This window comes from Pantoea sp. SGAir0184 (genome assembly GCF_043544755.1).
The window spans coordinates 2,629,310-2,685,148 of record NZ_CP028050.1; the positions used below are offsets into that span (position 1 = coordinate 2,629,310).

Genomic DNA, 55,839 nt, shown 5'->3' on the forward strand with positions numbered 1-55,839 from the left:
GAAAAACGTTTCTGTTAGTCGATAACATGCTGGTGGTAATGGGATTCTTTGTGGTGTTTCCCCTGATCTCCATTCACTTTGTGGAACAGCTTGGCTGGGCCGCGCTGCTGGTGGGCATTGCGCTCGGCCTGCGTCAGCTGGTGCAGCAGGGGCTGGGTATCTTCGGTGGGGCCATTGCAGACCGTTTTGGCGCGCGGCCGCTGATCGTCACCGGCATGCTGATGCGTGCCGCCGGTTTCGCCTGTATGGCGCTGGCGCATCAGCCGTGGCTGCTGTGGCTGGCCTGCCTGCTGTCCGGACTGGGCGGCACGCTGTTCGATCCGCCACGCAGCGCGCTGGTGGTGAAACTGGTGCGGGCACGCGAGCGCGGACGCTTCTTTTCGCTGCTGATGATGCAGGACAGCGCCGGCGCGGTGCTGGGCGCGCTGATTGGCAGCTGGCTGCTGGCGTGGGATTTCCGTCTGGTGTGCTGGGTCGGTGCGGCGGTGTTTGTCGTCGCCGCCATCTTTAACGCCGTGTGGCTGCCAGCATGGCGCATTTCTACGGAGCGTATCGCCATGCGCGAGGGAATGCAGCGCGTGTGGCGCGACCGCCGTTTCCGCCTGTATGTCTTTACCCTGACCGGCTATTACATTCTCGCCGTGCAGGTGATGCTGATGCTGCCGGTCATGGTCAATCAGGTGGCGGGCGCACCGGCGGCGGTGAAGTGGATGTATGCGATTGAAGCGCTGCTGTCACTCAGCCTGCTCTATCCGCTGGCGCGCTGGAGTGAAAAGCGCTTCCGCCTCGAGACGCGCCTGATGGCCGGGCTGTTTCTGATGACCTTCAGCCTGCTGCCGGTTGGCATGACCGATTCGCTGCCGTCGCTGTTTTTGCTGATCGCCGTCTTCTATCTCGGATCGATCATCGCTGAACCGGCGCGTGAAACCCTGAGTGCGTCCCTGGCCAGCGCCCGGGCACGCGGCAGCTACATGGGGTTCAGCCGGCTCGGCCTGGCGATTGGCGGGCTGATTGGCTACTCCGGTGGCGGCTGGATGTTCGATATGGGCCAGCAGCTGGCCCTGCCGGAGCTGCCGTGGATGCTGCTCAGCACCGTCGGTATGATCACGCTGCTGGCGCTGTGGTGGCAGTTCCAGCCGCGCCAGGTGGCACCGGCGATCTTCAGCAGCTAGTTTGCCGGTTCAGGCGTTCTCTTCCATACTTCCCGCACGTCCGGAAAAAGGGTGACCTCCGTCACCCTGAGAATCACAGGAGAAACGGGATGAAACTTTACATCTACGATCACTGCCCTTTCTGCGTCAAAGCACGCATGATTTTTGGCCTGAAAAACCTGCCGGTTGAGCTGATTGTGATGCTCAATGATGATGAAGCAACGCCGAAAAAGCTGATTGGCCAGAAAATGGCGCCGATTCTGCAAAAAGCCGATGGCAGTGCGATGCCGGAGAGCATGGATATTGTGCGCTTTGTCGATAATCAGGATCGCCAGCCGCTGCTGACCGGCAAGCAAAATCCCGCCATCGCCGACTGGCTGCGACGGGTCAATGGCTACATCAACAAGCTGCTGCTGCCGCGCATCGCCGAGGCCGCGTTTGCTGAATTCGCCACCCCCGAAGCACGTGATTACTTCCGCGAAAAGAAACAGGCCAGCCTCGGTGACTTTGCCGAACTGCGTAAGCATGCCCCGGGTTTCATCAAAAATATCAGTGATGATCTGCGCCAGCTGGATAAATTGATCGTCAAACCCAACGCGGTGAACGGCGAGTTGTCTGAGGATGACATTCATCTCTTTCCGCTGCTGCGCTCGCTGACGCTGGTTTCCGGTATCGAATGGCCGAGCCGCGTCGCCGACTACCGCGATAATATGGCGAAACAGACGCAGGTGAATCTGCTGTCGTCGATTGCGGCCTGATGGCGCTGTGATGAGAAGCGCGCGGCTGCGTTTCTCATCTCTCTCCTGGTGACACCTGGCCCTGAATCAGGCAGGCTTAAGGCTGTTTGGCCGTATCAACCAGGAAGAAGAAATGATGAAGAAGGCGTTTCCCGGGCTGTTTGCCCTGTTTTTTGCCGTGCTGCTCAGCGGCTGTAACCAATTGACGCAATACACCATCAGCGAGCAGGAAGTGAATCAGGCGCTGCAAAAGCGCAACAACTACGAGAAAGACATCGGCGTGTCCGGGCTGGTGAATGCCCATATTGTACTGACCGACCTGAGCAGCCAGATTGGTCGTGAAGAACCCGGCAAAGTGACGCTGTCTGGTAAAGCCAACATCAACGTCAGCTCGCTGTTTGGTCCGCAGCAGGCCGAAATGCAGCTGAAGATGAAAGCGCAACCGGTGTATAACGCGCAGCAGGGCGCCATTTATCTGCAGGACCTCGAAATCGTCGACGCACAGGTGCAACCTGAGAAGATGGCGTCGATCATGAAAACCCTTACGCCGTATCTGAACGAATCCCTCAAGCGCTATTTCAATGAAAAACCCGCCTACGTGCTAAGCGCCGACCGCAGCAAAGGCGAGGCGCTGGCGAAGAAACTGGCTAAAGGGCTGGAAGTGAAGCCTGGCCAGCTGGTGATTCCGTTTACCGATTAACGTTGCAAGCGGCCGTTCTCAGTGGCGGCCATGCATAGCGTGGCAGGATGCCGGCATGATTCTGCCCGCGCCTGCCACGCTGCTACGCAATTTGCCGCGCCTGCGGTTATTTCTCTCCCGCACTGCAAAATCCCGTGCAAACGGTTGCCCGCCCCCTTATGATTAGTCCCCGGCCTAAACGAGCCATTTCGTTTTCACCTCAGCCGGAGCCTTTTTGAATGACAGCCCAACCCCAGCAAATCACGATTCGCCGCCCTGACGACTGGCACATCCACCTGCGCGATGGCGCGATGCTCAATGCAGTGCTGCCCTATACCAGCGCGGTGAATGGTCGTGCGATTGTCATGCCAAATCTGGTTCCGCCGGTCACCAGCGTTGCGGCTGCCGAAGCGTATCGCGCACGCATCATGGCGGCGCTGCCTGCTGAGCATCACTTCACGCCGCTGATGACCTGTTACCTCACCGATTCGCTTGATGCGGACGAAATCGAACGCGGCTTCCGCAGCGGTATTTTTACGGCGGCAAAACTCTATCCGGCACACGCCACCACCAACTCCAGCCATGGCGTCACCAACATTGCCTCAATTGCCAGCGTGCTGGAGCGCATGCAGGAAATCGGTATGCCGATGCTGGTGCACGGCGAAGTCACCGATGCGCACATTGATATCTTTGATCGTGAAGCGCGCTTCATCGAAACCGTGCTGCAGCCGCTGCGCCAGCAGTTCCCGGGCCTGAAAGTGGTGATGGAACACATCACCACGAAGGAAGCTGCGGAGTATGTGGCCGCCGGCAATGAACTGCTTGGCGCGACCATTACGCCACAGCATCTGATGTTCAACCGCAACCACATGCTGGTGGGCGGCGTGCGCCCGCATCTCTACTGTCTGCCCATTCTGAAGCGCAACATTCATCAGGAAGCGCTGCGTAACCTGGTGGCAAGCGGCAACCGTCGTGTCTTCCTGGGCACCGACACGGCACCGCACCTGCGCCATCTGAAAGAAGCCAGCTGCGGCTGTGCCGGCGTATTTAATGCGCCGACGTCGCTGCCCGCTTATCTGACCGTGTTTGAAGAGCTTGGCGCACTGGAGCATTTTGAAGCCTTCTGCTCTGAGAACGGCCCCAGGTTCTACGGCCTGCCGCTCAACGACGGTACCCTGACGCTGGTACGTGAGCCGTGGACGGTGCAGGAGAGCATCACGGTCGCTGACGATAAGCTGGTTCCGTTCCTCGCCGGTGAAACCCTTAACTGGCGCATCAAAGAATAATCATCTGCCGCTTGCCTTCGGGAATTTTATACTGTACAAATAACCAGTATATTATCCCGGAGGCGTTTATGCGTGTTGAAATTACCGTAGCAAAGACTCAGCCCCTTCCCGCCGGTGCACTGGATGCACTGAGCGCTGAACTCACTCGCCGTATCTCCCGCGATTTTCCCGACGACAATCATCACGTCAAAGTGCGCTATGCCGGTGGTAACCAGCTCAGCGTGTTTGGCGGCTGTAAAGAATCACGCGACCGCATCAGCGATATTTTGCAGGAAACCTGGGAAAGCGCTGACGACTGGTTTATTACCGATTAACCGCCACTGTGCCGTTTTTGCCGGGCCCGCCGCCCGGCTTTTTTGTTTTTATTTCCCGCTCGCCAGAAAAACCCGCGCCAGCTAGACTCTGATTAAACGATGGCCTATTCTTGCCTCGTCGTGCTTACAGGAGGTGTGTTGCACATGACTACTGAAAAACCAGAAGAGGCGATGACGTTTGGAGAATTACTGGCCTTCATTGCTGAACAGCAACGCCGTTTGACCGTGCTGGAAAATGCCTTTGCCACACTGACCTTCTGTCTGGACGATCGCGCCAGCCAGCTGCTGGCCCACAATCTGACGCTCGAAGCGCAAAACCAAAATCATGACGCTCAGTTACAGCAGCATTTTGCCCGGCTGGCGGACGAGATCCACCGGCGCAAAGGGCAGTTGCCTGCCGAGTCGCAGGGATAATTTCAGATTTTTACCCTGGCGTTCAGCCCGTTAAAGTTTTAATGCTGAGATGCCGATAATCGGTATGACGACACGTTGCGCTGCGACAATAAATACCCAGCTGCGTAAGGCGTTTATTTATTCGTTTAAAACCGGCTTTTGGCTGCTTTTATTTTGCTGTGTTTTTAGTCACCACACTTTTTAACTACTGTACTGTTAATTCCATGTTATAATTATCTCGCTAGTGCAAGATACAGACGCATTGAACCTCGAAAGCACTTCGTTTAACGAGTAATAAGGAGGTTATAATGGACAGAAGTAAAGACGTCATCCAGACCCATCCGCTGGTGGGATGGGATATCAGCACCGTTGACAGCTATGACGCCATGATGATCCGCCTGCACTCGCTATCATCGCAGGACCAGAAAGAAGAAGAAGCTGACGTGGGCCCAACATACTGGCTGACAACTGACGTAGCCAGACAGTTTATCTCTATCCTCGAAGCTGGCATTGCAAAGATCGAGTCCACTGAGCAATACCTACGCGATAATCGCAAGCACTAATCATCACCATCGCGTGAAAAGGCACCCTACAGGGTGCCTTTTTCATGGGCGCACTCTTTTGATATGCTATTGAAAAAAATCGCCGTTTTGCAGGAGTGATGTCGTCATGGTTTATGATCTGATTGTGGTGGGGAGTGGTTCCGTCGGAGCTGCCGCGGGTTTCTACGCAACCCAGGCGGGCCTGTCGGTGCTGATGATCGACAGCGCGCACCCGCCCCACAGCCAGGGGACGCATCACGGCGAAACCCGCCTGATTCGTCATGCTTACGGCGAAGGTGAACGCTACGTGCCGCTGGTGCTGCGCGCCCAGACGTTATGGGATGAGCTGGAGCGCCAGAGCGGCGAACGCATTATGCACCGCAGCGGCATTCTTAATCTGGCGCCGGCCAGCTCGGATTTCATTCACAACGTAATCGACAGTGCTAACCGCTGGCAGTTAGCGGTGCAGGTGTTACAGGCCGATGAGGTGCGTAAACGCTGGCCGCAGCTTAGCGTACCGGACGGCTACGTCGGCGTGTTTGAGCCCAACTCTGGCTTCCTGAAATGCGAACAGGCGGTGCGCAGCTGGGTGCAGCTGGCGGAACAGGCTGGCTGCGCGCAGCTGTTTAACTGCCCGGTCAGCGCGATTGGCCGCGAGGGCGATCTGCAGCAGGTCACCACCAGCGATGGCGTATTCCGCGCGCGCAAGCTACTGATCAGCGCCGGCACCTGGGTCAGTCAGCTGGTGGACAATCTGCCCGTTACGCCGGTGCGCAAGGTGTTTGCCTGGTATCAGGCCGATGGGCGCTACAGCGAAAATAACCAGTTCCCCGGCTTTACGGTAGAGATGCCGGATGGCAGCCATTTCTACGGCTTCCCGGCAGACAATAATGCCCTGAAAGTGGGACGCCACGATGGCGGTCAGCCGATGCAGACGCCAGCGGACCGCAAACCGTTCGGCAGCATCGCCGCTGACGGTAACGAAGCCTTTAGCTTCCTGCGCCAGTTTCTGCCAGGCGTAGGCGTGTGCCTGCATGGTGAAGCCTGCAGCTATGACAACACGCCGGATGAAGATTTTATTATCGATACCCTGCCCGGCGAGCCTGACCGACTGATTATCACCGGCCTGAGCGGCCACGGGTTTAAATTCGCCAGCGTGCTGGGTGAACTGGCCAGCGAATTTGCGCAGAATAAACCGTTCTCCTTTGACCTCACGCCCTTCTCACTTACGCGTTTTGCCTGATTTTGTTGCTGCCGGTGCGGAGCGCACTGGCAGTTATTGACCTTTCCTGACACAGATTTACTTTCCTCCCGCGTTTATGGCGCATTTGGTGAAGCAATACCCATTGCCGCCAGGGCTAAAACTGCTTTTTGCTTATCTATTCAGAATTATTGAATTACACCGCCAGCCTTTCGCCATATATATCGAACCCCTAAATTCAAAGTTATAGAAAAGTAAGGACGATTGATTTTCTATTTCAGGTTGTAGATTCTCATTACCACTTATTTCCTGATAACGGCTTAACTATGTGGCGTAATTCTCCACGGCATTACGGTGCGTTAACCATTGCGTTGCACTGGCTGATGGCGCTGACGATTTACGGTATGTTCGCGCTGGGTTTATGGATGGTCGGACTTGGCTATTACGACGGCTGGTATCACAGCGCCCCTGAGATTCACAAAGGCATCGGCATCTTACTGTTTGGCGCTCTGCTGCTGCGCCTGTGCTGGCGTGTGATATCGCCGCCGCCGGCACCGCTCAACAGTTACTCGCCGCACGTACGCCGTGCCGCCCATACTGCGCACTGGCTGCTGTATGGCCTGCTGCTGGTGTTGCTGATCAGCGGCTATCTAATCTCTACCGCAGACGGCAAGCCGGTCTCAGTGTTTGGCTGGTTTGAGGTACCGGCACTGTTTAGCGGCGCGGGTGAGCAGGCCGATGTCGCCGGTGAGGTCCATTTATGGCTGGCGTGGGCTCTGGTGCTGTTGTCTGCCCTGCACACCCTGGCCGCGCTGAAACACCATTTTGTCGATCGCGACATGACGCTGAAACGGATGCTCGGTTACCGCATCCCCTTAACCTCTGAAAAGGAAAAGTAATATGATCAGGAAAACCCTGCTGGCGCTCAGCGCCGCTGCCCTCTTTTCGACCAGCCTGAGTGCCAGCGCGGCTGAGTATAAGTTTGATAAAGAGGGTCAGCACGCGTTTGTCCAGTTCCGCATTCAGCATCTTGGCTACAGCTGGCTGTACGGCAGCTTTAAAGATTTTGATGGCAGCTTTACCTTTGATGAAGCCAATCCCGCCGCGGACAAGGTCAACGTGACCATCAATACCAACAGCCTCGATACCAATCATGCCGAGCGCGACAAGCATTTGCGCAGCGCGGATTTCCTCAATACCGGCAAATTCCCGCAGGCCAGCTTCAGCTCGACTGAGGTTAAAAAACAGGGCAAGGACTATAAGATCACCGGCAACCTGACGCTCAACGGCGTAACGAAGCCGATCACGCTGGATGCGCAGCTGATTGGGGAAGGCAAGGATCCGTGGGGCGGTTATCGCGCTGGCTTTGCCGCCAGCGGCGAAATTGTGCTGAAAGAGTTCAACATCAGCAAAGATCTCGGTCCGGCCTCGCAAAAAGCCGAGCTGATCATTTCAGTCGAAGGTGTGCGTCAGTAATCAGCAGTACAGCCTGGCGGGCAATGCGCCAGGCTGTTAAGCCATTACTTTTTGTCCGGCGCGGGGATCGCCATGGTCATGTTGAGTAAACCGCGCGATTTATTGAACACTTTGTTGCCATTTTCACGGCCGGCGCGGCGCGCGCGCTGCTCTTCCGGCGCCAGTTTCGACTCTTCCATGCACAGCGGGCTGCAGCAGTTCTGATACTTTTCCGCACAGCTCGGGCACTGAATAAACAGCAGATGGCAGCCGTCATTAACGCAGTTGGTGTGGCTGTCGCACGGCGCACCACACTGGTGGCAGCTGGAGAGAATATCGTCAGAGATACGCTCGCCCATGCGCTCGTCAAACACGAAGTTTTTGCCTTTGAAGCGCACCGGTAAACCCTGCTCGCGCGCGCGACGGGTATATTCGATGATGCCCCCTTCAATGTGGTAAACATCATCAAAACCGTTGTGCTTCATCCACGCACTGGCTTTTTCACAGCGGATGCCGCCGGTACAGTACATGACGATTTTTTTGTCTTTCTGCGCCTGCAGCATATCCACCGCCATCGGCAGCTGATCGCGGAACGTATCGGCTGGGACTTCCAGCGCGTTGTCGAAGTGGCCCACTTCGTATTCGTAGTGGTTACGCATATCCACAAACACCGCATCCGGATCGTCGAGCATGGCGTTGACTTCAGCCGCTTTGAGATAGTTACCGACGTTACTGGCGTCGAAGCTACCGTCTTCAATACCGTCAGCCACGATGCGATCGCGCACTTTCAGGCGCAGCACCCAGAACGATTTGCCGTCGTCATCCAGCGCAATGTTCATGCGCAGATTGTCGAGCGCCGGGTCAAAGGCATAGAGCATCGCCTTCATCGCCTCATAGCGACTGGCCGGCACGCTGATTTGTGCATTAATCCCTTCCTGCGCCACGTAGACGCGGCCGAACACCTTCAGCTGGGTTAAGGCAACATAGAGACGGTCGCGGAATGCCTGTGGATCGGCAATCTGGAAGTATTTGTAAAAAGAGACTGTGGTACGCGGCTCGGTTTCGGCCAGCATACGTTCTTTCAGCTCTTTATTGGAAACGAGGTTGTGTAACACTGGCATGGTGAACACCTGTTAGCAATCAGAGAAATTTAGCGCGCATATGATACCTGAATTGAGCGTGATGCAAAGCCTCTGGTGCAATTCTCCTGCCGTCAGCCACAATCGACGGGGTTCTGCGTCATGCTCGCCAATATCTGCGCAGAAATGCTGTTCGTCGTGCGCTGACGCACGGATGGTTGATTTCAGTCAGAGAGAAAAAATGGCATAATCCCGGCCAATTACAGAAACCGGACTCTCTGGTACACGACGCAGGACATTGATATTTCCATGACGCAACTTCCGCAATTTACCCGCGAACTCCTTCATCCACGCTACTGGCTGACCTGGCTGGGCATCGGTTTCCTCTATGTGCTGGTGCTGTTGCCCTACCCGCTGCTGTACGTGACTGGCTGCGGGCTGGGACGCCTTGCCATGCGTTTTATGAAGCGTCGTGTTCAGGTCGCGCAACGCAATCTGGCGCTGTGCTTCCCGGATATGCCGACCAGCGAACGTGAAGCCATGGTGAAGCACAATTTCGAATCGGTGGGAATGGGGCTGATTGAGACCGGCATGGCGTGGTTCTGGCCGGACTGGCGTATTCGTAAATGGGTCAGCACCAGCGGCCTGGAGCACGTTACCGAGGCGCTGGCCCAAAAGCGCGGCATCCTGCTGATTGGCATGCACTTCCTGACGCTGGAACTGGGTGCGCGCGTGTTTGGCATGTACAACCCGGGCATTGGCGTGTATCGCCCTAACGACAACAAGTTACTGGACTGGCTGCAAACCTGGGGACGCATGCGTTCCAATAAAAGCATGCTGGATCGCAAAGATCTGAAAGGCATGATCCGCGCCATGAAGAACAACGACATCATCTGGTATGCGCCCGATCACGACTACGGCCCGCGCAGCAGTGTATTCGCCCCGTTCTTTGCCGTTCAGGAAGCCGCGACCACCACCGGCACGCATATGCTGATTCGTCTGGCTAATCCGAGCGTGGTGCCGTTCCTGGCACGCCGCCTGCCGCACGGCCGCGGCTACGAACTGAAAATGATGCCGGATATCCGCCACAAATTCTCACTGGAGAGTGAACTGGATACCGCTATCGTAATGAATAAAGTGGTGGAAGAGACGGTGCTGCTGGCGCCTGAGCAGTATATGTGGCTGCATCGCCGCTTTAAAACCCGGCCTGAAGGGCAGCCTTCACGCTATTAATCGGTTGCGGGGTATTATCAATGCCCCGCGTTATTTACCGCACATTTGCCTTAATTCACGTGATTGTCTGCGCAGTGGCACGCAAAAAAAGGCCCAGCCTGAACTGCTATGCCTTCCACACGGCGACACTCAAGTCAACGACACCCTTTACGCTGACTGCTGCTATCTTACGAATTAATCACGGTTTTTCGCTGCTACGCCGACGCGTTCTCCCTCGCCCGCCGCTGCTTTTCATTGCCTGAGTTTGTACGGCAATATGCGTAAATATGACGGGTGCGGATCTGATTTTGATGACTTCCAGGCCTTTTCCTATTTAATTTTACTCAGGCTTGCCGTCTTGTTTACTTATCTAATAAATTTTACTGATTAAACAAGTATTTGTCTGAAAGTTAACTGCCATATTCTTTTTTGATTAAAAATTCATCTTTAATATATCTTTATGGAATTGGTTAGCCCGATCGAATCCAGTTAGTTTCGACCCTGACAGTTAGCTCGTTAACTGCGCGTTTAAAAATATAAAAAGATTACACACAGCAAATATATTCAGGACACATAATATGAATAAAGGTATCTACTACTACGTGACGATCAGTACCGATCAGGAGGGTTACCATCTGCTGCATCGGAAAGAGTGTAAACGTCTGCCGGTTAAGGAGGATATGGTGTTCATCGGTACGCTCTATAATTTAAATCAGGCTTTGGCCACCGCACGAATTAATTTTAAAAAGGTGAAGCCCTGTATTAAATGCTGCATCCGTTATTCTGCACCCGTGTTACGCGAGTCGGTACGACCGGTTCTGCACTTTCCGCAAAAAATGATGTAACCGGCGCGGGTGGATGACTTTTTACGCATCCACCCCGTCATTGTTCTCTCCCGCCCTGACAGCCGCCAATTTTCGTCTATTCTTCTGTGAAATCCCTTTTTGCACTGACAAGGAGTTGCAGATGAGCCTGTATAGTACGTTAGAAGAAGCCATTGAAGCCGCACGCGAAGAGTTCCTCGCCAGCCAGCCTGAGCTGGAGCAGGATGACGCCAGTGTCAGCCAGTTTGCGCTGCAGAAGTACGTGATGCAGGATGGCGACATTATGTGGCAGGCGGAGTTTTTCGCTGACGAAGACGGCCAGGGCGAATGCCTGCCAATCTGCAGCGGTGAAGCGGCGCAGGCGGTGTTCGACGGTAATTTCGATGAAATTGAGCTGCGCCAGGAGTGGCAGTCGGAAAATACCCTGCACGAATGGGATGAAGGCGAATTTCAGCTGGAGCCGCCGCGCGACCTGGAAGAAGGCGAAGCAGCGGCCGAAGAGTGGGAAGACGACGACAGTCCGTCAGACAACTGGGCGTAAGTTACTCGTACGGGCCGTGCTGTGCGTCAACCGGCAGTAGCAGCGTGTCCATCACCAGCGACAGCGGCAGATCGAGAATGGTCAGCACGCGCCACGGCCCGTCACGCACATCCCACTGCACGCCTGGATAGTACTGGTTGCCGTGCCCCTGTCCGGGTACGGTGCGGCTGATAATGCTGCCACAGCCCGTCAGCAGCAAAATGGCGGCGCACAGCGCGATTAACTTCAGGCAATATTTCACTGCATTTACTCACCCTGAACTGACACCCCTGATTCTGATGTGCGTCAGTGACTGTTTAAATGTGCTCAGGAACACTGGCACGTGTCATCGAGCCATTTTAGCTGCGGGTGCAGCTAAACCGCTATGTCTTTATGCGTAAAGATTGTGTGAGGCGCGTTAAGCACTTCGCTGAAGCGCAGGCATAAAAAAAGCGGCATCGCTGCCGCTTTTTCATCACCGTTAGCCTGTCAGGCGCGCTGAGGCAGCGCCTGCGGGTTAAGCGTGAGTTTCTGATAACTCTCTACCCACTGATGATATTTATCCGCACTTTCCCACAAGCGCGTGTGCACGCGCGCCAGCACCACCGGATCGCTGATCAGCTGCAGACGCTGTTCGCGATTCAGTTTTTCCGGCGCATCGCTCAATGCCTGATCGACGCGGCGATCGCGTGCGTGATCCAGCAGTGCGCTCTGCTTATGGCGCGATGTCGCCATCGCCGTCGCCAGCGCGTTGAACGCCGGATTGAACAGCGCATGCATAAAGCCATGCTTCAGCGCACGTTCACGGTTCAGCTGCAGATAGTGATCGGTGTCGACCAGCTCTTTCGGCGGCTCATACTCTTCCGGGATCAGGAACAGCCTGGCGCGCTTACTCTTCAGCCCGACCGTGGCGCGACTCGACATCACCGAGACAAACGGCGACAGAATCAGCGAGAAGACGATTGGCGCCAGCCACCACAGGAAGTTGAGATCGAGCACGCCCATCCCGACGGCCCAGACAATGCCCAGCAGCATCTGTGAACCGTGGCGACGGAACGCTTCGCTCCACGGCGTGGCGTCATCGTCACGCTGCGGCGAGTTCCACACCACTTCCCAGCCGAGGAAGGCGCTGACCACAAACACGGTGTGGAACAGCATGCGCACCGGTGCCAGCAGCACCGAGAACAGCATCTCCAGCAGCAGCGAGAGGAACAGGCGGAATGCGCCACCGTACGGTTTCGCCCCTTTAAACCAGATCAGCACCACGCTGAGCAGTTTTGGCAGGAACAGCAGCACCAGCGTGGTGGAGAACAGCGCAATCGCCAAATCCGGACGCCACTGCGGCCACACCGGGAACAGCTGACGCGGCTGCAGGAAGTAGGTCGGTTCCATCAGCGTATGCACCACCTGCAGGGCGGTCGACAACGCAAGGAACATAAACCACAGCGGCGCCGACAGGTAGGACATCACGCCGGTCAGGAACACCGCGCGGTGCACCGGGTGCATGCCTTTTACCAGGAACAGGCGGAAGTTCATCAGGTTGCCGTGGCACCAGCGACGGTCACGCTTCAGCTCGTCCAGCAGGTTCGGCGGCAGCTCTTCATAAGAACCCGGCAGATCGTAGGCGATCCACACGCCCCAGCCGGCACGACGCATCAGCGCCGCTTCCACGAAGTCATGTGACAGGATCGAACCGGCGAAGGAGCCTTCACCCGGCAGCGGCGCCAGCGCACAGTGTTCAATAAACGGCTGCACGCGAATGATGGCGTTGTGCCCCCAGTAGTGCGATTCGCCCAGCTGCCAGAAGTGCAGACCGGCGGTAAACAGCGGCCCGTAAACGCGGGTGGCGAACTGCTGACAGCGCGCATACAGCGTATCCATGCCTGACGCTTTCGGCGACGACTGGATAATACCGGCGTTCGGGTTCGCTTCCATCATGCGCACCAGACCGGTGAGACACTCACCGCTCATCACGCTGTCAGCGTCCAGCACCACCATGTAGCTGTAGTTGCTGCCCCAGCGACGGCAGAAGTCATCGATGTTGCCGCTTTTACGCTTCACGCGACGGCGACGACGGCGATAGAAGATCTTGCCTGCCCCACCGACATCCCGCACCAGCTCCATCCACGCTTTTTGCTCGGCGATGGCGATGTCGGAATCGTAGCTGTCGCTCAGGATGTAAACGTCGAAATGCTCCGCGTTACCGGTGCGTTTCACCGACTCCCAGGTGGCGCGCAGACCGGCGAACACGCGTTCCACATCTTCGTTACAGATTGGCATGATCAGCGCGGTGCGATGTTCCGGATTGAGCGGCTCATCCCCGGTGGTCGAGTACGAGATGCTGTACTTATCGCGACCGATCAGCAGCTGCAGGAAGCCCATCAGCGCGGTCCAGAAACCAGCCGATACCCAGCAGAACAGGATGGCAAACAGGAACAGGATGCCGGTCTGCAGAATATACGGCAGGATCAGCTCCACCGACTGCAGCCAGTTCTGGTTAAACAGCTCGACCGGATCGAGCAGCGTCCAGCCCTGATACGGCAGAATGGTTTTCATGTACCAGGTGGCGACCACGGTCTGCAGAATGGTCAGAATCAGCAGCACGTAGCGACGCATGGAACCTACGTGGCGCCATTTGTCTTCCGCTTTCTGCTCTTCCACCGTGGCATAGCGTGGGTTGCCTTTCTGCCCGCGCAGGGAATCCCAGGCGCGCGCGATCGGGTTAGTACGCCAGGCTTCCGGGAACATCAGCGAACGCTTCACCGGCGGCATCGCCTTCAGCGTGGTGCGGTCGAGATAATCTTTACTGAGCTGCTGGCCATCGGCGAGCGAATCCGGCCACGCCATGGATACGCGCGACGAGACCGATTTCAGCGGCGCATCGTCCGGCCGTTCGCTGGCGGCGATATCCTGCCCCAGCGCGCTGTGAATGGCATGAAACGCCTGCGCATTCTGCAGCGAGGCGCTGAGCGTGGCGCGTGCTGCCGCATCAAGCGGCAGCGCCTCCACGTAAGATTGAGGTAAATAAGTCGATTTATTCATTGGCAGGTAACTGATAGCTCCAGGTTTCCGTCAATGTCTTGTCGCCGCTCACCAGCGCCGCACGCATTTCGGTCGGCTGCTTGTTGTCTTTCACGCGCAGACGCAGCACCAGACGCCAGCCTTTGGTGACCGGGTTGTAGCGTACGCTCTGCTCGACCACGTCGGCGTTGTTACCGACGCTGACCTGCGGCGCCACCTGGGTGTTTTCCGGCAGCTTGCTCATCGCTTTACCGACAAAGTCCACGGTAAAGGCGATGGAACCATCCGGCTGACGTACCAGGTTAGACTGCTTCACATCGCCCGCAGAACGCAGCGTGTCTTTCACCCAGGCCACATCGTCCTGATGCAGCTGGTTTTCATCGCGCGTAAAGTGCAGACGATATTTGAAGTTCATCTCTTTGCCTGGCTCTGGCAGGCTCTCCGGCGTCCAGAAGGCCACGATGTTATCGTTGGTTTCATCTGCCGTCGGGATCTCCACCAGCTCTACGCGGCCTTTGCCCCAGTCGCCCTGCGGCTCAACCCAGCCGCTTGGACGCAGATCATAGCGGTCGTCCAGGTCCTGGTAATGGCTGAAGTCACGGCCACGCTGCAGCAGACCGAAGCCTTTCGGGTTTTCGATGGTAAAGGTGCTGACCGCCAGGTGTTTCGGGTTATTGAGCGGACGCCAGATCCACTCGCCATTTCCGGCGTGAATCGACAGGCCGTTCGAATCATGCAATTCCTGACGGAAGTTGCTGACCGGCGACGGCTGGTTAGCGCCAAACAGGAACATACTGGTGAGTGGGGCTACGCCGAGTTTGCCGACGTTGTCACGCAGATACACTTTAGACTGCACGTCCACGGTGGACTCTTTGCCCGGCTGGATCACAAAGCGATAGGCACCGGCGGCGCGCGGAGAATCCAGCAGCGCATAAATCACCAGCTGTTTATCCTGCGGCTTCGGCCGCTCGATCCAGAACTCTTTAAAGCGCGGGAACTCCTCACCGGAAGGCAGCGCGGTATCAATCGCCAGACCACGCGCCGACAGGCCATACACCTGGCCTTCGCCAATCACGCGGAAATAGCTGGCACCCAGGAAGCTGGTAATCTCATCGTCTTTACCCTTTTTATTTAAAGGATACAGCACTTTGAAACCGGCAAAACCAAGGTTTTTCACCGCATCGGCATCGTGTTTCACGTTGCCGAAATTGAAGTAGTCAGGGTTATATTTGATTTCACGTACCGAAGACGCGGTGACTTCATTGATTTTCACCGGCGTGTCGAAATACATGCCCTGATGATAGAACTCGAGCTTAAACGGCGTGCGCAGTTTGCCCCAGTATGCTTTGTCGTGGTTAAACTGGATCTGCTGATAGTCAGCAAACTTCATTTCACGAAACTGAGAGGGTAAATTGCTTTTTGGCGCTTCAAAACCTTTCCCTGCCAGCGCCTTAGCTTGCTTTGCCACATCATCAATGTTGAACGCCCAGCTATTGTTGGCGTACAACGCCAGCAGAACTGCTGCGCCTACCCAGCGCATCTTCACCAGCCCGCCATTATTCTTCACTTTAGTCAGCACATCCCCCCCTTTCGTGTGCTTAGATCAAACCCATTTATCTTAAAGGATTATTCGGTTTTCCGACAGCTTATGTAAAAGATTGTTCCCCTGATTCGTAAGCCGAAAGTGTACTTTTCGGATAATTAAACCCGGAAGATTAAGAAACAGATTCACCTGATAGTATACGCTGTTTACAGCCGGTAGAATTTCGTCCGGCATAATCCGGTTTCAGGGTGAAACCGGCAAGTAAACTGACAAACCGGAAGCTTATGAGTTCAGCCAAACCCGAACGTGAATATTTCCTCGACTCGATTCGAGCGTATTTAATGCTGCTGGGCGTGCCTTTCCACGTCTCGCTGATTTACTCGACCCAACGCTGGTCGGTTAACAGCCAGGACGCCTCACTGTGGCTGACGGTGCTGAATGATTTTATTCACGCCTTCCGCATGCAGGTGTTCTTTGTTATTTCAGGTTATTTCTCATATATGCTCTATCTGCGCTATCAGCCCAACCGCTGGCTGAAGGTGCGGCTGGAGCGCGTCGGCATTCCGCTGTTAACTGCGGTGCCGCTCATTACCCTGCCACAGTTTTTTATGCTGAAAAATCTCACCAGCAAAGTCGGCGACTGGGCAAACTTCTCGCTGTATGACAAGTACAACGCGCTGATGTGGGATCTGATTTCGCACCTGTGGTTTTTACTGGTACTGGTGATTCTCACCGCGTTTGGCATGCTGAGCTTCCGCTGGCTGCGCGATCAGCAGCGCCGCATCGATTATCAGCAGGTTGGCTGGGGCAAGCTGACGCTGGCCCTGCTGGCCTATGCGCTGGTGTGGTGCGCCTTCCGCCGGCTGATTTTCCACTTTGCTCCCGCGCTGTTAATGGATGGCCTGTTCAGCATTGCGGTAATGCAGTCGCTGTTCTTCCTGCCGTTCTTTATGCTGGGTGCGCTGAGCTGGAAACATCAGGCGCTGAAAGCGCTGTTTGTGCGTTTTAATCCGGTGATGTGCTTTGGTGCCATTGCGGTGTTTATCGCGTACAGCCTGAATCAGCGCTACAGCAGCGGTGAAGGCTGGCTGTACGAGCTTGATGCCATCATTTCTACGCTGATGGGCTTGTGTATGCTGAACGTCTGCTTTAGCTTCGGCCACAAGCTGCTGAACAGCCACTCGCCGCGCATCATGTATCTGGTGAACGCGTCGCTGTTTATTTATCTGGTGCACCATCCGCTGACCATCCTGTACGGCATCTACGTTACGCCACACATCAGCAGTAATACGCTGGGCTTCTTTGTCGGCCTGCTGATGGTGTTTGGCGTTGCCTTTGCCCTGTACGAGATTCATCTGCGTATCCCGCTGCTGCGCTTTTTGTTCTCCGGCAAGCCGCAGCGCAAACCAGAGACCTCCGCGCAGACGTAACGGCGTGCTTACCCGCCGGGCTGCGCGCGGTGCAGCCCGGCTATAGCAGCCACTCCACCGGCAGACGCCATACCAGCCGCACCAGCAAACGCTGCAACAGCGTGCACTGCGGCTCGTGCTTATGCACCACTTCCCGCGCTTCGCCGCTGTATTCCACCCAGTTAACGCGGCCCCACTTATCCAGCCGCAGTGCCCAGGCGCGGTCGCGCATGCCGCTGCTGAAGCGCTGATGGGTCTGCTGCGCCAGCGCTTCGCTCTCAATCACCAGCCCCATCTCCGTATTCAGCACCGCCGAACGCGGATCGAAATTAAACGAGCCAATAAACACTTTGCGGTTATCGACGGTGAAAGTCTTGGCGTGCAGGCTGGAGCCGGAATTCCCGGTCAGGCCGCGATCGTGCGGGGCATCCGCGGCATTGGCCTGCGGCTTCAGTTCGTAGAGCGCAATGCCGTGACGCAGCAGCTTCTTGCGCCAGCGCGCATAGCCGGCGTGAACCACGGTGACATCATTGGCGGCCAGCGAGTTGGTTAAGATGGCAATCTTAACGCCCCGCCGCTTCAGCGCCAGCAGCTGCGCCACGCCGGCACGGGTCGGGACAAAGTAGGCCGAGATGATATCGAACTGCTGCTGCGGCGTGCCGATCACCTCCAGCATGCGCTGCGGCAGCAAAGAGGAGCGCTTCGCTTTGCCCAGCCCTTTGCGCGGATCGTCACTCAGCAGCCGCGTGTGTGCCCAGGTCATGCTCAGCGAGCCCTGCTCCAGCTGGCTGACAAACGAGGATTTCTCCAGCCGCGCCAGGTAGCGCTGCACCGCCTCGCTCTGCTGCCACTCCGGCGGTAAACGCACCGCTTCATGCGGCGGTGCGCCGGTGTCCACGACGCTGCGCAATGGCGATACCGCTTTGCTGTGCCAGTAGCGGGCGAAATCTTCCGCCACTTCATCTACCGCCGGTCCCAGCGCCAGCACGTCGAGATCGGTAAACAGCGGCTCATTGCCGGTGCCAAAATATTCGTCGCCGATGTTACGGCCGCCCACCAGCGTTACCGCGCCGTCCACGGTCAGGCTTTTGTTGTGCATCCGGCGATTCAGGCGGGCGAAGTCAGTCAGATAGCCCAGCGCGCGCAGGGTTCGAAACGAGAAGGGATTAAACAGCCGCACGGCGATATTCGGATGCCGATCGAGTTCGGCCAGCGTTTCATCCAGCCCGGGCGTATTGTTGTCATCCAGCAGCAGGCGCACCTGTACGCCGCGCTCCGCCGCATCCAGCAGCGCGCTGAACAGCAGGCGTCCGGACATGTCGTTGTGCCAGATGTAATACTGGACGTCGATGGTGTGCTGCGCCATGCCCATCAGCAGATAGCGTGCCGCAAACGCATCCAGCCCATCGTTCAGCGGATGAATGCCGCTCAGTCCCGGATGACGGGCACATTGCTGTTGCGCATGTTCTCTCAGCCCGTCGCCCGGCCGTTCGCGTGAGGAACGCAGTGCCGCTTCGCTCATACTCAATCCCTGCTTACCCTGAAGCTGTTATTGTTGGTATCACCGCACGTAAAGGCAATCAGAGCCGTCTACTTCCGCGTCGGGTGCGGCGTTAATTTAGTCTAGACTTAGCCAGGCGTTCTGCATCCGGCGTTCTTCGTGAGGAGAAGATCATGACTCAGCTATCCCCGCGCCATCAGCCCCGGCTATTTCGCAGCTTTTTTCAGGGCAGCTTCCCCTGCTCTACCGCCTGCCGCAGCGGCGGGCGACGACTGGATATGGTCATCAGCAGCGGCCACGACATGCTGCTGGAGAAAGATTACGCCGCGCTGGCGCAGGAAGGATTGCGCACCGCGCGCGACGGCGCCCGCTGGCACCTGATTGAGGCCACGCCAGGTGAATACGACTGGCGCACCTTTCTGCCGATGATTCACGCGGCGGCGCGCCATGATTTACAAATCATCTGGGAGCTGGCGCACTTTGGCTACCCCGATCATCTCGATATCTGGAAGCCGGCGTTTGTGGAGCACTTTGGCCGCTTCGCGCGCGCCATGGCTCAGCTGATGCGGGATGAGGGCGTGGAGCAGCCGTTCTTTACGCCTATCAATCAGATATCCTTCTGGTCCTGGGCCGGCGCCGATGTCTCGTGGCTCGATCCCTACGCCAGCGCGCGCGGTCGCGAACTGAAACGTCAATTGGTGCGCGCCTCGCTGGCGGCCATGCACGCCATTCGCGACGTCTATCCGGACGCCCGCTTCGTGCTGACCGACCCGCTGGTGCAGATCGCCGCCGATCCGCACAACCCCGACAGTAAACCCTATGCCGACAGCCAGCATCAGGCGCAGTTTGAAGCCTGGGACTGGCTGGCAGGACGCGATGCGCCGGAGCTGGGTGGTCAGCCCGATTTTCTCGACATCCTGGGGCTGAACTATTATCCCGACAACCACTGGTTCTTCTCCGGCGACACCATTCCACCCGATCATCCGCAGCGTCAGCCGCTGCACCGGCTGCTGATGCAGTGCTGGCAGCGTTATCAGCGCCCGCTGCTGCTGGCGGAAACCGGCGCGGAAGGCGACGCGCGCGCGCCCTGGCTGCGGCATGTCAGTGATGAAGCGCGGCTGGCCTTAGCGCAGGGCGTGGCGCTGGAAGGCATTTCGCTCTATCCGGTGGTGGAGTATCCGGCGTGGGCCGACGATCGGCGCTCGCCTGGCGCGCTGTTTGGTCTGGGCGATCCCAATGGCAATCGCACCCTGCATGAAGCGCTGGCGCTGGAGTTACGCAGTCAGCAGATTAAATGGCGCACCCAGGATTAAGAGTGCTGCACCGGGCTGGCGGTTTTGGGCGGGCAGGTTTGTACATCCAGTGACGGATCGGCTGGATGGCGCACGTCCGTCAGCCAGGTCATGGTGAAAAGGAACACTACGCCGATCAGGCAGGCGGAAAGCAGTCCAATGATGGCGATCAGTTTGTCATCCCGGGATTCCATCGACATCTCCTTGCGGGCGTCCGTAGTCGGTTGCTGGCCTCAGCTCATCCATAATGTAAGCATCAGGACGAAGATTATAAGGGTAACCGAGGTCACTGCAAGTACCACAATGGCGAAGTGCGCATCATCCAGCGGTTGCCGTAAAGGTTCGTCGTGATCGTCAGGTGGCGCGGGTGAACTCATGATGACTCAACAGGAAAGAGGCGTTTTTCAGCGGGATTGCCGCACAGAGTGTAATGGAATAGCGGCCAACGTACAGCACTATTTCTGTCGGAAAAGACCACGGAGCGTCACTACGCCCCGTGGTGGCCGCTTAGAAATCGTAGCTCATGCTGATTTTCAGCGTGCGCGGGTCGCCCTGCGCGAGATAGGTGCCGGTGTCATCAACGTTTGACCAGTACTTCTCATTGGTGACGTTTTCGACCGCCACGCGCCACACCAGATCGTTCTGATTCACCTTCATGCGGTAACGCATACCAAGATCCAGCGTGGTATAGCTGTCCAGCTTGAGGGTGTTGGCCGAGTTGGCGTACTGAGCACCGCTGTGGTTGAGCAGCGCCGTGGCCGTCAGACCCTCCACCGGCTTGATGTCATACTCCGCGCCCAGCACGTAGGTGTAGCGCGGCACGCCGATCGCCTGTTTGCCATCGTAAGTGCCGCCGGCGGTTTTCTTCATCACCGGATCGATCCAGGTGGCGCTGGCGTTGAGGCGCAGGCCCAGCACCGGCTCACCAAACACGTTGGCTTCCACGCCGCGATGGCGCTGCTCGCCATCCATGACGTAGACATTGTCACTGTTGATCAGGCCGGACGGTTTCTGGATTTCGAACAGCCCCAGCGAGCCGCCGATGCGGCCGAAATCGGTTTTAACACCGATCTCATTCTGCTTCGAGTGCGCCACGCCGGTCACAGTGCCATAGTTGACGGCGTCTTTAGGGGCCACTTCACCAGGCTGTAGCGCTTCCGTATGGTTCGCGTACAGCGCCACTTCTTTCCACGGCTTGTAGACCACGCCGTACGTTGGCATCCAGCGGTCGTTGGTGAAGCGCGAATCAACGCTTTCCGCGCCGGTGTTGTAGTTATAGCTGCGCACCACCACTTTCTGATGGCGTGCACCGACGGTCACCAGCAGCGTATCGTCCAGTAATCCGAGCGTATCGCTCAGCAGATAGCCCTGGGTGCGGGTGCGTGACGTGGTAAGCGGATCGGAGAACTTGCCGCCGGCGAAGGTGGCCGCCGGTTCCGCCACGTCACCGCTGTGGTAGATATTAAACGGCGTGCCCACCAGCGACATGTCGTAGGCATTTTTCGCATTGGTGGTCAGCGCCGAGTAACCCACGTTGACTTTATGACTGACGAAACCGGTGTGGAACTCACCGCGCAGCCCCACCATGCCGCTCATGTTGTCCTGAATACGGTTGGAGTAGAAGCTGCTGACGGTACCGTCACCGTTGCTGTTGGTAATGGTCGGCGCGCCGTAGTTGCCGGTTTCATGAGCGTGCTGTGCGCCGAGACCGGCATAGGCCGTCCAGCTGTCGGTAATATCGTATTCTGCTTTGGCGATACCGAATTCAGATTCCATATCGCTGTACACCCATTTCTGGCTGTAGTTGTGCGAATTTGACGGCACCGCCGGGATCACGCCGGCGCTGGCGAATTTCACGCCCTGCAAGCCGTCATGGAAGGTTTTCTTCTGATAGCCAACGTCCAGCGAGGTGCGCAGCCGGTCGCCGCGATAATCAAGACCGACCGAGGCCGCCGTGGTGCGTTTTTTCTCGCCGTCAACGCCGGTTTCACCTTCGCGATGTACGGCATTAACCCGCACGCCAAACTGATTGTTATCGCCAAAGCGGCGCCCCACGTCCAGCGTTCCGCCAACCTGAGACGAGGAGGTGTAATCGAGGCCAATGCGATTGATCGGCGTATCTTCGGCATGTTTCGGCTCGAGGTTGATCATACCGCCGACGCCGGAACTGGCTGCGCCGTTAACCAGACTGTTGGCGCCTTTGAAGATCTCCACGCGATCGATCAGCGAAGCGTCCATCACCTGGCGCGGCACCACGCCCGGCAGACCGCCGAAAGTCATATCATCGCCGTCGAGAGTGAAACCCCGAATGCGGTAAGTTTCAGCGAAATTGCCATAACCTTTGACGTTCTGCACGCCCGCATCGTTGCGCACCACATCGGCGATGGTTTGCGCTTGCTGGTCCTGAATCATTTTTGCCGTATAGCCGATGACGTTGAACGGCACGTCCATGGCGTTTTGCTCGCCCAGCATGCCGAGGCGACCGCCGTGGGCAATCTGGCCGTCGAGAAAGGCCGGTACTAAGTCGTTGCCGCCGGGTTTGAATTCACTCTGCGGCGTGGCGGTAACGGTCAGCGTCTGCTGTTCGTTAGCGCCCTGAGGAGCATTACTGGTGTTAGTGGTAGCAGCCATCACTGGCAAACAACCGGCGCTGACCAGCATGGCCAGCAGCGTCGGTTTCATTCCGGGATTGAAAGGCGTTCTGCGCATGGTTATCCCCTGATGTAAATTATACTGAGAATCATTATTATTGCGGTTTGCGATTATGCGCAGCGTACAGCCAAATGCAAGCAAAATCCGGCGGTGTATCACCGCCAGAGGCATCATCGGGGAGGAAGATTCCCGCCGGGCGACGGGAATGAGGGGTAAACGGAGAGACTCAGGCGTCGCGCCAGCGTTTAAACACCAGCGAGGTGTTGATACCGCCAAAAGCAAAGTTGTTTGACTGGACGTAATCGGTCTGTAGCTGCCGGGGCGCGCCAGTGATGTAATCCAGCTCACCGCATTCGGCGGCGGGCTGCGTCAGATTCAGCGTGGGCGCAAACCAGCCCTCACGCATCATCTCAATACTCATCCAGGCTTCCAGCGCGCCGCAGGCACCCAGCGTGTGACCGAAATAGCTTTTCAGCGAAGAGATGGGCGTACGATTGCCAAAAATTGCTGCCGTCGCCTGGCTTTCGGCAATATCGCCGCGATCGGTGGCGGTACCGTGTGCGTTAATGTAACCAATCTGCGCTGCCGTCACCCCTGCGCTGTCCAGCGCGCGCTGAATACAAATCTGCATGGTTTCACGCTGCGGCTGAGTGATATGGGCCGCGTCACAGTTAGTGTGAAAACCGACCAGCTCCGCATAGATGGTCGCGCCGCGCGCCTGCGCATGTGCCAGCGATTCCAGGATCAGCGTGCCCGCCCCTTCACCAATCACCAGACCGTCGCGCTGTTGATCGAACGGTGCCGGCGAGGTGTGCGGCGCGTCGTTACGCTGGCTGGTGGCAAACAGCGTATCGAACACGGCGGCTTCCGAGGGGCACAGCTCCTCTGCCCCGCCCGCGACCATCACGGTCTGATAGCCATGGCGAATGGCTTCCCACGCGTAGCCAATCGCCTGGCTGCCGGAAGTGCAGGCGCTGGACGTGGGGATCACGCGACCGCGCAGACCAAAAAACAGTCCGGCGTTGACTGCCGTGGTGTGCGGCATCATCTGCACGTAGGTGGTGCCGGTGATGTTGTTGGTGTGCTTTTCCGTCAGCATGGTGGCGAATTCGCTCACCGGACCGGTGCTGCCGGTCGAAGACCCATAGGCGATGCCGGTTTCACCACTGGTCAGCACCGCATGGTCAATCAGGCCGGCCTGCTCCAGCGCCAGCTCGGTGGCACGCGTCGCCAATAGTGAGACGCGCCCCATGGCGCGGATGCGTTTACGCGTGTAGTGCGGCGGCAACGTGAAGTCATCGATCGGCGCGCCCAGCAGCGTGTGCAGGCCATCATAGACTTGCCACTCCGGCATTTTACGTACCGCATTCTGGCCCTGTTTAATGCGCTGCGCCACCGCGCTCCAGCTCTCACCGAAAGCCGTGACGCCGCCCATACCGGTAACCACTACCCGCTGCATCACAACATCCCTCCGTTGATGGAAATCACCTGCCGCGTAACGTAGCCAGCGATATCCGACATCAGATAGCTGGCCAGGCCAGCCACTTCGTCTGCCGCGCCCATGCGTTTCATCGGAATGATTTTCAGCGCTTCGTCGATTACCTGCGGCTCAAGATCGGTCATGCCGGTATCGATCAAACCTGGCGCGATACAGTTAACGGTGATTTTGCGTTTCGCCAGTTCAATCGCCAGCGCTTTCGTGGCGCCGATGATACCGGCCTTGGCCGCGCTGTAGTTGACCTGCCCGCGGTTGCCCATCATGCCGGAGACCGAAGAGAGGGTAATGATGCGTCCGCCCTGGCGCAGGCCGATCATCGGCATGACGCAGGGATGAATCACGTTGTAGAAGCTGTCGAGGTTGGTGTGGATCACGCTGTCCCATTCGTCTTCGGTGAGCGCCGGAAAAGCACCGTCGCGGGTGATGCCCGCATTGCTGATCACGCCATAATAAGCACCGTGCGCGGCGATATCCTGCTCCAGCGCGTTACGCGTGGCTTCCCGCTGTGCCACGTCAAACTGCAGCGTGCGGCCGCGGCCGCCTGCGGCAACGATCTGCGCCAGCGTCTGCTGCGCACCGGCGGCGTCGCGGTGGTAATGCACCACAATATCAAATCCGTCGGCGGCCAGACGTAAAGCCATGGCACGGCCAATACCTTTACTGGCCCCGGTTACTAATACGCTGCGGGTCATCACTCGGTTCCTTGTTGCGCTAATCGGGTTAATTCGTCGTCGTCGGGCTGGTAGGTGTTCAGTCGTCCGCTGGCCAGCAGGCTGGTGCCGCAGCGGATCTCGCCCTCAAAACTGCCCAGCTTGTCATCGCGCATCAGCAGGTGCATCTCAATCTGCAACGCACTGTGTGCCGCGAAGGTGGACGCACTGGCGCGATAGCCGCGCCCGCCCAGCAGCATGCCGGGGCGGATGTCACTGGCACCGCGCTGGCGGGCATGAAAACCGGACCAGACGCCCACGGTCTGCGCCATAATCTCGACGCCAAACCACGCCGGCAGCTCGCCCTGCGGCGTGAGAAACGGTGCCAGCACGCCGTGCGGGCTCACCGTGACTGCACAGACAACACTGTCTGGCGTGACATCAAGCACGCGCTCAAGCAGCAGCAGCGGCGCGCGGTGCGGCAGGTAATCGCCCACCGGCAAAAAATCATTCATGCGAAGATCCTACAATCAGGCAGGTATTGTTCCCGCCAAAGGCAAATGAGTTGGAGGCAATCACCGGGCGCGCCAGCGGCTGTGCCACAGTCAGCAGTCCACAGGGCGGCAGCGTGCTATCCTGCGTCGCGTGCGAAAAATCCTGCGGCGGCAGCGACAACTGTTGCTGGATAATCAGGGCCGCCAGCGCGGCTTCGGTGGCGCCTGCTGCGCCCAGCGTGTGGCCGGTGAGGTGCTTAGTGGAGCTGCACGGCACGGCATCGCCAAACAGGCGGTGAATCACCGCCGCTTCAACCTGATCGTTCAGCGGCGTGGCGGTACCGTGCAGATTGATATAGCCCACCTCGTGCGGCTGCAAACCGGCCTGCTGCAGCGCCATGCGCATGGCGGCTTCCGCGCCCACGCCCTGCGGATGCGGCGCTGACATGTGCCAGGCATCTGACGATTCACCGCAGCCCAGCAGCGCCAGCGGCTGTGGCTCGCGCGTCAGCAGCAGCAGCGCCGCCGCTTCGCCAATCGAAATACCGTCGCGCCCGGCGCTGAACGGTGCGCAGTGCTGTTCCGACAGCGAATCGAGGCTGGCAAAGCCGTTAATCGGCATGCGGCTGAGCGAGTCCGCACCGCCCACCAGCGCTACGTCGGCCAGACCGGCAGCAATCAGCCGCGCCCCGCTGATGATGGCGCGCGCGCTGGAGGAGCAGGCAGTAGAAATCGTGTACGCCGGGCCATCCAGTTGCAGATAGTGCGCCAGAAAGCGCGACGGATCGCCCAGTTCCTGCATCCGGTAGTCATAACCGGCATGGCCGCCGTCCGTCTGCCGATCGCCCTCATCCACGCCGGAAGTACTGGTACCCAGCACGATGGCCACGCGGGCGCGACCATAGCGCGTAATCGCCTCATCCAGCGCTGGCTGGCACTGCTGCAGCGCCGCCAGCAGCAATCGATTGTTGCGCGTATCATGCGCCGCCAGTTCAGCCGGTACCGGCGGCAGCGCGCCCGGCACTTCACCCAGCCAGCAGCGCTTGCCCTGCGCTAACCAGCCGTCACGCGGCTGCATGCCGGGCGCTGTGCCCTGCTGTAGCTGGGCGGCAATCTGCGCCAGGCTGCTGCCCAGCGCATTGACCATGCCAAAAGCCGACAGGTAAATCATGAGGAGGCGTCCAGATGCTGGATGTGAATCTGATAGCCAAAGGCGCGCTGATCGACGCTAATCGGCTCACGCTGTTCCCCGCGCTGCAGATAATGAATCTGGCTGATCAGCTGGCCGGAGGCATCGCGCAATTCGCGCCGGTCGCCCACATCGCGCAGCGTCCAGCCGGACGGCAATTGCGGCTGCCACGCGCTGACCGGCCAGTAGCTCAGCATAATATCGGCCAGCACCTGGCTGGCTGGCGGCAGGTCGGGTAGCGCCATCATCTGCTGGGTATGAATCCCCTGTTGATCGTAAGTGACGCGGAATAGCCGGATGCCAAGCGACGACAGCCCGGCCAGCGAGATCTGCTGCGCATCCGCGCTGAGCAGCACCAGCAATGACTGGGTTTTGCCCTTCACGCGCCCGGTCAGCAACTGCTGCTGCTGAAAGCCGGGCGAAATGCCCGGTGCCGGCAGCGTGACGCGCACGCCGGGTTTGAGCCAGGCCGTGGGTCGGCTGGACTCGTCATGGTGAGACGCACACCCGCTCAGTAGCAGGCTGAGCGCCAGCAGTAACGCACCCATTCTCATCGTGATTTCCTTTTTCCGCCCGCCAGCGCCAGCGGCGCCAGTAAAAATGCACAAAAAATTCCGCTGCACAGCACGGTACCAAAGCTGCTGATAGCGCTGGTGCTGCTGAATACCAGCATGCCCAGCGTCAGCAGCGTGGTCATCATCGCCAGCGTTACCGCCAGCATCGACGTCAGCGGCGTGCCGCGCGGATTACTGAAAAACAGCGTGTAATTGATGCCAATGCCCAGCACCAGAATCAGCGCCAGCAGCGCAAACAGATTCAGACTGGCACCCAGCCAGCCGAGCGTGGCCAGCGCGGCCGCCAGCGACAGCCATGACGGCAGCGCGCTGCGCAGCCCGGCTTTGAGGCCAAGGCGCAGGGTGTAGCTGACGCTGATCAGCAGCAGCGCCAGCGCCAGCAGGCCGCTTAGCAGCGTGCGCCAGAAACCAAACAACTCATCGTAACGGGCTTTGCGATCGACCCAGCTCACGCCTGCCTGCGCTGTCGCCAGTTTTTGCAGTGCGGCACTGTTCTGCACGCCGCTCACCGGGACCAGCACGCTGCTGCGTCCGTCAGGCAGCGACAGCCACAGCAGCCGCCAGCCTTCACTCAGCGGACTCGCCAGCCACGCCTGCACGCTAACCGGCATCGGCTGCAGACTGGCCTGCGCCGGACGAATACCGGCCTGTTGCAGACGCGCCATGATGGTCGGGGCCGCCTGCTGTAACAGCGCGACATCCTGCTGCTGCTGTTCCAGCGTGCTGAGCGGCAGCAGGCGATAGCTCGCCAGCCAGCCCTGCTGCTGCGCGCGCTGCAGTTCGGGCGCCAGCGCATTAAGCCGCTGCAACACCTGCTGCTCGTTATCACCCCAGACCACAAACCAGGTTTGATCGGCCTGCTGCCCGGTGAGCTGCGCCAGCTGGCGATCCTGCGCCAGCAGCTGCGCCGGCGCGCTCTGCAGATGAGCAATATTATCGTCGACGCGCAGCTGTAAGATGCCGCTCAGCGCGTATAGGGCCACCAGCAGCGGTAACCCGACGCGCAGCCCGCGCTGGCGGCGCCACGCGGCCAGCCAGCGCGCCAGCCACACCATCGCTGGCACCGGTCGCACCGGCAGGCCGCGCACCAGCCACGGATAGAAACAGATCACCGTCAGGCACGAGGCGCTCAGGCCGCTGGCGGCAAATACCGCCAGCTGGCGCAGCCCGGGAAACGGTGCCAGCAGCATCAGCAGCCAGGCGATCGTCGTGGTGCCCAGCGCCAGCAGCAGCGTACCGCGCACTTTATGCAGACTCTGCCACGGTGTGGCGTGCTCGCCGTGCACCATGCGTTCCGTCAGGTAGTACAGCGTATAATCGGCCGAGATGCCGACAATACTGAGACTCATCACCAGCGTGGTGAGATGCAGCTCACCAAAAAACAGCAGCGTGAACACGGTGCCGGCCATCGCCCCGATGGCTACCGACAGTGCGCTCAGCGCCAGCGGCCGCAGTGAGCGAAACACCAGCCACACCAGCAGCAGCAAACCGCCCAGCGTCACGCTGCCCAGCGTGGCAACATCATGCTGCGCGCGCTGGCTGGCATCGTCGCTGAACAGCACCGTGCCGCGCGTCAGCAGCTGCGCCTGCGGCCAGCGCTGTTTCAACTGCTGCTCAAGCTGATGCAGCGCGCTGACCAGCTGATGGCTCTGCGCCATGCTGAAGGCGTTATGTACCAGTTCGCCGTGCAGAAAATACCAGCGGCGCTGCTGCGCATCGCTGACCGTCAGCCAGCCATTGTGCAGCACCATTTTGCTGGCGTTCTGCTGCAGCGCCAGCTGCGCGCCACGCACCAGCAGCAGCGGGTCACCGGCAAGCTCTTTGCTGCTCACCCCGGCAAACGCCGAGAACAGCTGCGCCAGAATCCAGTCAGCCTGCGCGCCGCCGCCGTGCTGCAGTCGCGCACGCGTCAGCGGATCGATCAGCCCGTTGCGATGCTGATAAGCAAAGCTTCCCCAGCGCTGCAGCTGATCATCATCCAGCGCGCCGCTGACCTCACTGAGCATCGGCAGTGCCCGGAGCTGCGCCTGCCACCACGCGGCGGCGGCGTCACCGTCTGCACCAGGCGCACTCACCAGCCACACCAGCTGGCGGTCGAGCCGCTGCATAAACCCCTGCTGAATCTCTGCCGGCGCCTGGCCAAGATTCTGCTGCGGCAGCAGAGCCAGCACGCTGCTGTTAATGTGGCTGCGCGGCAGTAACAAGGCCAGCGCCAGCATCAGCAGCAGACAGACGGCCAGCCAGGCGCGCGCGGCAAAAATCTCACTGCGCTGCGGCAAAACGGGCTCGCTCTTCATCAGTCAGTTGGCCGGGCTGCGTACGGGTATCGCTCAGAGTGATTTCCGTTTTATCGCCCTGGCGGTCATCCAGCGTAATGCGGTTGAGATACGCCGCGCCCTGCAGATCGATGCGGTTGAAGATCTTATTCAGCGGTGCCGCTTTCGGCGTCAGGCTCAGCTGCCAGCCGTCGCCACCGTCATCGTGGAAATCGAGCACAAAATTCTCGCGCAGTACCTGCTCATCCGCCTGGAACAGCGCGCGCAGCAGATGGTTAAACTGGAACATTTGCGGATTGCTGTCAGCGGTGATCACCTGTGGCGGCTGGCCGCTCATGCTTTGCACCATACGGTGATCATCCAGAATCAGCGTCATCGGGAACGGTGTCGCCTGGTGCCACCACAGCCCCTGCTGCTGAGCAATCAACAGCTGGCCGCGCGACACCAGCGGCTGCGCCATGCCGGCGATGCTGCGCACCTGAACAAAGCTGGCACGAATCACCGGCTGGCTGGCAAAGCGCTGCTGTAGCTGTTCCAGCGTCACCGCGCTGGCGCTGGCGCTGAGCAGCGTCAACAGCAGGCAGAACAGACGAATCATGATGACACCCCCAAACGCTGCAGCAGAATATCCGGCGAGACAAAGCACATCTCCTGCGTGCTGGCGCTGACCGCCACCTGCAGCGTGTGCGCTTTGGTGGTCACCTGCCCGGCAGCGTTACGGATGACATAATCGATGCGCAGCCGGTTTTCATATTCGCTGATGCTGGCTTCAACACGAATGGCCTCTTCACAGCGCAGCGGCAGGCGGTATTTAACCCGGGTATCGACCACCGGCCAGACGTAGCCGCTGGCGCTCATCTCTGCATAGCTGTAGTTGATACTGCGCAGCAGCGCTTCACGCGCCACTTCAAAGTAGCGGAAATAGTTGCCGTGCCACACCACGCCCATCGGATCGCAGTCATGAAACGAGACCACCCGTTCAATCTCCGCGCGCCAGCTTGCGTCACGCATCGCGTTGCTCCTCTTCGGGCAGAGCCCAGAAATCGTAAAAGTTAAACCAGTCCAGCGGTGCCAGCAGGGCATGATGCTGCAGGCGCGCAGCGTAGCGATCGACCGCCGCCTGCAGCGCCTGCTGTCGCCCATTGCGCGGCAGCGGTAAAGGATCGGCAAAGGCCTCACAGTGCACGCGCAGTTTGCCCTGCTGGCGCAGCGCGAACATCAGCAGCACCGGACAGCGCAGCGCCGCCGCCAGCACAAAGGGTCCCTGCGGGAACGGTGCCGGTTGGCCCATAAATTCACTCCACACCACGCGCCGTTCGCCGCCGCGCTGACGCTGCACGGCGGTGCGGTCGCCAACAATGGCCACCCACTCACCGGCATCCAGCTTTTGCTGCAGTAAAATTGCGGTGTCCGGGCCGATATCACTGACCGGCAGCAGATTGACGCCCGCCTGCGGCGCAATGCTCTCCAGCACTGCGCGGAAGCGCTGGGCGTTGTCGGTGAACACCAGCGCGTTGATCACCAGACCGCTGACCTGCTTCGCCATCGCCCGGCAGGCTTCGATATCGCCCAGATGCGAGGCGAGAATCAGCTGGCCTTTGCCTTCCGCGGCGCGAATCACCGCTTCCGCATCGGGCGCGAAGTCGATATCGCGTCCCCATTGCAGGTCACCGCGCCAGCTGGCGACTTTATCCAGCATGCTGTTGCCAAAACGCAGGAAGTGGCGATAGCTGCTGAGCGGCCGCGGCAGCGCAATCTGCTGTTGATGCGCCACGGCCTGTACGCGCGTCAGCCACTGCTGCGACGCCGCCCGCGCCGCGCGACCGCTGAGCCAGTACACCGCCACCACCGGCCACAGCAGCAGAATAAACGGCAGGCGGCCGGCACGCTGGTACAGCCACAGCATAAAGCGCAGCCCCCACTGGCCGCGGCGCTCTGGCGTCGCTGCCCAGTGCGCCTGCTGACGCCGGCGGGATAGCAGCTGCGGGATGCGTGGCAGCATGCCAAAGAACAGGCGGGTGTGCATCCACGAGATACGCAGGTTGTCGTGCAGCGCGTCAAAGTGTGAGACGCCGCTCGGCGGATAGGTCACGCGCGTGCGGATAAACCGGCTCGGCGTGCCCTGCCAGTAGAGGCGCACCATGATCTCGGTGTCAAAATCCATGCGCTGGCCAATAGCGCGGCGATCGCACAGCTCAAGCGACGCTGCCAGCGGATAGACGCGGAAACCGCACATGCTGTCTTTTAGCGAGAACGACAGCGTTTCCACCCATACCCAGAAATGGGTGATGTAGCGTCCATAGAGCCGGGATTTCGGGATTGAGGCATCGTACTGCGGCTGGCCGGAGATCAGGCAGTGCGGATAGCGTTCAGCCTCTGCCAGCATGCGCGGTGTGTCCTCCACCTGATGCTGTCCGTCGGCGTCCAGCTGCAGCGCATGACTGAAACCCGCGGCCGCGGCGGCGCGCAGTCCGGCAATCACCGCCGCTCCCTTACCCTGGTTGTGCGGCAGCGTCAGCACCCGGAGCTGCGGCGCATCCAGCGCAGCGATGTGCTGTTTGGTCCGGGCATCGCTGCCGTCGTCGACCACGATCACCGGCAGGTTGAACGGGGTCAGCCGCGCCAGCACCGACGCCAGCATGGCACCGTGGTTGTAGCAGGGAATCAGCACGCAAGGCGCAAAAGAGGCACTCAGCACAGGCGAATCTTCCCGCTGCTGGCGACCTCAGCCTGCGCACCGCGCAGCAGCGCGTAGCGAAAACTCAGCAGCGACTTTTCCGGCAGCCACTGCAACTGCAGCTCCAGCTGCGCATCCGGCGGCACCGGCTGCTGGAATTTGATGTTTTCAATCGAGGCAAAACTCTTACCCGGCGCGAGGCGCGTCAGGCCGTAGTGCAGCACCCAGTCAAGCTGCGCCACTCCCGGCAGAATCGGCAGCGTAGGGAAGTGGCCGCGAAACCACAGCAGGTCGGCAGCCACCAGCAGGCGCAGGGTGAGCGTGCCATCCTGCTGTTGCGCGTTTAATTCAACCGGTAACATCAAACAGTTCCTCTATCTGCGGCCATGCGCGTTTGCTCTGCGCGGTGACCGGAATTGCCGTCACCACCCGCCAGTAGCGCGGCATGGCGACCGGCTCCAGCCAGGGTTGCAGCGCGCGTTTCCATTGTTGTTTACGCTGGTGCAGCGTGGCGGCGTCTGGCAGCTGCGGCAGCGCCAGCACCACCGCGATGGCATGGCGGCCGTGACGCTGAATCGCCAGCGCGGCGGCATCTTCCACACCAGGCAGCGCCAGCAGGCGACGCTCTACTTCGCTCAGCGACACGCGCTTGTCTTCAATTTTCACCACCCGATCCTGGCGTCCTGCCAGCTGAAAATGGCCCGACGGCTGCTGCACGATACGGTCGTCCAGCGCACAGCCCGCGCGGCTTTCCAGCAGATCGGAGAAGACCTGCCAGCGCTGCGGCGCGATCTCGCGCAGCGAAACGTGGGGGAAACACTGCCACAGCGCAGCGTCATCGCTGGCCCGGCGCCACGCGATCACCCCGGTTTCGGTACTGCCATAAATTTCATCCACCGCGCAGTCCAGCGTTTGCTGCGCGCGTTGCGCATCCGCGCCCGGCAGCGCGCCGCCCGCGGAGACAATCAGTGCACAGGGCGGCGCCACCAGCGCCGTGTCCAGCCGGCGCAAAAACGCCGGACTGCTGATAAAGGCGTAGCGGCGATCGGCACGTTGATCCGCCAGTTGCTCACCATAAAAAATTTGCTGCGCGGCGAACGGCAGGCCGAGCGCCATCGGCAGAATAATGCGAAAACTCAGGCCATACAGATGCTGATGGCTTACCGAGGCAATGATGTGACACGCCTGCAGACGCGTGCCCCACAGATCGGCCAGCCACTGAGCTTCCAGGTCCATGGCGCGCAGTGATTTGACCACGCGACGCGGCGTTCCGGTTGAGCCGGAGGTGAACAGCACCAGACTCGCCTGCGCCGCCATCTCTGGCAGCGCGCCCTGCGCCAGCGCGCCGTCCCAGCGTAGCTGTGGCAGGGTGACCGCCAGCGGCATATCGCTGATCACGCCATCAAGACTGTCGTGCATCTCTTCCAGCTGCGCTGCGCGGCAGTGGCCGGGGATGACCGGCGTTTTGCCGGCGTACCAGCTCGCCAGCAGCGCCACGGTAAAGTGGTAACTGTTGTCAAAGCACAGCGCCCAGCGTTCGCCAGGCTGCGCCTGTAGCTGATGGGTTAAGCCCAGCACCTGCTGCCGCATCTGCGCCAGCGTATGCTGCTGTTGCCCCTGCCAGGCGACGAGACGATCGGCGCCGTGCAGCCAGTCGCGAATCGCCACGGCCTTCATGCGTGTTTCCTCATGCGCTGACGCAGCAGCCATTCGCCGCCCATCAGCGCGCCCATCAGCACATAGCTGATGCACCCGTTCCAGAGTGTCCATAGCCGGATATGACTCAGCAGGCAGGTAGTCAGGGCCACGCTGCCGTTGAAAATAAAAAACCCGCACCACACCTGCGTCACGCGTCGGGTATAACGAACGGCACGCGGCGGCAGCTGAGGTTCACGCAGGCGCGCCAGGCGCTCTACCAGCGGCATCGGGCTGAACAGCGACGCGGCGAACAGCAGAAACAACAGGCCATTCACCACCACCGGATACCACAGCAGCAGATGCTGCGCCCGCAACACGATACTGGCGAGAGACAGCAGGCAGCCGATCAGCGCCAGCAGCAGCAGCGTGCGGTTCAGCGCGCCCTGCGTCTGACGCAGGCTCCAGATGCGCGCCGCAAACACCAGCGCCAGCAGCACCAGCACGCCGCGCCACTGCGGGTGAGTCAGCGCCAGCCATACCAGCAATGGCCAGGCGATCAGCGCCAGCGCGTTCAGCAGCTGCAACAGCCTGTGCATGGCGTTTATCAGGCCTGGTCGCGCATCAGCTGGTCGACGGCGTCAACCACGTCCTGTACGGTGCGCACCGCGCGGAAGGCTTCTGGCTTGATCTTACGCCCGGTGCGTTTTTGCAGATGCACCACCATGTCAACCGCATCAATACTGTCGAGTTCGAGATCTTCATACAGGCGAGCGTCCGGGCGAATCTCGTCCGGATCAATTTCGAACAGCGTAGTCAGCAGCGTCGCCACTTCCTGGTAAATATCTTGTTTATTCATGTCGACGGTTCTCAGGCTTGCTGTTGTTCAACAAAAGCGGCCAGTGTGGCCACGGAAAAAAAGTGCGCCCGCAGCGTTTCGCTCTCGGCGGAGAGCTGCACGCCGAAGCGGTTTTTTACCGCCAGTCCCAGCTCCAGCGCATCGATCGAGTCGAGCCCCAGCCCTTCGCCAAACAGCGGTGCATCGCTATCGATATCATCCGGACTGATATCTTCCAGATTCAGCGTGTCGATAATCATGGTTTTAATGTCGTCAATCAGTGCTTGCATAACTTACTTTGTCTCTTCAGGCACCAGCGCCTGTTGCAAATAACGCGTCAAACGGCGCGCGGCCAGCGGCTGCGCATCCTCATCAGCTTCGTGAAAGGCGTGGCTGGCAATACGCGATTGTACGCGTACCGTAAAAACCGGTTTAACCAGCGGAATCTGATACCAGCGGCTTTGCTTGTCGAGCATACGCTGGGTACAGGTGATATGAATCACGCGCAGATCGCATCCGGCGCGCACCGCAATATTTGCCGCACCGCGCTGCAGTTGCAGCGGCTGGCCGTAGCGGGTGCGCGTCCCTTCGGGGAAAATCAGAATGGTATCGCCGCGTGCCAGCCGCTGCTGGCTATCCGGCAGTAGCGTCTCCGCCTCGCTGTTAATCAGGTAATCGGCTGATTTAATAACGCCGCGGAAGAAAATGTTGTGCTGCAGGTCGGCCTTCACCAGGCAATCCATCTCGGGTAACAGCGAGGCGATCATCACGTAATCGATCAGCGACGGATGGTTAGCGACAATCAGGCAGCCGCGATCCTGACGCAGCGCTTCTGCGCCCAGCATCTGATAGTCATACACGCCGACAAAACGGCAGAAGCGCAGAAAGCAGCGAAAGCTCCACGCAATGCTGCGGCGCGCGATCTGCCGCCGGCGCAGACCGTCACGCTGAATCAGCAGCAGCAGGTTGAACCAGATCAGCGACAGCAACAGACCGCCAATGCTAAACAGGCTAAAGCAAAGCGCGGTCATCACCAGCCGCCAGTAATAGTTGCCACCGCGCCGCTGGCGCATCGGCATAGCGTTATCCGCCATGAGCACGCTCCCAGCGCCACTGATGACGCTCGCCGGCCAGGGTGAAATCCGCCGTTTCGCTCAGCATCGCATGCAGAAACTGCAGGCTCTGCGGCAGCGCATCGGGCTGAGAGCGGGCGGCGGTCGCCGTACAGCGCCACGCTTCGCCGGCGCGCAGCAGCAGCGCAACCGCGTAGGGTGCATTAAAGGTATCGATCTCCGGCAGCCACGGACGGTAGTAGTCGGGCACCAGCCCGTCAAAATCCACCAGCAGCACCTGCCGGTAACCGGCCTGATGCAGCGTGCTGACCTCAAGCAGGCCCTGCTGGAAGCTGTCGATGCCGGCAGAAATTGACGATGACACTAATGGCTGACGTGCGGCGATGGTCAGGCTGCCGACCGCCGAGTTGTGCACCGACATCGCGAAGTCGGTGGGGGATAGCGGCTGGCCGTCCGCAAGCGTACGCAGAATACGCAGATTGCGTTCCAGTTCGCCATGGCGGCTGGTAAACACCACGGCGTCAACCGACTGTCGGGCCAGCAGCGCAAGGCCGCACTCAACGGCGGCACGGCTGCCGGGGCTGAGGCGACGGGCAGTCATCATCGGTAAAAACTGAGGTTTGGCGATAGCCAGGCAGGCATCCAGTACCGGCGCGTGTTGCGCCCAGCGCTGCCAGTCGTCGGCGCTGCTGTGGCCCGGCGCGATGGCATGCCAGTCAACAAGGGAGTAAGCGAGTTTCATACCTGCATTCTTTCTTCAGCCTCAGGGATGGTCAGATTTTCGCTGCGCGGCATCCCTTCCCTGCTCTCTATTCCAGTCATCCGCCTCACGCGGATGTCGCCGAGTTCTCAGGCGGACATCGGGTCCGCCTGTTTCTATTTCGGCAGCGTGCCGGCTAACTTTACGATTAACTGTTAGCGGCGCGCGTGATGACTTATTTTACCGCCTGCACCGCCAGACGGGTCTGGATGCCCTGGTTCAGGTTCTGAATCCAGCGGTTGTAGTTACGGTGAATCTGGCCACTGCCTGCTTTCAGATTGGTGCTGCTGACGTAATCAATGCGGTAGCTGTTAGCAGTGTAGGTGATACGGATATTCGCCGTGTGGCCGCGCTCTGCCAGCAGACCATTCATCACGCCCGGACCCGCCGGTGAGATCACCCAGTGATTGGCCGCGCCAGCTTCCACGATAGCCCGCTGCATCTGCTGATCGCTGTAGCTCTGTGCGACCGTCTGGCTGACGTTCTGGATCGGTGCCGTGCGCGATGCACAGCCGGTGATTAATACCGCTGCAACCAGCAGTGCCAGCGTGGCTTTTTTATTCATCATTTCCTTTTCTTCCCCTGTCATGGCAAGCCGCGCAACCACGCGGCCGTGCAGGTAACAACCCCTGCATAGTTCCGTTCAGACTGTGTAAAGCGCCGCGGATAATACCACTAATTGTAAAGACAAGTAAAAAAAAGCATGAACCACTTAAGTTCGGGCTGGTGCTGTTGTGAAAGCGGGGTGAACGGGCTTTAGACATCATTTATGACCGCAGCCAGGCGGCTGCGGCATGATGATCAACCCTGCCAGCCGCCGCCAAGTGCGCGGTAGAGATCGATTTGCGCCAGCAGCAGCGTGTTTTTCACCGCCACAATATTCAGCTGGGTGCTGAACAGCGTGCGCTGCGCATCAAGCTCATCGAGATAGGACGCATAGCCATTCTGATAACGGTTGCGCGCAATCCGCCACGCCTCGGCAACGTAGCGTTCCTGCGCCTGCAGTTCCGTCAGCTGCTGCTGGCTGCGCGTGATGGCATCCAGCGCGTTATCCACCTCGGCAAAGGCGTTGCGCACCACCCTTTCGTAGCCGTACAGCGCCTGGTTGCGCGACGCCATCGCCACATCCACCTGCGCGGTCAGGGCTTCGCGGTTGAGCAGCGGTGCCAGCACGCTGCCGCCGATGCTCCACAGGCGGAACGGATTATCCAGCAGATCGTGTAGCTGGCTGCTCTGCAGCGTGCCGGACGCCGTCAGGTTGAGCGATGGCAGCAGCTGTGCCTGCGCCGCCGCCAGCGACGCGTCGCTCGCCAGCAGCAGGCGCTGCGCCTGGACTATGTCAGGCCGGCGATTCAGCAGCTGCGACGGCAGCAGCGCCGGCAGTGCGTGGGGTCGCAGCTGGTCGAACTGGCTGCTGCGTGCAATCTGGCGCGGATTCATGCCAACCAGAATGCTGAGCGCGTTCTCCTGCTGGGCGATCTGATGCTGCAGCTGCGGAATTTGCGCTTTCGCTGTCTGATACTCCGACGCCGCCTGCATCCATTCGAGCCGCGAGGTATAGCCGGTTTCGAACTGACGCTGCGCCAGGTTCAGCGAGTTCTGCCGCGTTTCCAGCGTGGCCTCGGTCACGCGCAGCTGCTCGTCGAGCGCGCACAGGCTGAGGTAACCGGACGCGACCGAACTGGCCACCGTCAGCTCGGCTGCCGAGGCCGCCGCACGCTGCGCCGCCAGCGTGGCTTCCGCCGCGCGGATGCTGTTGCTGCGGCTGCCCCATAAGTCGACCTCATAATTCGCCTGCAGCAGTCCCTGAAATACCGCACTTTCGTACGGCTGACCGGTCGCCGCTGACAGCGCACGCTGATGGGTTGCCGCCACGCCCGCCGACAGCGTCGGGAAGTTGTCGCCCTGCGCAGCGCGCAGCTCGGCGCGATACTGATCGACGCGCGACCGGGCAATGAGAATATCGCTGTTGTGCTGCAGCGCCTGGTTTACCAGCCAGTTGAGGCGATCATCACCAAAGCTGCGCCACCACTGCGCTTCCGGCGCGGCGGCGGGCCCGACCTGCTGGCGCCAGTCAGGCGGAATCGGCAGCGACGACGGCGCCTGCTCCACTTCGCGGGCGCAGCCGGTCAGCAGTAGCGCGATGAGCGCCGCGAGTAACGGCCGCTTCATAACGCATCCCGGTTTGGTTCGGCGGCGGTATCAATGTCGACTTCCACTGACATCCCGGGCCGCAGCTGCTGCAGATCGTCACCAAGAATTTTGATGCGCACCGGAATGCGCTGGGCGATTTTCACGAAGTTACCGGTGGCGTTATCTGGCGAGATAGCGCTGAACTCAGATCCGGCAGCGGGCGAGATAAACTCAACGCGGCCATCAAAGCGCTTGCCGTCCAGCGCATCAACGCGGATCGACACCGGCAGGCCGGGGCGCACACGCGCCAGCTGGGTTTCCTTCAGGTTGGCAATCACCCATTTATTATCCGGCACCACCGAAGTCAGCCGCGTGCCGGCAGTAACGTACGTGCCTTTGCGCACCGACAGCTGACCGAGCTGGCCGCTGTCCGGCGCGATAATGCGCGTGTTGTCCAGATCGATATTGGCCAGCTCCAGTGCCGCCTGCGCGCTGGCTACGTCGCCGGCCAGCGCCGCGCGGTTAACGATAGTGGTTTGCAGATTCTGCTGCGAGACCGCCACCTGCGCCGCCGCCTGGCGCAGCTGGGCCTGAGCCTGCGCATTGGCTGCGCGCGCGGCGTCACGCTCGCGTAACGACAGCGAGCCATCCGCCGCCAGATTTTCCACCCGCTTCAAATCCAGACTGCTTTTCAGCGCCTGCGCTTTGGCATTCTCCAGCGCGGCTTTATTGCTGGCGATTGTGGCCTCCGCACTCTTCTGCTGCTGCTGGTTGTTATTCTGCGCGGCAATCTTCATCGCCAGCTGTGCCTGCGCCTGATGCACGCGCTGGCGATAGATACGATCGTCAATGGTCATCAGCAGCTGTCCTTTGCGCACCGGCTGCAGATCCACCACCTCAATGTTCGTCAGGTAGCCGCTGACCTGCGGGCTGATAAAGGTCACCTGGCCGCGCACATAGGCGTTTTCCGTTGACTGGATAGTGCTGGTAAAGGGCCATAGCTGCCAGGCGTATAAAATCACCAGCACGCCCACGATGGCGATACCGCTCCCGGCGGCGATAGAGAGAATCCGTCGGCGGTTGGTGCGCTCGCGCTCCGCAGCCTGTAGATCGTCCTGTTGACTCATGGGGTCTCCGTTCGGTTTGCTGGCGCAGCCTGCTGCTGTTGCTCAGTCAGATTATGTCGCGCCTGGCGCCAGTTAAGATAACGCAGCCGCGTCAGGCGCCACAGCACCCACATCAGCGTTATCATTGCCAGCGCGGCGGTCAGTAAATAGGTATCGTTATAAGCCAGCACGTTGGCCTGCAGCGTGGCCACGGTTTGCAGCTGACTGCTGCTCTGCGCGCTGAGCAGGCCGCTGTCCGCCAGCTGGCTGCGAAACAGCGCGCTGTACTGGCTGAGGCGATCAACCACATTGGGATCGAGCAGCGACAGCTGATCGCCCAGCAGGCTGGAGTGATATTTTTCACGCCACGTCTGGAAGGTGCCGAGAATGGCGGAGCCAATCAGCCCGCCAAGATTCTGGCTCATGCCAAACAGCACGACAAAACTCACCAGATTTTTCGGCTGAGTCACCACGCCGCCGATGCCAAGCAGCATCGCTGGCCCAAGGAAAAAAGCACTGCTGAAACCGAGCAGAAACTGGCTGAAGTAGAGATTGCTGGCACGCGTCAGCGGGCTGGATTGCGCATCCATCAGCGAGGCGACAATCATTACGGCCAGCGAGACCACGATTGGCCAGCTCAGATGGTTGGGTTTGATGGTCAGCGCGCTGGCAATCATGCCGCAGATTACGCCCGCAATGATCGCCAGCGCCAGCCCGCGCATCTGATCGTTGAGCAGGCCCAGCTGCTGCAGAAAGCCCACCGCACCGGTATTCTGCTCGGCCAGCACGATGCGCATCATGATCATCACAATGCCGAGCCGCACGATCATGCCATTGCTCAGCCAGCGGGTGTTAATCAGCGGGTTAGCGCGGTTATGCTCCAGCACCACCGCCGCGACAATCAGCACCAGCGCCAGCGCCAGACAGACGCCGAGCCACGGCGTGCTGAACCACCACTCAATGCGGCCGAGCGACAGCACGCCGCACAATAACGCCATGCCCGGTGCCAGCAGCATAAAGGTGACGAAATCGAGCTTTTCGAACGCTTTGATACGGTCGCCCGGCGGCAGCTTGACCACCAGCACGCAGCCCAGCGCAATCATCGCCAGGCCCAGTTCAAACAGATAGAGGCCGCGCCACTCCTCCAGCTGCAGCAGCTCGCTGGAGAACAGCCGCGCCAGCGGAATCGCCAGCTGTGAAGCGGTGATGCCAATCACCAGCGCTTTGAGACGGTGCTTCGCCGGCCAGGCCTGGATCTGATAATAGATGCCCAGCGAGCTGAGCGCCGCGCCCACCATGCCGTGCGCGGTACGCACGATAATCGCTGAGCTGAGATCGTTAGCGAGGATGTGAAAAAACGCCACGATGACGTACAGCACCAGAAAGGCCTCGGTAAACAGCCGCAGGCCAAACTGCTGGCGGAACTTCACCAGCAACAGATTAATGGAGATATTGCCCATCACGTAGACCGCCGGCAGCCAGGCGATTTCGTTGCTGTATGCGGCGAAGGTGCCCTGCAGATTGGTGAGGTTGGCGGTCACCAGCGCATTACTCAGCGCGCCGGTAATGGAGATCAGCAGGCCGATCAGACCAAACGCGATGCGTTTCGATGGCGCATGCAGCGGTGTCGAGGGCGATCCCGGCAGCATCGGCTTTTCGTGCGGCAGCCATTCGCGAGGCGCATACGGGTTACGTTTCGCCACGGCTATACGTTTCCTAAGCGTTCAAGCAGCTGCTGCAACACGTTTTCGGTCACTGCCAGCGCGGCGGGATCGATATCGGCCAGCAGCTGGGCGCGCAGCGCATCCGCCTGCGTTTTTACCGTAGCGAACGCCTCGCCGCCCTGCTCGGTTAACACCAGCAGGCGCTTGCGACGATCTTCCTTTGGCTGCACCCGTGCCAGCAGCTGCTGTTTCACCAGCCGATCGACCAGCGGCACCACACTGGCTTCCTCCAGCCCCAATAGCTGTGCCAGCGCCTTTTGCGTCGGCGGTTCACTGGCGGTCGCCACGCTGGCAATTGCCAGCCAGCTACTCATACTTAAACCGCTCTCTTTCAGGCGGCGATCAACCGCCAGCCGCCACGCATGGGCAGTAAGATGCAACAGACGGGAGAACGGTTGTGGATGGTCAGTCAAAGCGTAGCGGCCTAATGGTTAGAGTTCTAACTAAATGGGAAGGTTATTATAAGCTAAGCGACGTGCGAATGAAAAGTTTGCTTACATCAGCAAATTTAGTCGTGCTGCGTGCAGATTACCAGTTTCACTTAAGTCGCGGAAAGGCCCGGTCAGGTCGTGTGTACAGCTTGCCTGTATAACTTTTTTCGGCAAAATACTCTATAATATTGAGTAAATTAGCCTGATAAGCACGAAATGCACAAGCCGCCGCTTGTACAGATTAGGGGTTACTGTATAACTTTAGCCGCCATGAATCGGTTAACGATTCGGTAACGAATGATGCAGTTGCGTCGCCTCTGAAGGTGTTGTGGATTTCCACCTTCAGAGGTGTCTTTTTGTGTTGGGTGGTGAGTCAGGTTTTTCGCGCCTGTCCGCGCGGAAATATTTCATCCTGGTTGTGCTGGCCGCTGGGCCATCAGCCAATCTTAAGGGCTTACACATGCAAAATGCCGTCAATAGCAGCGATGCCATCGCTGACAATTTCAAACAGGCCGTTAACAGTGAAACCAATGAGATGGAAGTCTTAGGCCATCTGATTGCTGAAATCCTGCACAGCGGTATGCCGGTGACCAATAAGGCCATTATTGCCGCCCTGATTGGCCGGCTGGAGCAGGAAGCCGATGTCGTCCAGCTGGATGTCTACCGTCACCTGCTGGAACTGGTGGTTCACCAGACCCCGGATGATTTTTCGCTGTAGCCGCAGCGGATTCCAGGGATGGAATCAACCTTATCGCCCCGTTTTACTGGCGCCTCGCGTCATCCCCCGGTAACATCGCCAGCGTTAACTTTTCCATTAAATATTGCTATGCCGTGACGGCATGCGCATCCAATAAAAGAGCCTGCAACAGATGAGTCAAACTGCCGATCGCCCCGCTGCCACAGCGAGCGACATCACGGTCGCACGTGTGCTGCGTTCCCCCTCTCTTTTCACCCGCGAGTGCCTGGCCGGGGTGATTACCGCCCTGGCGCTGATACCGGAAGTGATTTCGTTTTCCGTGATTGCCGGCGTCGACCCTAAAGTCAGCCTTGTCGCTTCGGTGGTACTGTGCCTGACGCTGTCGATTCTGGGAGGACGGCCAGCGATGGTCACCGCGGCGGCCGGTTCCGTCGCGCTGGTGATCGGGCCGATGGTGCACGCGCATGGCGTGGAGTACATTCTGCCGGCGGTGATCATCGGCGGTATGATTCAAATCATTTTCGGCCTTGCCGGGCTGTCGCGCATGATGCGCTATATTCCGCGCTCGGTGATGATCGGCTTCGTTAACGCGCTGGGCATACTGATTTTCTTTGCGCAGGTGCCGCACGTCTGGGGCCAGTCGGGTCTGGTGTGGCTGCTGTTCGCCGCCACGCTGGCCATCGTGCTGCTGCTGCCCAAAGTGCTTAAAAGCGTGCCTTCGCCGCTGGTGGCTATCGTGGCTGTCACCGCTGTCGCGCTGCTGCTGGGCTATCGCGTGCCCAACGTCGGTGATGAAGGGCCAATGCGCGCCGGCCTGCCGGATTTCAATACCCTGCTGGTGCCGCTTAATCTGCACACGCTGCAGATTGTCTGGCCCACCGCGCTGTCGGTCGCCTTCGTCGGCCTGATGGAATCCCTGCTGACCGCCAAACTGGTGGATGACATGACCGATACGCCTTCCGGCAAGCGGCGTGAATCCTGGGCGCTGGGCGTCGGCAATATTCTGGCAGGGTTTTACGGCGGTATCGCCGGTTGCGCGATGATCGGCCAGACCATTGTTAACGTCGAGCTGGGCAAGGCGCGTACCCGGGTATCCACCGTGGCCGCGGCGCTGGTGCTGCTGTTGCTGGTCACCGGTCTGAGCCAGATCATGGCGCAGATTCCGATGGTGGTGCTGGCGGGCATTATGATGGTGGTCGCGGTGAAAACCGTGAACTGGCACAGCCTGCAGCCGGCCACGCTAAAACGCATGCCGTGGTCGGAAACGCTGGTGATGGTGCTGACCGTCGCCGTCACGGTGTGGACCGGTAACCTTGCGCTTGGCGTGCTGGTGGGCGTGATGCTGGCCATGATGCTGTTTGCCCGCCGCATCGCTCATGTAATTCATGCCGAACGCCAGCTGAGTGACGATGGCGAGCAAGTGCACTACACGGTGCGCGGCCCGCTGTTTTTCGCCAGCAGCAACGATCTGTTTGAGCATTTTGACTACGGCCACGATCCGCAGCGCGTCACTATCGATTTGACCCACGCGCAGATTTGGGATGCCTCCAGCGTGGCGGCGCTCGACGCCATTGAGTACCGCTACCAGCGGCACGGCGCCAGCGTCACCTTCACCGGCCTGGATAACCGCAGCAGCGATTTCCGCGATCGCCTCAGCGGCAATCTCGGCTAGATGTGCGATAGGGACGCCCGGTGCGGGCGTCCTGTTCGGCATTATTTTACCAGGGCAAACAGATCATTGAGCGATTCGCTCATGGTTGGGTGGGTAAATATCTGGTCACGCAGCACGCTATACGGCAGCCCGGCATCCATTACCGTTTTCACGATGTTAATGACTTCATGCGAGTCCGCTGCCAGCAGCGCCACGCCGAGAATTTGCTGGCTGCCATTATCAACCACGGCTTTCAGCATGCCACGGGTGTCGTCAACAACGCGCGAACGCGGAATCGCGGCGACCGGCAGTGTCACCACCTGAATATCCCGCCCCTGCGCGCGCGCCTGCGCTTCAGTCAAACCAATCCGTGATAACACAGGCGTCATAAACACGGAATACGGGATGTTAACGCGATCTTCGGTGGTGCGCGTGCCCTTACCCAGCAACTGATCGTAAACGATGCGGAAATCATCAAGCGAAATATAGGTAAACTGTGGCCCACCGGTAACATCGCCCAGCGCCCAGATATGATCCACGGAAGTTTTAAGCTGTTTATCGACGCGCACCGCGCCGCGCGCATCGGTCACCACTCCCGCGTTTTCCAGTTTCAGTGCCTTCGTCGCCGGGCGACGGCCCGTGGCGACCAGCAGCACATCGACTTCACGATCGCCCTGTGCGGTATGCAGCGTCACGCTGTCGCGACCACTGGTTACACGCTGTAATGCAGTGTTGAGCTCGAGCTTAACGCCCTGCTCCTGCAGGATCCCGGCTATCGCCGCACTGATATCATCATCTTCCCGCGCCAGAAATTGCGGTGCACTTTCAAACAACGTCACTTCGCTGCCAAAACCGGCAAACATGGAAGCAAACTCAACGCCAATATAACCGCCGCCAAGGATCCCCAGCCGCTGCGGCAGTTGCGTTAAATTCAGGATACCGCTGCTGTCAACCACGCGCGGTCCGGCAACTAAGCCTTCCAGTGCGGGAAACACCGCTTCGGCACCGCTATTGATAAAAATTCGCTCAGCATGAATCTGGCTGACCTGCTGCGATGAGGTGATTTTCAGCGTGTGGGCATCCACAAATTCCGCCTCACCATCAATGATATCGATCTGCGCAATGGCGGCCAGATTGAGGTAATTCTTCTCACGCAACAATTCTACTACTGCCGCCTTGCGCTGCATGGCATCGCTGAAACTGGCATGATGTTGCACATCGTGGACCAGTGCTTTCGTTGGGATACAGCCGACATTAATGCAGGTGCCACCATACATTACGCGGGATTTTTCGATGATCGCGACACGCCATCCGGCGCGCCCCAGAGCCGCCGCCAGCGTTTTACCTGCTTTACCAAATCCGATGATTGCTGCCTGATAATGGTTCATGATGTTCTCCATGAGCGTCAAAAATAGTCATCACCCAAAGCTTACGGTTTGCTGCCGCGCCGTATTTCGCCGCAACGCTGGTATTTTTGTCTTTGCGTCTGAATCAAGCGGGCAGTTCAGGGAAAAGGGAAAAAACAGATGGATCCATTGAGTCAACTGCTGCTGCTGCATAACCCGCAGGGCAGCATAGATAAGAACTGCGTGCTGAGCGGTGAGTGGCAACTGCCGCACAGCGCCGGGCACCTGTGCGCAGTGCGCTGGCATACGGTCACTGGTGGCCGGGTCATGCTGGATATGCCCGTCACTGCGGGTGTCGAACTCACTGCTGGCAGCGTCATATTTCTGCCGCAAAACGCCGCGCATCGTATTTATCAGCGCCATACCCAGCCAACCCAACTGGTATGCGGCCTGCTGGAACTGCCCGCGTCGGCGCATGCTTTCCTCACCGCCCTGCCCGAAGTGCTAATGCTGGCCCCCGAACCCACAAGCAGCGATGGGCGCTGGCTGGCTGCGGTGCTGCCGTTCATCACCCAGAGTGCTGACGCACTGCCAGCTGCTGGTGATGCCGCACTTCGCAGCCAGCAGATTGGCAGCCTGTTCACACTGGCGGTACGTCATGGGCTTTTAACTCACGCAGCGCACCCTGGCTTACTCTCCCTGGCTCTGCATCCACGTCTTGGCCCTTTAATCACCCAGCTGTGCGCCGCGCCGGAAAGGCCGTGGACGGTAGAAGCCATGGCTCAGCAAGTGTTTATGTCCCGCGCCTCATTCGCGCTGCTGTTCCGCCAGCTCAGCGCTACCACGCCGCTGGCCGTGCTCACCGCCCTTCGTCTGCAGCTGGCCGCTCAGCGACTGGCACGCGAAACAGCCCCGTTAATCAACATCGCTCTGGCCGTCGGCTACGCCAGCGAATCATCCTTTCACAAAGCGTTTGTCCGTGAGTTTGGCTGCACACCGGGAGAATACCGACGTCGCGTTGAAACGCTGGCGCAGGACCGCTAAGAGTAAAGAAGAAAACTGTTCGCGCTTCGCTTGCGTAAAGGCGGATTCGTGGCTTTGCTTATTTCTCAGTGCGTTAACGATTACGCGGTTCGTAACAGGAGGAGAGCAAGATGAGTGGTTTGATGAAATCAGCCTTAGCGGCACTGACATTGGTTACCCTGGCCGGTTGTATGCAACACAGCGACGCGGTGGGCAGTGACGGACGTCCGCACGCACCCAGCAAGCAGTCAGTGCCTGGTGCCAGCGAAGGCGAAGGCCCGGTCGGGCAGCCACAGGATTGAGATTAATGGGACAGAAGTTATGTCCCGTTTTTATTTTTCAGGCACAAAAAAACCGCCCTTGGGCGGTCACGACATTGCTACTTATTGCTTTGATTTTATTCGGTATTAAATATGGTGCCCGGGGCGGGACTTGAACCCGCACGACCATAAGCCGAGGGATTTTAAATCCCTTGTGTCTACCGATTTCACCACCCGGGCAGGGTGTAAACTGGAGGCGCGTCCCGGAGTCGAACCGAGGTGGACGGATTTGCAATCCGCTGCATGGCCACTCTGCCAACGCGCCTTTTAATCTGAGGTGCAAGCCGTCTGCGACGTATTGCAATATCTGGAGCGGGAAACGAGACTCGAACTCGCGACCCCGACCTTGGCAAGGTCGTGCTCTACCAACTGAGCTATTCCCGCATTTGCTTATGCTTCACCGAACTTTCTGATTTTATTCAGCTTCTTGCAGCCTTGCTGCCGTTCGATGCGATGCATTCTACTTATCTGACGCAACGAGTCAATAGAATTATCCACACACTGCGTCCGTTTGCTGCTTTTTAAATCGCATCGATCAGCTATCGAGCAAATCGCCGCGTGCCGCGCTTAAATACTGGAACATTGACCAGAAAGTCAGCACCGCTGCGATGTACAACGCCACCACGCCAACACCCACTACGGTCGCGTCCGGACGCCACAGCAGCGCCACCAGCGACAGCATCTGCGCCGTGGTCTTCACTTTGCCAATCCACGACACCGCCACGCTGCTGCGCTTGCCAATCTCCGCCATCCACTCACGTAAGGCTGAGATAATGATTTCACGGGCGATCATGGTGGCGGCCGGCAGCGTGATCCACCAGGCGTGGAAATACTCGGCGACCAGCACCAGCGCCATCGCCACCATCACTTTGTCAGCGACCGGATCGAGAAAGGCACCAAAACGTGTTGTCTGCTTCCAGCGACGCGCGAGGAAGCCATCAAACCAGTCAGTGACCGCAGCAATGACAAACAGCAGCGCCGTCGCGAAGGGAGCCCAGTGAAATGGCAGATAGAACGCCAGCACGAAGAACGGGATCAGAACAACTCGAAACAGGGTAAGACACGTCGGAATGTTAAATTGCATATGCCAGTAACTGTCTGGTGTGAGTAGGATTTAACGTATGTTCCTACATTGCCCACCCTGTTTCAATGTTAGTGTTTCAGCGAGTAGTAGATTTTTTCCGCCAGGGCGAAGGAGATACCCGGTACTTTAGCGATCTCATCGACGCTGGCATTCATCAGCGGTTGCAGGCCGCCCATGTACTTCAGCAGCTGCTGACGCCGTTTGGGTCCGACGCCTTCGATGCTCTCCAGCGCGCTGGTGTTCTTCACTTTGGCGCGTTTTTTCCGGTGGCCCGAAATTGCATGATTGTGAGCGTCGTCACGAATGTGCTGGATAACATGCAGCGCCGGCGAGTCCGGCGGCAGTGAAACGCCCTCGCCTTCCGCCGCAAAGAACAGCGTTTCCAGGCCGGCTTTACGGTCGCTGCCTTTTGCCACGCCGAGCAGAATCGGCCGGTTTTTATCCCATGGCACATCCAGTTCCGCAAACACCTGCTGCGCCTGCGCCAGCTGCCCTTTACCGCCATCGATCAGGATCACATCCGGGATCTTTTCCGGTTCCAGCGCCTTGCCGTAACGACGGCGCAGCACCTGATTCATCGCCGCGTAGTCATCACCGGGGGTAATTCCTTCAATGTTGTAGCGACGATAGTCAGCGCGCAACGGGCCGTCACGATTGAACACCACGCAGGACGCGATGGTCTGTTCGCCCATGGTGTGGCTGATGTCGAAACACTCCATGCGGTTAATCTGCTCCAGTTTGAGGAACGCCGCCAGCGCCGCCAGACGCTGCTGGATGGTCGAGTGCTGCGCCAGCCGCGTTGTCAGCGCCGTGGCGGCATTGGTGCGCGCCAGCTTCAGGTAGCGTGCACGGTCGCCGCGCGGTTTGCTCTGAATGCTAACTTTGCGCCCGGCCAGTTCGCTCAGCGATGCGGCCAGCAGTTCCCGCTCAGGCAGATTGAAGTCCAGCAGGATGTCCGCCGGTAAGGTACGCGCTTCGCTGCCCTGCAGATAAAACTGTCCGACAAACGTCTGTACCACTTCGGTGAGTTCTGTGTCCGCCGGCACCTTCGGGAAATAGCTGCGGCTGCCCAGCACTTTGCCCTGCCGGATAAACAGCACGTGCAGACAGGCCATGCCGGCGTCATAGGCCACGCCCATCACGTCGAGATCATCGCCCTGATTGGAGACGAACTGTTTCTCTGTAATCCGCCGCACCGCCTGAATCTGGTCCCGCAGGCGCGCCGCCTCTTCAAAGCGCAGGCCCACGCTGGCCTGCTCCATACGCTGCACCAGCTGATTAATTACCTGATCGTCTTTACCGGCCAGAAACAGCCGCACATAGTCGGTTTGCTGCGCATATTCCTCTTCGCTCACCAGGCCGGCGACGCAGGGGCCGAGGCAACGGCCAATCTGATACTGCAGACACGGACGCGAGCGATTGCGGTAGACGCTGTTCTCGCACTGGCGAATCGGAAACACCTTTTGCAGCAGCGCCAGGGTTTCACGCACCGCATAGCCGTTGGGAAACGGACCAAAGTATTCGCCTTTGGCGTGTTTGGCACCGCGGTGCATCGCCAGGCGCGGATGCGGATCGCCGCTAAGGAAAATATAGGGGTACGACTTATCATCGCGCAGCAGCACGTTGTAGCGCGGCTGATACAACTTGATGTAGTTGTGCTCCAGCAGCAGCGCTTCGGTCTCCGTATGGGTGACCGTGACATCAATATTATGGATGTTGCTGACCAGCACTTCGGTCTTACGGCTTCCCACCTGCGTGCGGAAATAGCTGCTCAGGCGTTTTTTAAGGTCTTTGGCTTTACCAACATAGATCACCGTGCCTGTCGCGTCATACATGCGGTAGACGCCGGGCTGACTGGTCACGGTGCTGAGAAAGGCTTTTGGATTGAAAACGTCACTCACTACTGATTAACGGCTCCGCATTGAACAGGCCATGACGTATGGCCAGATGCGTTAACTCTACGTCACCACTGATGTTCAACTTGCTGAACATGCGATAGCGATAGCTATTAACGGTTTTCGGGCTCAGGTTAAGCTGCTCGGAAATCTCCGTCACCTTTTGCCCTCGGGTAATCATCAGCATAATCTGCAATTCCCTTTCCGACAAACAGCTGAACGGTGATTCGGCGCGCTGCGGCTCAATCTGGCTCAGCGCCATCTGCTGAGCGATATCAGAGGCAATGTAACGCTGACCGGCGTGCACCGAGCGAATGGCGCTGACCACTTCCTGCGGCGCCGCCCCTTTGCTGAGATAACCTGCCGCACCGGCCTGCATGACTTTCGCTGGCAGGGGATTTTCGGTGTGGATAGTCAGCATGATGATGCGGATATCCGGATTGAAGCGCACGATTTTGCGCGTCGCCTCCAGTCCGCCAATACCGGGCATGTTCATGTCCATCAGCACCACATCCACAGGATGAGTGCGGCACCATTTTACCGCATCTTCACCACAGGCAACTTCCCCGGCAATCACCAGTCCCTTCATATCTTCCAGTATGCGACGAATACCGGCGCGTACCAGTTCATGGTCATCAACAAGAAGCAGGCTGATCAACGGGACGTACTCCGCAGGTTAGTGGGGGAAAATATATTTCAGGGGCGTTATCTTACCGGGTTTCGCGTGGAAAGAACATCAGGGGCGCCAGATAAATCTCAAAACCAATGACCCATGTCAAATAGCAGGCAGCAGTGATTGTTTTTTTTAGCTGATGCAATACCATACTGGAATAAAATTGTTAAAATGTGACTAATATCATTAAGTTATAATTTATAACCCGCCTTCGCTTCTTCCCGCCCGTAGCACAAAAAAATAATCTTTCCGTGGAAGTTTTTTGCGCACAAAAAATAGCGAACGGTGCAATTAATTAACCCTCTGCGCGCGGGTCGATGATGTGGCCTAAATTCTTCCATCAAGCGTATGATATACTCTGTTTTTTATGCACGGGAAGAATGTGTGCGCACAAGGTCATTCCACAAAGGAGATAATGATGAGTGATGAAGATTTCGTAACATCGCGCGATACCCAGGCGCTGGCGGATGAAGTCGCCTGCCTGAAAATGATGGTGACGCTGATCCTGAAAGGCATGGGCCAGGCTGATGCCGGTAAGGTGATCATCAACATGGAGCGCTACGTTCAGTCCGCGCTGGCCGATAAACCGCAGGCCGAGGTGTTCAGCAACACCATCCGCCAGATTAAAACCGCCTACCGTCAGTAAGCGGCGTGCCCTGCGCATCCTGCGCGGGGCGTTAGCTGTGTGACTGCCAGTTGACCGACACGCCCAGCGAGGGCAGCACTTCTTCCGGACTGAAGCGACGCGTGCCGCGATACTTCTCCGCCAGCGCCGGCTGCTGCACCGGAATACGAATGGCAAACAGATTGTCTTCTGACTGGATCAGTCCCGGCGAGAGCGGCTCGTACACCACCTGATGCTGCTCAAACATTTTCTCCAGCATCGGCGTTGCCGAACTGATCAAATACTCCATCCCGCTCAGCTCTGCCAGCTGTACCGAATGCCATAAGATGTTCAGCGGCAGTTCGGCATCCACTTCAAGGCGGGCCGAATAGCGCGACATTTCCCACACTTTTTGCTGGTCAAAAGGCAGCACCATGCCCTCCGGCACTTCCGGCTCGTGCCACGGTAACAGACGTGCGCAGCCACAAATGCCCTGACGCGCAGTCCAGGCAATCAGCCAGGTGACATCGGAACGATCGAAGCGATCGTACTCCTGTCCCGGCGTGCTGAGTCGCGGCGGAATTGACCAGCCCTCGCCACGCGCAAAGACGCTGTAACGATAGGTGCCCAACTCGGCCAGCAAAGAGGACGGCATATCCTTTAGCTGTGTTTGAATTATTTTCATCATGCGCCCCTGACATCCCCATGTTTGCAATGATTTATTAAGCGCCAGCCTGGCGGAGTTTCCGGCGCAGGGTAGACAACTGACTGCGGCTTAGGAACTACTAAAATTAGTAGTTGCCTTTTCGCTATATCAGGCCGATGGCTGCGGCATAACAGGCAATCTGCGTTTTATTGGAAACATTAAAACGCTTTTGCATATTCTTTTGGTGAAAATTTACCGTGTGTTCAGAAATAGCCAGAATGAGGGAAATTTCGGCTGAGGTTTTTCCCTCCGCTGTCCATTTCAATATTTCCAGCTCGCGCTGACTAAAATCATTCGATAACACCACCATTGAGCCGTCATTCAGACGGTCCAGCACACGCAAACTCAGTTCCGCCAGGAAGTGCAGTTGCACCTCCAGCTCAACGCGTCTGTGCTGGGTCTGGCTGGGTTGTTGCGATGCTATAGATAATATACCAATGGCACGATTTAGCGCCATTGCCGAGCATGAAAAGCCACTTACCAGCCCTGCTGCATTGGCTTCTGCCCATAAATTGCCTGCGCCGGTAAATAAATCACGCGTCCACTCCACGCCGCGACCGGGCTGCTGGCAGAGCATTAACACCGGATCCACCGCATAGTAATTTTCACTCTCGTAGCGTTTCACCCAGCTCTGCGGATAGGTGCTAAAGAGAAAAATACGCGGTCGGGTAAAAGGCACCGGATGCTGTACCAAAAAGGCAAAAGCATCAAATCCAAGGGCCTCAACATGTTTTTGCAGCAGCGATTTCAATTGCAGCACTTCGGAAAGCGCCTGAAATTCTTTTTCAGTTTCGCCTCGCCAGACGAAATAATTATCGATGGTCATTATTGCCCTGGCGCTGTTTCACGCCTTATTCATAACAGGATATCTGTGCCGATTAATGTAAAAAATAAATTAACCAGAGAAAAAATATTGATTGAAACCAGAGCGGCATTGCGGGCAAAAAGTGATAACTACCTTGTTGTCAATATGTTACCCAAATGAGAAATTAAACTATGGTGCGTTTGCCAGCAGCACCATCAGGATGATAAGTCGTGCGAATCAGAATAAGATTTTTCTGAAGAATTTTCAATCGTCCTGTTGATTAAACGCCAGACTTCGCAGATAAAACATTCGCCTCATCATTAATCGCTATTATCTTTGCCATTCCCCTTTTTTATACCGCCCGTCATAATCTTCCTGCTGATTAAGTCCGCAGCGCGGCTTAATTCCAGTTATTTCTGCAGTGTTTCCCTGCTTTGCACCTGTGGCAGACATTTCCGGCACCGTCTTTTCCAGCTACGCTTTAGCAGAGGCGCAAGGTGGCAGGCACCAGCATAGCTCCGCAGGCTGGCGCGATTTCAGCAAACTGAGTGGGACTGACTATGTTAAACCAGCTGGCATTACCCTTTCTGGTCGTGGGCATGTGTACCGCCCTGATGATCGCTAAAGATCTGTTGCGTCACCCGCATCCGCTGGCGGTCATGAATATCATCTGGCCGCTCACCGGGCTTTACATGCCGTTTTTCGGCTGGCTGGCATGGTGGTATCTCGGGCGTAAACCGTCACGTCAGCGAAAACTGGCGCTGCTGCTGCCATCCGGATTAACCGGTTATGCCAGCTGGCAAACCATTTTTATTTCCACCTCGCTCTCTGCCGCCGCCTGTATATTCGGCGACATCATCACCCTGCCAATAGTCACTCTGCTCAAGCATTTTGCAATTAGCCCCGCGCTGTGGTTACAGGCGGTTATTTGCGTGATGATTTCGTTACTGGCGGGATTATTTTTTCAGTTTCTGGCCATTCGCCAGCGGGAACAACTTTCTATTGTCCGTACGTTATTATTAGCGCTGAAAACAGAAACCTTTCCGCTGCTGATTTATCAAACGGGAATCTTTATCTTTATGACGCTGGCCCTAAAATATGTGCTTAATCAACAGCTCAATCCCCTGCTCAGCGCCTTCTGGTTTATGTTACAGCTGGCGATGCTCACCGGATTTATTTTCTCCTGGCCGGCAAATCATTTCCTCATCAAACGCGGATTAAACCCGGCGGTGTAGTTTAGCGACAAAAGCCTGCGCCGCGCATGCCAAGGTGGAAATGGCTGGCATGCGCCGCATTGTAATCCGGCCCCAGCGCATTACCGAAGCTGGCACAGCCGTTGCGCCATAACGCGTGCAAACCGGCAGCGGCCTGCGGCGGTTGCTGCCAGTTTTTGCCTACCTGTAGCCAGCGCCCATCCGCCAGCTGAAACCCCGTGATGTCCCACGCCTCCGCCGTCGCGTGTTCACTGCGGCGTCCTTCCTGGCGGTGATAAATATTGCGGCAGGCGTAACTGCCAACATGCGCGATGCGGCGCAGCGGCGAGGTAATGCCGGCCTGCTGCAGCGCCGCATTGCTGCGCGTAACATACAGCGTGCTGGCCACCGCCATCGGACAGCTGGCAAGAAAACTGCTGCTCAGCGTGACCTCACCGAAGCGGCTGATGCGCAGCGGTTGATCAATCGGACAATCGCCCTGCAGCGGCGGCACCTCACGGAAACTGATTCTGCCCTGCGCGCTGGCCGCGCGCATCACCGCCAGACACGCGGCCGGATCGCTGCTCAGCCGCTGCAGCTTATAGCGCGTCATCCAGCCCGGCGGATCGGTAACCTGGAGCGGTATAAACGGATTCCACTGCGGCGGCAGATGGGTTTTCAGCCAGGGTAAACTCCACCAGCCGCACAGGGCCAGCAGCACTATCGCGAGCAATGCGCGCACGCTGCCTCACTTTTTCCGGGTTCATCGAAATGACAAGTGTAGAACCCTGCGCAGCGCTGCGTGGTGCAAGCGGCTCATTTGCAGAACATTTACGCAAAATGACGGCACGGCGCGCCATGTAAATATTTACTGACACGGTAAAGCACGCAAAAGGGCACAAAGGTTTAAAAACCATTACCGAGAGTGGCCGCCTTTCCTCTATCTTATGCCCTCTTGCCCTGTGCAACAGCACGTTATTCTACAGCCAGCAGAGCTGACACAACATCAAGACAGGAAAGATATTTTTATGGTTGATCAATCTAAAGCGGCGCCCATTGAGGCCGAACAGCCGGAAAAACTCCGGCGCAACCTGCATAACCGTCACATCCAGCTTATCGCCATCGGCGGTGCCATTGGCACCGGTCTGTTCATGGGCTCCGGTAAAACCATCAGTCTGGCGGGTCCGTCGATCATCTTCGTCTATATGATCATCGGTTTTATGCTGTTCTTTGTGATGCGCGCCATGGGTGAGCTGCTGCTCTCCAACCTTGAGTACAAATCCTTCAGCGACTTTGCCGCCGATCTGCTCGGTCCGTGGGCCGGTTATTTCACCGGCTGGACTTACTGGTTCTGCTGGGTGGTGACCGGCATCGCCGACGTGGTGGCGATCAGCGCCTATTTCCAGCTGTGGTTCCCGGACTTCTCGATCTGGATGAGCGCGCTGCTGTGCGTGTTTGTTTTCCTTGCTCTGAACATTGCCACGGTGAAACTGTTTGGCGAGATGGAGTTCTGGTTCGCCATTATCAAAATCGTCGCCATCGTGGCGTTAATCATCACCGGTATTGTGCTGGTCAGCCTGCACTACCCTTCGCCGAACGGGAGCCACGCGGCGCTGAGCAATATCTGGGATCACGGCGGCATGTTCCCGAAAGGGCTGAGCGGTTTCTTTGCCGGCTTCCAGATTGCGGTGTTTGCCTTTGTCGGCATTGAACTGGTGGGTACGGCGGCGGCGGAGACCAAAGATCCGCATAAAGTTCTGCCGCGCGCCATCAACGCGATCCCGCTGCGCATCATCATGTTTTACGTGCTGGCGCTGCTGGTGATCATGGCGGTGACGCCGTGGAACCAGGTCATGCCGGATCGCAGTCCGTTCGTTGAAATGTTTGTGCTGATTGGCCTGCCGGCCGCTGCCAGCATCGTTAACTTTGTGGTGCTGACCTCCGCGGCCTCCTCAGCCAACAGCGGCATCTT

Annotated in this window: 57 protein-coding genes and 3 tRNA genes (2 of these 60 only partly in view); 22 read left to right on the plus strand and 38 right to left on the minus strand. The window is 58.5% G+C overall.

Annotation, left to right across the window (positions count from 1 at the left end):
* The 10 genes from mdtH to C1N60_RS12510 form a co-directional block, all read left to right on the plus strand.
* Window positions 1-1,172: the 3' portion of a multidrug efflux MFS transporter MdtH gene (gene mdtH, locus C1N60_RS12465; RefSeq protein ID WP_104092805.1), read on the plus strand. It extends 31 nt beyond the left edge of the window; 1,172 of the gene's 1,203 nt are visible here — the last part of the coding sequence; the start codon falls outside the window, past its left edge; its stop codon occupies window positions 1,170-1,172.
* Window positions 1,173-1,261: 89 nt separating this feature from the next.
* A complete protein-coding gene (grxB, locus tag C1N60_RS12470) occupies window positions 1,262-1,909 on the plus strand; it encodes a glutaredoxin 2 (protein WP_021506432.1) in 648 nt (215 codons plus the stop codon).
* A gap of 115 nt (window positions 1,910-2,024) precedes the next feature.
* Window positions 2,025-2,588 carry a lipoprotein gene (locus C1N60_RS12475; RefSeq protein ID WP_021506433.1) on the plus strand — a complete coding sequence of 188 codons (564 nt, stop codon included), beginning with the start codon at window positions 2,025-2,027 and terminating at the stop codon, window positions 2,586-2,588.
* 218 nt (window positions 2,589-2,806) lie between these two features.
* Window positions 2,807-3,853 (plus strand): dihydroorotase, encoded by a 1,047-nt coding sequence (gene pyrC, locus C1N60_RS12480; protein ID WP_058775415.1) that lies wholly within the window; start codon window positions 2,807-2,809, stop codon window positions 3,851-3,853.
* Between the two features lie 68 nt (window positions 3,854-3,921).
* Window positions 3,922-4,167, plus strand: a complete 246-nt coding sequence (gene dinI / locus C1N60_RS12485; protein WP_021506435.1) for a DNA damage-inducible protein I — start codon at window positions 3,922-3,924, stop codon at window positions 4,165-4,167.
* Between the two features lie 144 nt (window positions 4,168-4,311).
* Complete coding sequence (locus C1N60_RS12490; protein WP_010617279.1) at window positions 4,312-4,581, plus strand: hypothetical protein; 270 nt, start codon at window positions 4,312-4,314, stop codon at window positions 4,579-4,581.
* A gap of 287 nt (window positions 4,582-4,868) precedes the next feature.
* Window positions 4,869-5,123, plus strand: coding sequence for a biofilm formation regulator BssS (gene bssS / locus C1N60_RS12495; RefSeq protein ID WP_021506436.1), 255 nt, complete (start codon window positions 4,869-4,871; stop codon window positions 5,121-5,123).
* 106 nt (window positions 5,124-5,229) lie between these two features.
* On the plus strand, window positions 5,230-6,345 hold the full coding sequence (gene solA / locus C1N60_RS12500) for an N-methyl-L-tryptophan oxidase (protein ID WP_058769615.1): 1,116 nt from the start codon (window positions 5,230-5,232) through the stop codon (window positions 6,343-6,345).
* Window positions 6,346-6,629: 284 nt separating this feature from the next.
* The gene (locus C1N60_RS12505; protein WP_394520924.1) at window positions 6,630-7,202 is read left to right on the plus strand and encodes a cytochrome b; all 573 of its coding nucleotides are present in this window, start codon (window positions 6,630-6,632) and stop codon (window positions 7,200-7,202) included.
* Between the two features lies 1 nt (window position 7,203).
* Entirely contained in the window at window positions 7,204-7,779 is a 576-nt protein-coding gene (locus C1N60_RS12510; RefSeq protein ID WP_021506439.1) for a YceI family protein, read from the plus strand.
* A 44-nt stretch (window positions 7,780-7,823) separates the two neighbouring features.
* On the opposite strand, the gene C1N60_RS12515 is transcribed toward C1N60_RS12510, so the two are convergent.
* Complete coding sequence (locus tag C1N60_RS12515; RefSeq protein WP_021506440.1) at window positions 7,824-8,879, minus strand: oxygen-dependent tRNA uridine(34) hydroxylase TrhO; 1,056 nt, start codon at window positions 8,877-8,879, stop codon at window positions 7,824-7,826.
* Between the two features lie 267 nt (window positions 8,880-9,146).
* Here C1N60_RS12515 and C1N60_RS12520 point away from each other — a divergent pair, with 267 nt between their 5' ends.
* From C1N60_RS12520 to C1N60_RS12530, 3 genes are all read left to right on the plus strand, one after another.
* Window positions 9,147-10,070, plus strand: coding sequence for a Kdo(2)-lipid IV(A) acyltransferase (locus C1N60_RS12520; protein ID WP_021506441.1), 924 nt, complete (start codon window positions 9,147-9,149; stop codon window positions 10,068-10,070).
* Between the two features lie 557 nt (window positions 10,071-10,627).
* Complete coding sequence (locus C1N60_RS12525; RefSeq protein WP_021506442.1) at window positions 10,628-10,894, plus strand: hypothetical protein; 267 nt, start codon at window positions 10,628-10,630, stop codon at window positions 10,892-10,894.
* A gap of 121 nt (window positions 10,895-11,015) precedes the next feature.
* Complete coding sequence (locus C1N60_RS12530; RefSeq protein WP_021506443.1) at window positions 11,016-11,414, plus strand: MysB family protein; 399 nt, start codon at window positions 11,016-11,018, stop codon at window positions 11,412-11,414.
* A gap of 1 nt (window position 11,415) precedes the next feature.
* Here C1N60_RS12530 and C1N60_RS12535 read toward each other — a convergent pair whose 3' ends face one another.
* The 3 genes from C1N60_RS12535 to C1N60_RS12545 all read right to left on the minus strand — a co-directional run bounded on the left by C1N60_RS12535 (window position 11,416) and on the right by C1N60_RS12545 (window position 15,963).
* Window positions 11,416-11,655, minus strand: a complete 240-nt coding sequence (locus C1N60_RS12535) for a YceK/YidQ family lipoprotein (protein WP_021506444.1) — start codon at window positions 11,653-11,655, stop codon at window positions 11,416-11,418.
* 227 nt (window positions 11,656-11,882) lie between these two features.
* Entirely contained in the window at window positions 11,883-14,435 is a 2,553-nt protein-coding gene (gene mdoH / locus C1N60_RS12540) for a glucans biosynthesis glucosyltransferase MdoH (RefSeq protein ID WP_394520926.1), read from the minus strand.
* Entirely contained in the window at window positions 14,428-15,963 is a 1,536-nt protein-coding gene (locus C1N60_RS12545; RefSeq protein WP_182688977.1) for a glucan biosynthesis protein G, read from the minus strand. The genes mdoH and C1N60_RS12545 overlap by 8 nt, the downstream gene beginning before the upstream one ends.
* Window positions 15,964-16,241: 278 nt before the next feature.
* On the opposite strand from C1N60_RS12545, the gene mdoC reads away from it, so the two are divergent.
* Window positions 16,242-17,387: a glucans biosynthesis protein MdoC gene (mdoC, locus tag C1N60_RS12550; RefSeq protein WP_021506447.1), complete on the plus strand. Its 1,146-nt coding sequence runs from the start codon at window positions 16,242-16,244 to the stop codon at window positions 17,385-17,387.
* A gap of 40 nt (window positions 17,388-17,427) precedes the next feature.
* On the opposite strand, the gene C1N60_RS12555 is transcribed toward mdoC, so the two are convergent.
* The gene (locus tag C1N60_RS12555; protein ID WP_021506448.1) at window positions 17,428-18,888 is read right to left on the minus strand and encodes a phospholipase D-like domain-containing protein; all 1,461 of its coding nucleotides are present in this window, start codon (window positions 18,886-18,888) and stop codon (window positions 17,428-17,430) included.
* A 152-nt stretch (window positions 18,889-19,040) separates the two neighbouring features.
* Between C1N60_RS12555 and C1N60_RS12560 the strand changes: the two genes are divergently transcribed.
* Window positions 19,041-20,180, plus strand: a complete 1,140-nt coding sequence (locus tag C1N60_RS12560) for a glycoside hydrolase family 1 protein (RefSeq protein WP_059010467.1) — start codon at window positions 19,041-19,043, stop codon at window positions 20,178-20,180.
* Here the strand turns inward: C1N60_RS12560 and C1N60_RS12565 are convergent.
* From C1N60_RS12565 to C1N60_RS12675, 23 genes are all read right to left on the minus strand, one after another.
* A complete protein-coding gene (locus C1N60_RS12565) occupies window positions 20,177-20,353 on the minus strand; it encodes a hypothetical protein (protein ID WP_021506450.1) in 177 nt (58 codons plus the stop codon). The two genes, C1N60_RS12560 and C1N60_RS12565, sit on opposite strands and share 4 nt — an antisense overlap.
* A 313-nt stretch (window positions 20,354-20,666) precedes the next feature.
* On the minus strand, window positions 20,667-22,868 hold the full coding sequence (locus C1N60_RS12570; protein WP_394520927.1) for a TonB-dependent receptor: 2,202 nt from the start codon (window positions 22,866-22,868) through the stop codon (window positions 20,667-20,669).
* Between the two features lie 169 nt (window positions 22,869-23,037).
* Window positions 23,038-24,270: a beta-ketoacyl-ACP synthase gene (locus tag C1N60_RS12575; RefSeq protein WP_394521752.1), complete on the minus strand. Its 1,233-nt coding sequence runs from the start codon at window positions 24,268-24,270 to the stop codon at window positions 23,038-23,040.
* On the minus strand, window positions 24,270-25,001 hold the full coding sequence (locus tag C1N60_RS12580) for a 3-ketoacyl-ACP reductase FabG2 (protein WP_058759685.1): 732 nt from the start codon (window positions 24,999-25,001) through the stop codon (window positions 24,270-24,272). Before C1N60_RS12580 ends, C1N60_RS12575 begins: the two co-directional genes overlap by 1 nt.
* A complete protein-coding gene (locus C1N60_RS12585; RefSeq protein ID WP_021506454.1) occupies window positions 25,001-25,474 on the minus strand; it encodes an ApeP family dehydratase in 474 nt (157 codons plus the stop codon). The genes C1N60_RS12580 and C1N60_RS12585 overlap by 1 nt, the downstream gene beginning before the upstream one ends.
* Window positions 25,467-26,624: a beta-ketoacyl-[acyl-carrier-protein] synthase family protein gene (locus C1N60_RS12590; RefSeq protein ID WP_125309386.1), complete on the minus strand. Its 1,158-nt coding sequence runs from the start codon at window positions 26,622-26,624 to the stop codon at window positions 25,467-25,469. The genes C1N60_RS12585 and C1N60_RS12590 overlap by 8 nt, the downstream gene beginning before the upstream one ends.
* Window positions 26,621-27,196 (minus strand): DUF3261 domain-containing protein, encoded by a 576-nt coding sequence (locus tag C1N60_RS12595; protein WP_059010480.1) that lies wholly within the window; start codon window positions 27,194-27,196, stop codon window positions 26,621-26,623. Before C1N60_RS12595 ends, C1N60_RS12590 begins: the two co-directional genes overlap by 4 nt.
* Window positions 27,193-29,514 (minus strand): MMPL family transporter, encoded by a 2,322-nt coding sequence (locus C1N60_RS12600; RefSeq protein WP_394520928.1) that lies wholly within the window; start codon window positions 29,512-29,514, stop codon window positions 27,193-27,195. Before C1N60_RS12600 ends, C1N60_RS12595 begins: the two co-directional genes overlap by 4 nt.
* Entirely contained in the window at window positions 29,480-30,091 is a 612-nt protein-coding gene (locus C1N60_RS12605; RefSeq protein ID WP_211725907.1) for an outer membrane lipoprotein carrier protein LolA, read from the minus strand. The genes C1N60_RS12600 and C1N60_RS12605 overlap by 35 nt, the downstream gene beginning before the upstream one ends.
* On the minus strand, window positions 30,088-30,504 hold the full coding sequence (locus C1N60_RS12610) for an acyl-CoA thioesterase (RefSeq protein ID WP_021508257.1): 417 nt from the start codon (window positions 30,502-30,504) through the stop codon (window positions 30,088-30,090). Before C1N60_RS12610 ends, C1N60_RS12605 begins: the two co-directional genes overlap by 4 nt.
* The gene (locus C1N60_RS12615; RefSeq protein ID WP_394521753.1) at window positions 30,497-32,134 is read right to left on the minus strand and encodes a glycosyltransferase family 2 protein; all 1,638 of its coding nucleotides are present in this window, start codon (window positions 32,132-32,134) and stop codon (window positions 30,497-30,499) included. The genes C1N60_RS12610 and C1N60_RS12615 overlap by 8 nt, the downstream gene beginning before the upstream one ends.
* A 50-nt stretch (window positions 32,135-32,184) precedes the next feature.
* Window positions 32,185-32,532 (minus strand): 3-hydroxyacyl-ACP dehydratase FabZ family protein, encoded by a 348-nt coding sequence (locus C1N60_RS12620; protein WP_278426553.1) that lies wholly within the window; start codon window positions 32,530-32,532, stop codon window positions 32,185-32,187.
* Window positions 32,519-33,847, minus strand: coding sequence for an AMP-binding protein (locus tag C1N60_RS12625; RefSeq protein ID WP_394520929.1), 1,329 nt, complete (start codon window positions 33,845-33,847; stop codon window positions 32,519-32,521). Before C1N60_RS12625 ends, C1N60_RS12620 begins: the two co-directional genes overlap by 14 nt.
* On the minus strand, window positions 33,844-34,404 hold the full coding sequence (locus C1N60_RS12630) for a COG4648 family protein (RefSeq protein WP_394520930.1): 561 nt from the start codon (window positions 34,402-34,404) through the stop codon (window positions 33,844-33,846). The genes C1N60_RS12625 and C1N60_RS12630 overlap by 4 nt, the downstream gene beginning before the upstream one ends.
* 8 nt (window positions 34,405-34,412) lie before the next feature.
* Window positions 34,413-34,664, minus strand: coding sequence for an acyl carrier protein (locus C1N60_RS12635; protein ID WP_021508262.1), 252 nt, complete (start codon window positions 34,662-34,664; stop codon window positions 34,413-34,415).
* A gap of 11 nt (window positions 34,665-34,675) precedes the next feature.
* Window positions 34,676-34,933: a phosphopantetheine-binding protein gene (locus C1N60_RS12640; RefSeq protein ID WP_021508263.1), complete on the minus strand. Its 258-nt coding sequence runs from the start codon at window positions 34,931-34,933 to the stop codon at window positions 34,676-34,678.
* A 3-nt stretch (window positions 34,934-34,936) separates the two neighbouring features.
* A complete protein-coding gene (locus tag C1N60_RS12645; protein WP_021508264.1) occupies window positions 34,937-35,737 on the minus strand; it encodes a lysophospholipid acyltransferase family protein in 801 nt (266 codons plus the stop codon).
* Complete coding sequence (locus C1N60_RS12650; RefSeq protein WP_282995862.1) at window positions 35,727-36,458, minus strand: beta-ketoacyl synthase chain length factor; 732 nt, start codon at window positions 36,456-36,458, stop codon at window positions 35,727-35,729. Before C1N60_RS12650 ends, C1N60_RS12645 begins: the two co-directional genes overlap by 11 nt.
* 193 nt (window positions 36,459-36,651) lie before the next feature.
* The gene (locus C1N60_RS12655) at window positions 36,652-37,041 is read right to left on the minus strand and encodes a hypothetical protein (RefSeq protein ID WP_058759697.1); all 390 of its coding nucleotides are present in this window, start codon (window positions 37,039-37,041) and stop codon (window positions 36,652-36,654) included.
* Between the two features lie 236 nt (window positions 37,042-37,277).
* On the minus strand, window positions 37,278-38,648 hold the full coding sequence (locus tag C1N60_RS12660) for an efflux transporter outer membrane subunit (protein WP_159378284.1): 1,371 nt from the start codon (window positions 38,646-38,648) through the stop codon (window positions 37,278-37,280).
* On the minus strand, window positions 38,645-39,736 hold the full coding sequence (locus C1N60_RS12665) for an HlyD family secretion protein (RefSeq protein WP_394520931.1): 1,092 nt from the start codon (window positions 39,734-39,736) through the stop codon (window positions 38,645-38,647). The genes C1N60_RS12660 and C1N60_RS12665 overlap by 4 nt, the downstream gene beginning before the upstream one ends.
* Window positions 39,733-41,418, minus strand: a complete 1,686-nt coding sequence (locus tag C1N60_RS12670; protein ID WP_132465245.1) for an MFS transporter — start codon at window positions 41,416-41,418, stop codon at window positions 39,733-39,735. The genes C1N60_RS12665 and C1N60_RS12670 overlap by 4 nt, the downstream gene beginning before the upstream one ends.
* Window positions 41,419-41,420: 2 nt before the next feature.
* The gene (locus tag C1N60_RS12675; protein WP_058769594.1) at window positions 41,421-41,852 is read right to left on the minus strand and encodes a MarR family winged helix-turn-helix transcriptional regulator; all 432 of its coding nucleotides are present in this window, start codon (window positions 41,850-41,852) and stop codon (window positions 41,421-41,423) included.
* Window positions 41,853-42,330: 478 nt separating this feature from the next.
* On the opposite strand from C1N60_RS12675, the gene C1N60_RS12680 reads away from it, so the two are divergent.
* Both C1N60_RS12680 and C1N60_RS12685 read left to right on the plus strand, forming a co-directional pair.
* Window positions 42,331-42,588 (plus strand): biofilm/acid-resistance regulator YmgB/AriR, encoded by a 258-nt coding sequence (locus C1N60_RS12680; protein ID WP_021508271.1) that lies wholly within the window; start codon window positions 42,331-42,333, stop codon window positions 42,586-42,588.
* A gap of 151 nt (window positions 42,589-42,739) precedes the next feature.
* The gene (locus C1N60_RS12685; RefSeq protein WP_058775405.1) at window positions 42,740-44,239 is read left to right on the plus strand and encodes a SulP family inorganic anion transporter; all 1,500 of its coding nucleotides are present in this window, start codon (window positions 42,740-42,742) and stop codon (window positions 44,237-44,239) included.
* Between the two features lie 41 nt (window positions 44,240-44,280).
* Here C1N60_RS12685 and rclA read toward each other — a convergent pair whose 3' ends face one another.
* Window positions 44,281-45,606, minus strand: coding sequence for a reactive chlorine resistance oxidoreductase RclA (gene rclA / locus C1N60_RS12690; RefSeq protein WP_394520932.1), 1,326 nt, complete (start codon window positions 45,604-45,606; stop codon window positions 44,281-44,283).
* Window positions 45,607-45,744: 138 nt separating this feature from the next.
* Between rclA and C1N60_RS12695 the strand changes: the two genes are divergently transcribed.
* On the plus strand, window positions 45,745-46,608 hold the full coding sequence (locus C1N60_RS12695) for a helix-turn-helix domain-containing protein (RefSeq protein ID WP_288444042.1): 864 nt from the start codon (window positions 45,745-45,747) through the stop codon (window positions 46,606-46,608).
* A gap of 110 nt (window positions 46,609-46,718) precedes the next feature.
* Entirely contained in the window at window positions 46,719-46,889 is a 171-nt protein-coding gene (locus C1N60_RS12700) for a hypothetical protein (protein WP_275025410.1), read from the plus strand.
* Between the two features lie 112 nt (window positions 46,890-47,001).
* Here C1N60_RS12700 and C1N60_RS12705 read toward each other — a convergent pair.
* The 6 genes from C1N60_RS12705 to uvrY form a co-directional block, all read right to left on the minus strand.
* Window positions 47,002-47,087: transfer RNA gene (locus C1N60_RS12705), tRNA-Leu, on the minus strand.
* A gap of 11 nt (window positions 47,088-47,098) precedes the next feature.
* Window positions 47,099-47,172 (minus strand) — tRNA-Cys (locus C1N60_RS12710).
* Window positions 47,173-47,215: 43 nt separating this feature from the next.
* Window positions 47,216-47,291 (minus strand) — tRNA-Gly (locus tag C1N60_RS12715).
* 151 nt (window positions 47,292-47,442) lie between these two features.
* Complete coding sequence (pgsA, locus tag C1N60_RS12720; protein WP_021508275.1) at window positions 47,443-47,991, minus strand: CDP-diacylglycerol--glycerol-3-phosphate 3-phosphatidyltransferase; 549 nt, start codon at window positions 47,989-47,991, stop codon at window positions 47,443-47,445.
* A 68-nt stretch (window positions 47,992-48,059) separates the two neighbouring features.
* Window positions 48,060-49,892: an excinuclease ABC subunit UvrC gene (gene uvrC / locus C1N60_RS12725; protein ID WP_021508276.1), complete on the minus strand. Its 1,833-nt coding sequence runs from the start codon at window positions 49,890-49,892 to the stop codon at window positions 48,060-48,062.
* Entirely contained in the window at window positions 49,885-50,544 is a 660-nt protein-coding gene (gene uvrY / locus C1N60_RS12730; RefSeq protein ID WP_021508277.1) for a UvrY/SirA/GacA family response regulator transcription factor, read from the minus strand. Before uvrY ends, uvrC begins: the two co-directional genes overlap by 8 nt.
* 433 nt (window positions 50,545-50,977) lie before the next feature.
* Here uvrY and C1N60_RS12735 point away from each other — a divergent pair, with 433 nt between their 5' ends.
* A complete protein-coding gene (locus C1N60_RS12735) occupies window positions 50,978-51,205 on the plus strand; it encodes a DUF2594 family protein (protein WP_010616664.1) in 228 nt (75 codons plus the stop codon).
* A 31-nt stretch (window positions 51,206-51,236) separates the two neighbouring features.
* Here the strand turns inward: C1N60_RS12735 and C1N60_RS12740 are convergent, their stop codons facing one another.
* Together C1N60_RS12740 and sdiA are read right to left on the minus strand one after the other, a co-directional pair.
* Window positions 51,237-51,848: an acyl-homoserine-lactone synthase gene (locus tag C1N60_RS12740; protein ID WP_031279842.1), complete on the minus strand. Its 612-nt coding sequence runs from the start codon at window positions 51,846-51,848 to the stop codon at window positions 51,237-51,239.
* 124 nt (window positions 51,849-51,972) lie between these two features.
* Window positions 51,973-52,695 carry a transcriptional regulator SdiA gene (gene sdiA, locus C1N60_RS12745; protein ID WP_021508278.1) on the minus strand — a complete coding sequence of 241 codons (723 nt, stop codon included), beginning with the start codon at window positions 52,693-52,695 and terminating at the stop codon, window positions 51,973-51,975.
* Between the two features lie 539 nt (window positions 52,696-53,234).
* Here sdiA and C1N60_RS12750 point away from each other — a divergent pair.
* Window positions 53,235-53,909: a DUF4396 domain-containing protein gene (locus C1N60_RS12750; protein ID WP_059008910.1), complete on the plus strand. Its 675-nt coding sequence runs from the start codon at window positions 53,235-53,237 to the stop codon at window positions 53,907-53,909.
* Window position 53,910: 1 nt separating this feature from the next.
* Here C1N60_RS12750 and C1N60_RS12755 read toward each other — a convergent pair whose 3' ends face one another.
* Window positions 53,911-54,609, minus strand: coding sequence for an extensin-like domain-containing protein (locus C1N60_RS12755; protein WP_394520933.1), 699 nt, complete (start codon window positions 54,607-54,609; stop codon window positions 53,911-53,913).
* Between the two features lie 286 nt (window positions 54,610-54,895).
* On the opposite strand from C1N60_RS12755, the gene cycA reads away from it, so the two are divergent.
* Window positions 54,896-55,839: the 5' portion of a D-serine/D-alanine/glycine transporter gene (gene cycA / locus C1N60_RS12760; RefSeq protein WP_021508281.1), read on the plus strand. It continues 448 nt past the right edge of the window; 944 of the gene's 1,392 nt are visible here — the first part of the coding sequence; it begins with the start codon at window positions 54,896-54,898; the stop codon falls past the right edge of the window.

Excerpts from the sequence above, each read along its gene's own strand:
- grxB (WP_021506432.1), top strand. The coding sequence starts at position 1,262 with ATGAAACTTTACATCTACGATCACTGCCCTTTCTGCGTCAAAGCACGC.
- C1N60_RS12475 (WP_021506433.1), top strand. The coding sequence starts at position 2,025 with ATGAAGAAGGCGTTTCCCGGGCTGTTTGCCCTGTTTTTTGCCGTGCTG.
- pyrC (WP_058775415.1), top strand. The coding sequence starts at position 2,807 with ATGACAGCCCAACCCCAGCAAATCACGATTCGCCGCCCTGACGACTGG.
- dinI (WP_021506435.1), top strand. The coding sequence starts at position 3,922 with ATGCGTGTTGAAATTACCGTAGCAAAGACTCAGCCCCTTCCCGCCGGT.
- C1N60_RS12490 (WP_010617279.1), top strand. The coding sequence starts at position 4,312 with ATGACTACTGAAAAACCAGAAGAGGCGATGACGTTTGGAGAATTACTG.
- bssS (WP_021506436.1), top strand. The coding sequence starts at position 4,869 with ATGGACAGAAGTAAAGACGTCATCCAGACCCATCCGCTGGTGGGATGG.
- solA (WP_058769615.1), top strand. The coding sequence starts at position 5,230 with ATGGTTTATGATCTGATTGTGGTGGGGAGTGGTTCCGTCGGAGCTGCC.
- C1N60_RS12505 (WP_394520924.1), top strand. The coding sequence starts at position 6,630 with ATGTGGCGTAATTCTCCACGGCATTACGGTGCGTTAACCATTGCGTTG.
- C1N60_RS12510 (WP_021506439.1), top strand. The coding sequence starts at position 7,204 with ATGATCAGGAAAACCCTGCTGGCGCTCAGCGCCGCTGCCCTCTTTTCG.
- C1N60_RS12515 (WP_021506440.1), bottom strand. The coding sequence starts at position 8,879 with ATGCCAGTGTTACACAACCTCGTTTCCAATAAAGAGCTGAAAGAACGT.
- C1N60_RS12520 (WP_021506441.1), top strand. The coding sequence starts at position 9,147 with ATGACGCAACTTCCGCAATTTACCCGCGAACTCCTTCATCCACGCTAC.
- C1N60_RS12525 (WP_021506442.1), top strand. The coding sequence starts at position 10,628 with ATGAATAAAGGTATCTACTACTACGTGACGATCAGTACCGATCAGGAG.
- C1N60_RS12530 (WP_021506443.1), top strand. The coding sequence starts at position 11,016 with ATGAGCCTGTATAGTACGTTAGAAGAAGCCATTGAAGCCGCACGCGAA.
- mdoH (WP_394520926.1), bottom strand. The coding sequence starts at position 14,435 with ATGAATAAATCGACTTATTTACCTCAATCTTACGTGGAGGCGCTGCCG.
- mdoC (WP_021506447.1), top strand. The coding sequence starts at position 16,242 with ATGAGTTCAGCCAAACCCGAACGTGAATATTTCCTCGACTCGATTCGA.
- C1N60_RS12555 (WP_021506448.1), bottom strand. The coding sequence starts at position 18,888 with ATGAGCGAAGCGGCACTGCGTTCCTCACGCGAACGGCCGGGCGACGGG.
- C1N60_RS12560 (WP_059010467.1), top strand. The coding sequence starts at position 19,041 with ATGACTCAGCTATCCCCGCGCCATCAGCCCCGGCTATTTCGCAGCTTT.
- C1N60_RS12565 (WP_021506450.1), bottom strand. The coding sequence starts at position 20,353 with ATGGAATCCCGGGATGACAAACTGATCGCCATCATTGGACTGCTTTCC.
- C1N60_RS12570 (WP_394520927.1), bottom strand. The coding sequence starts at position 22,868 with ATGCGCAGAACGCCTTTCAATCCCGGAATGAAACCGACGCTGCTGGCC.
- C1N60_RS12575 (WP_394521752.1), bottom strand. The coding sequence starts at position 24,270 with ATGCAGCGGGTAGTGGTTACCGGTATGGGCGGCGTCACGGCTTTCGGT.
- C1N60_RS12580 (WP_058759685.1), bottom strand. The coding sequence starts at position 25,001 with ATGACCCGCAGCGTATTAGTAACCGGGGCCAGTAAAGGTATTGGCCGT.
- C1N60_RS12585 (WP_021506454.1), bottom strand. The coding sequence starts at position 25,474 with ATGAATGATTTTTTGCCGGTGGGCGATTACCTGCCGCACCGCGCGCCG.
- C1N60_RS12590 (WP_125309386.1), bottom strand. The coding sequence starts at position 26,624 with ATGATTTACCTGTCGGCTTTTGGCATGGTCAATGCGCTGGGCAGCAGC.
- C1N60_RS12595 (WP_059010480.1), bottom strand. The coding sequence starts at position 27,196 with ATGAGAATGGGTGCGTTACTGCTGGCGCTCAGCCTGCTACTGAGCGGG.
- C1N60_RS12600 (WP_394520928.1), bottom strand. The coding sequence starts at position 29,514 with ATGAAGAGCGAGCCCGTTTTGCCGCAGCGCAGTGAGATTTTTGCCGCG.
- C1N60_RS12605 (WP_211725907.1), bottom strand. The coding sequence starts at position 30,091 with ATGATTCGTCTGTTCTGCCTGCTGTTGACGCTGCTCAGCGCCAGCGCC.
- C1N60_RS12610 (WP_021508257.1), bottom strand. The coding sequence starts at position 30,504 with ATGCGTGACGCAAGCTGGCGCGCGGAGATTGAACGGGTGGTCTCGTTT.
- C1N60_RS12615 (WP_394521753.1), bottom strand. The coding sequence starts at position 32,134 with ATGCTGGCGTCGGTGCTGGCGCGGCTGACCCCGTTCAACCTGCCGGTG.
- C1N60_RS12620 (WP_278426553.1), bottom strand. The coding sequence starts at position 32,532 with ATGTTACCGGTTGAATTAAACGCGCAACAGCAGGATGGCACGCTCACC.
- C1N60_RS12625 (WP_394520929.1), bottom strand. The coding sequence starts at position 33,847 with ATGAAGGCCGTGGCGATTCGCGACTGGCTGCACGGCGCCGATCGTCTC.
- C1N60_RS12630 (WP_394520930.1), bottom strand. The coding sequence starts at position 34,404 with ATGCACAGGCTGTTGCAGCTGCTGAACGCGCTGGCGCTGATCGCCTGG.
- C1N60_RS12635 (WP_021508262.1), bottom strand. The coding sequence starts at position 34,664 with ATGAATAAACAAGATATTTACCAGGAAGTGGCGACGCTGCTGACTACG.
- C1N60_RS12640 (WP_021508263.1), bottom strand. The coding sequence starts at position 34,933 with ATGCAAGCACTGATTGACGACATTAAAACCATGATTATCGACACGCTG.
- C1N60_RS12645 (WP_021508264.1), bottom strand. The coding sequence starts at position 35,737 with ATGGCGGATAACGCTATGCCGATGCGCCAGCGGCGCGGTGGCAACTAT.
- C1N60_RS12650 (WP_282995862.1), bottom strand. The coding sequence starts at position 36,458 with ATGAAACTCGCTTACTCCCTTGTTGACTGGCATGCCATCGCGCCGGGC.
- C1N60_RS12655 (WP_058759697.1), bottom strand. The coding sequence starts at position 37,041 with ATGAATAAAAAAGCCACGCTGGCACTGCTGGTTGCAGCGGTATTAATC.
- C1N60_RS12660 (WP_159378284.1), bottom strand. The coding sequence starts at position 38,648 with ATGAAGCGGCCGTTACTCGCGGCGCTCATCGCGCTACTGCTGACCGGC.
- C1N60_RS12665 (WP_394520931.1), bottom strand. The coding sequence starts at position 39,736 with ATGAGTCAACAGGACGATCTACAGGCTGCGGAGCGCGAGCGCACCAAC.
- C1N60_RS12680 (WP_021508271.1), top strand. The coding sequence starts at position 42,331 with ATGCAAAATGCCGTCAATAGCAGCGATGCCATCGCTGACAATTTCAAA.
- C1N60_RS12685 (WP_058775405.1), top strand. The coding sequence starts at position 42,740 with ATGAGTCAAACTGCCGATCGCCCCGCTGCCACAGCGAGCGACATCACG.
- rclA (WP_394520932.1), bottom strand. The coding sequence starts at position 45,606 with ATGAACCATTATCAGGCAGCAATCATCGGATTTGGTAAAGCAGGTAAA.
- C1N60_RS12695 (WP_288444042.1), top strand. The coding sequence starts at position 45,745 with ATGGATCCATTGAGTCAACTGCTGCTGCTGCATAACCCGCAGGGCAGC.
- C1N60_RS12700 (WP_275025410.1), top strand. The coding sequence starts at position 46,719 with ATGAGTGGTTTGATGAAATCAGCCTTAGCGGCACTGACATTGGTTACC.
- pgsA (WP_021508275.1), bottom strand. The coding sequence starts at position 47,991 with ATGCAATTTAACATTCCGACGTGTCTTACCCTGTTTCGAGTTGTTCTG.
- C1N60_RS12735 (WP_010616664.1), top strand. The coding sequence starts at position 50,978 with ATGAGTGATGAAGATTTCGTAACATCGCGCGATACCCAGGCGCTGGCG.
- C1N60_RS12740 (WP_031279842.1), bottom strand. The coding sequence starts at position 51,848 with ATGAAAATAATTCAAACACAGCTAAAGGATATGCCGTCCTCTTTGCTG.
- sdiA (WP_021508278.1), bottom strand. The coding sequence starts at position 52,695 with ATGACCATCGATAATTATTTCGTCTGGCGAGGCGAAACTGAAAAAGAA.
- C1N60_RS12750 (WP_059008910.1), top strand. The coding sequence starts at position 53,235 with ATGTTAAACCAGCTGGCATTACCCTTTCTGGTCGTGGGCATGTGTACC.